At 71.9% G+C, this 57,170-nt stretch carries 48 protein-coding genes (2 of these 48 only partly in view); 20 read left to right on the forward strand and 28 right to left on the reverse strand.

Features of this window, described 5'->3' with window-relative positions; translation table 11 throughout:
• The 4 genes from ACZ6S0_RS05870 to ACZ6S0_RS05885 all read left to right on the forward strand — a co-directional run.
• Positions 1-8,136, forward strand: partial view of a non-ribosomal peptide synthetase gene (locus tag ACZ6S0_RS05870; RefSeq protein WP_465913685.1) — the 3' portion only. 2,784 nt of this gene lie to the left of the window's left edge; only the last 8,136 of its 10,920 coding nucleotides appear in the window; its start codon lies beyond the left edge, outside the window; its stop codon occupies positions 8,134-8,136.
• A 7-nt stretch (positions 8,137-8,143) separates the two neighbouring features.
• A complete protein-coding gene (locus ACZ6S0_RS05875) occupies positions 8,144-9,823 on the forward strand; it encodes an ABC transporter ATP-binding protein (RefSeq protein ID WP_465913686.1) in 1,680 nt (559 codons plus the stop codon).
• A 64-nt stretch (positions 9,824-9,887) separates the two neighbouring features.
• Positions 9,888-10,100, forward strand: coding sequence for an MbtH family protein (locus ACZ6S0_RS05880; RefSeq protein WP_465913688.1), 213 nt, complete (start codon positions 9,888-9,890; stop codon positions 10,098-10,100).
• Positions 10,101-10,207: 107 nt separating this feature from the next.
• Positions 10,208-11,305, forward strand: coding sequence for an aldo/keto reductase (locus ACZ6S0_RS05885; protein WP_465913690.1), 1,098 nt, complete (start codon positions 10,208-10,210; stop codon positions 11,303-11,305).
• 83 nt (positions 11,306-11,388) lie between these two features.
• On the opposite strand, the gene ACZ6S0_RS05890 is transcribed toward ACZ6S0_RS05885, so the two are convergent.
• Together ACZ6S0_RS05890 and ACZ6S0_RS05895 are read right to left on the reverse strand one after the other, a co-directional pair.
• Complete coding sequence (locus ACZ6S0_RS05890; protein WP_465913692.1) at positions 11,389-11,868, reverse strand: hypothetical protein; 480 nt, start codon at positions 11,866-11,868, stop codon at positions 11,389-11,391.
• Positions 11,869-12,238: 370 nt separating this feature from the next.
• Positions 12,239-13,093 (reverse strand): hypothetical protein, encoded by an 855-nt coding sequence (locus ACZ6S0_RS05895; protein ID WP_465913693.1) that lies wholly within the window; start codon positions 13,091-13,093, stop codon positions 12,239-12,241.
• Positions 13,094-13,376: 283 nt separating this feature from the next.
• Between ACZ6S0_RS05895 and ACZ6S0_RS05900 the strand changes: the two genes are divergently transcribed.
• The gene (locus ACZ6S0_RS05900) at positions 13,377-13,781 is read left to right on the forward strand and encodes a hypothetical protein (protein WP_465913695.1); all 405 of its coding nucleotides are present in this window, start codon (positions 13,377-13,379) and stop codon (positions 13,779-13,781) included.
• Between the two features lie 61 nt (positions 13,782-13,842).
• On the opposite strand, the gene ACZ6S0_RS05905 is transcribed toward ACZ6S0_RS05900, so the two are convergent.
• From ACZ6S0_RS05905 to ACZ6S0_RS05920, 4 genes are all read right to left on the reverse strand, one after another.
• Complete coding sequence (locus ACZ6S0_RS05905) at positions 13,843-16,608, reverse strand: fibronectin type III domain-containing protein (RefSeq protein ID WP_465913697.1); 2,766 nt, start codon at positions 16,606-16,608, stop codon at positions 13,843-13,845.
• 30 nt (positions 16,609-16,638) lie between these two features.
• Complete coding sequence (locus tag ACZ6S0_RS05910) at positions 16,639-17,469, reverse strand: carbohydrate ABC transporter permease (protein ID WP_465913699.1); 831 nt, start codon at positions 17,467-17,469, stop codon at positions 16,639-16,641.
• 92 nt (positions 17,470-17,561) lie between these two features.
• Entirely contained in the window at positions 17,562-18,458 is an 897-nt protein-coding gene (locus ACZ6S0_RS05915; RefSeq protein WP_465913701.1) for a carbohydrate ABC transporter permease, read from the reverse strand.
• A 48-nt stretch (positions 18,459-18,506) separates the two neighbouring features.
• The gene (locus ACZ6S0_RS05920; RefSeq protein WP_465913702.1) at positions 18,507-19,799 is read right to left on the reverse strand and encodes an extracellular solute-binding protein; all 1,293 of its coding nucleotides are present in this window, start codon (positions 19,797-19,799) and stop codon (positions 18,507-18,509) included.
• A 197-nt stretch (positions 19,800-19,996) separates the two neighbouring features.
• Between ACZ6S0_RS05920 and ACZ6S0_RS05925 the strand changes: the two genes are divergently transcribed.
• Both ACZ6S0_RS05925 and ACZ6S0_RS05930 read left to right on the forward strand, forming a co-directional pair.
• Positions 19,997-20,734, forward strand: coding sequence for a GntR family transcriptional regulator (locus ACZ6S0_RS05925; protein WP_465913705.1), 738 nt, complete (start codon positions 19,997-19,999; stop codon positions 20,732-20,734).
• A 1-nt stretch (position 20,735) separates the two neighbouring features.
• On the forward strand, positions 20,736-21,827 hold the full coding sequence (locus ACZ6S0_RS05930) for a mannonate dehydratase (protein ID WP_465913706.1): 1,092 nt from the start codon (positions 20,736-20,738) through the stop codon (positions 21,825-21,827).
• Here the strand turns inward: ACZ6S0_RS05930 and ACZ6S0_RS05935 are convergent.
• A complete protein-coding gene (locus tag ACZ6S0_RS05935; protein WP_465913709.1) occupies positions 21,796-22,797 on the reverse strand; it encodes a LacI family DNA-binding transcriptional regulator in 1,002 nt (333 codons plus the stop codon). The genes ACZ6S0_RS05930 and ACZ6S0_RS05935 overlap by 32 nt on opposite strands.
• 46 nt (positions 22,798-22,843) lie before the next feature.
• Complete coding sequence (locus tag ACZ6S0_RS05940) at positions 22,844-24,874, reverse strand: beta-galactosidase (RefSeq protein WP_465913711.1); 2,031 nt, start codon at positions 24,872-24,874, stop codon at positions 22,844-22,846.
• Between the two features lie 129 nt (positions 24,875-25,003).
• Between ACZ6S0_RS05940 and ACZ6S0_RS05945 the strand changes: the two genes are divergently transcribed.
• Together ACZ6S0_RS05945 and ACZ6S0_RS05950 are read left to right on the forward strand one after the other, a co-directional pair.
• Positions 25,004-25,786 (forward strand): SDR family NAD(P)-dependent oxidoreductase, encoded by a 783-nt coding sequence (locus tag ACZ6S0_RS05945; protein WP_465913713.1) that lies wholly within the window; start codon positions 25,004-25,006, stop codon positions 25,784-25,786.
• 55 nt (positions 25,787-25,841) lie between these two features.
• Entirely contained in the window at positions 25,842-26,696 is an 855-nt protein-coding gene (locus ACZ6S0_RS05950; protein WP_465913715.1) for an SMP-30/gluconolactonase/LRE family protein, read from the forward strand.
• Between the two features lie 50 nt (positions 26,697-26,746).
• Here the strand turns inward: ACZ6S0_RS05950 and ACZ6S0_RS05955 are convergent, their stop codons facing one another.
• Entirely contained in the window at positions 26,747-28,186 is a 1,440-nt protein-coding gene (locus ACZ6S0_RS05955) for an FAD-dependent monooxygenase (RefSeq protein ID WP_465913717.1), read from the reverse strand.
• 115 nt (positions 28,187-28,301) lie between these two features.
• Here ACZ6S0_RS05955 and ACZ6S0_RS05960 point away from each other — a divergent pair, with 115 nt between their 5' ends.
• A complete protein-coding gene (locus tag ACZ6S0_RS05960) occupies positions 28,302-28,610 on the forward strand; it encodes an ArsR/SmtB family transcription factor (RefSeq protein WP_465913719.1) in 309 nt (102 codons plus the stop codon).
• A gap of 5 nt (positions 28,611-28,615) precedes the next feature.
• Here ACZ6S0_RS05960 and ACZ6S0_RS05965 read toward each other — a convergent pair whose 3' ends face one another.
• From ACZ6S0_RS05965 to ACZ6S0_RS05985, 5 genes are all read right to left on the reverse strand, one after another.
• Entirely contained in the window at positions 28,616-28,969 is a 354-nt protein-coding gene (locus ACZ6S0_RS05965) for a gamma-glutamylcyclotransferase family protein (protein WP_465913721.1), read from the reverse strand.
• A 78-nt stretch (positions 28,970-29,047) separates the two neighbouring features.
• On the reverse strand, positions 29,048-29,278 hold the full coding sequence (locus ACZ6S0_RS05970; RefSeq protein ID WP_465913723.1) for a formate dehydrogenase subunit delta: 231 nt from the start codon (positions 29,276-29,278) through the stop codon (positions 29,048-29,050).
• Positions 29,279-29,282: 4 nt separating this feature from the next.
• Entirely contained in the window at positions 29,283-32,063 is a 2,781-nt protein-coding gene (fdhF, locus tag ACZ6S0_RS05975; RefSeq protein WP_465913725.1) for a formate dehydrogenase subunit alpha, read from the reverse strand.
• Complete coding sequence (locus ACZ6S0_RS05980) at positions 32,060-33,646, reverse strand: formate dehydrogenase beta subunit (protein ID WP_465913726.1); 1,587 nt, start codon at positions 33,644-33,646, stop codon at positions 32,060-32,062. The genes fdhF and ACZ6S0_RS05980 overlap by 4 nt, the downstream gene beginning before the upstream one ends.
• Complete coding sequence (locus ACZ6S0_RS05985) at positions 33,643-34,173, reverse strand: formate dehydrogenase subunit gamma (RefSeq protein ID WP_465915207.1); 531 nt, start codon at positions 34,171-34,173, stop codon at positions 33,643-33,645. Before ACZ6S0_RS05985 ends, ACZ6S0_RS05980 begins: the two co-directional genes overlap by 4 nt.
• A gap of 185 nt (positions 34,174-34,358) precedes the next feature.
• Here ACZ6S0_RS05985 and ACZ6S0_RS05990 point away from each other — a divergent pair, with 185 nt between their 5' ends.
• Positions 34,359-34,853 (forward strand): beta-class carbonic anhydrase, encoded by a 495-nt coding sequence (locus tag ACZ6S0_RS05990; protein WP_465913727.1) that lies wholly within the window; start codon positions 34,359-34,361, stop codon positions 34,851-34,853.
• 26 nt (positions 34,854-34,879) lie between these two features.
• Here ACZ6S0_RS05990 and ACZ6S0_RS05995 read toward each other — a convergent pair whose 3' ends face one another.
• A complete protein-coding gene (locus tag ACZ6S0_RS05995) occupies positions 34,880-35,758 on the reverse strand; it encodes a DUF4429 domain-containing protein (RefSeq protein ID WP_465913728.1) in 879 nt (292 codons plus the stop codon).
• Between the two features lie 114 nt (positions 35,759-35,872).
• On the opposite strand from ACZ6S0_RS05995, the gene ACZ6S0_RS06000 reads away from it, so the two are divergent.
• The 3 genes from ACZ6S0_RS06000 to ACZ6S0_RS06010 are packed head-to-tail and all read left to right on the forward strand — an operon-like array spanning position 35,873 to position 37,916.
• Positions 35,873-36,385, forward strand: coding sequence for a MarR family winged helix-turn-helix transcriptional regulator (locus ACZ6S0_RS06000; protein WP_465913730.1), 513 nt, complete (start codon positions 35,873-35,875; stop codon positions 36,383-36,385).
• On the forward strand, positions 36,382-37,293 hold the full coding sequence (locus ACZ6S0_RS06005) for a DMT family transporter (RefSeq protein ID WP_465913732.1): 912 nt from the start codon (positions 36,382-36,384) through the stop codon (positions 37,291-37,293). Before ACZ6S0_RS06000 ends, ACZ6S0_RS06005 begins: the two co-directional genes overlap by 4 nt.
• Positions 37,290-37,916, forward strand: a complete 627-nt coding sequence (locus ACZ6S0_RS06010; RefSeq protein WP_465913734.1) for a DJ-1/PfpI family protein — start codon at positions 37,290-37,292, stop codon at positions 37,914-37,916. The genes ACZ6S0_RS06005 and ACZ6S0_RS06010 overlap by 4 nt, the downstream gene beginning before the upstream one ends.
• Positions 37,917-37,949: 33 nt before the next feature.
• On the opposite strand, the gene ACZ6S0_RS06015 is transcribed toward ACZ6S0_RS06010, so the two are convergent.
• From ACZ6S0_RS06015 to ACZ6S0_RS06030, 4 genes are all read right to left on the reverse strand, one after another.
• Positions 37,950-39,410, reverse strand: coding sequence for a class II fumarate hydratase (locus ACZ6S0_RS06015; RefSeq protein WP_465913735.1), 1,461 nt, complete (start codon positions 39,408-39,410; stop codon positions 37,950-37,952).
• The gene (locus tag ACZ6S0_RS06020; protein ID WP_465915209.1) at positions 39,407-41,104 is read right to left on the reverse strand and encodes an NAD-dependent malic enzyme; all 1,698 of its coding nucleotides are present in this window, start codon (positions 41,102-41,104) and stop codon (positions 39,407-39,409) included. Before ACZ6S0_RS06020 ends, ACZ6S0_RS06015 begins: the two co-directional genes overlap by 4 nt.
• Before the next feature lie 263 nt (positions 41,105-41,367).
• Positions 41,368-42,810: a S1 family peptidase gene (locus ACZ6S0_RS06025; RefSeq protein ID WP_465913737.1), complete on the reverse strand. Its 1,443-nt coding sequence runs from the start codon at positions 42,808-42,810 to the stop codon at positions 41,368-41,370.
• Between the two features lie 83 nt (positions 42,811-42,893).
• Positions 42,894-43,826 carry a LysR family transcriptional regulator gene (locus ACZ6S0_RS06030; protein ID WP_465913739.1) on the reverse strand — a complete coding sequence of 311 codons (933 nt, stop codon included), beginning with the start codon at positions 43,824-43,826 and terminating at the stop codon, positions 42,894-42,896.
• A 96-nt stretch (positions 43,827-43,922) separates the two neighbouring features.
• Here ACZ6S0_RS06030 and ACZ6S0_RS06035 point away from each other — a divergent pair, with 96 nt between their 5' ends.
• The gene (locus ACZ6S0_RS06035) at positions 43,923-44,150 is read left to right on the forward strand and encodes a DUF6158 family protein (RefSeq protein WP_344886388.1); all 228 of its coding nucleotides are present in this window, start codon (positions 43,923-43,925) and stop codon (positions 44,148-44,150) included.
• A gap of 88 nt (positions 44,151-44,238) precedes the next feature.
• On the opposite strand, the gene ACZ6S0_RS06040 is transcribed toward ACZ6S0_RS06035, so the two are convergent.
• Positions 44,239-45,189 (reverse strand): AAA family ATPase, encoded by a 951-nt coding sequence (locus tag ACZ6S0_RS06040; protein WP_465913741.1) that lies wholly within the window; start codon positions 45,187-45,189, stop codon positions 44,239-44,241.
• 239 nt (positions 45,190-45,428) lie between these two features.
• Between ACZ6S0_RS06040 and ACZ6S0_RS06045 the strand changes: the two genes are divergently transcribed.
• Complete coding sequence (locus tag ACZ6S0_RS06045; RefSeq protein ID WP_344886383.1) at positions 45,429-46,208, forward strand: putative hydro-lyase; 780 nt, start codon at positions 45,429-45,431, stop codon at positions 46,206-46,208.
• A gap of 10 nt (positions 46,209-46,218) precedes the next feature.
• Here the strand turns inward: ACZ6S0_RS06045 and ACZ6S0_RS06050 are convergent, their stop codons facing one another.
• The gene (locus ACZ6S0_RS06050) at positions 46,219-46,803 is read right to left on the reverse strand and encodes a P-loop nucleotide/nucleoside kinase family protein (protein ID WP_465913744.1); all 585 of its coding nucleotides are present in this window, start codon (positions 46,801-46,803) and stop codon (positions 46,219-46,221) included.
• A gap of 91 nt (positions 46,804-46,894) precedes the next feature.
• On the opposite strand from ACZ6S0_RS06050, the gene secY reads away from it, so the two are divergent.
• Complete coding sequence (gene secY / locus ACZ6S0_RS06055; protein ID WP_465913747.1) at positions 46,895-48,184, forward strand: preprotein translocase subunit SecY; 1,290 nt, start codon at positions 46,895-46,897, stop codon at positions 48,182-48,184.
• A 26-nt stretch (positions 48,185-48,210) separates the two neighbouring features.
• Here secY and ACZ6S0_RS06060 read toward each other — a convergent pair whose 3' ends face one another.
• From ACZ6S0_RS06060 to ACZ6S0_RS06075, 4 genes are all read right to left on the reverse strand, one after another.
• Positions 48,211-48,894: a response regulator gene (locus tag ACZ6S0_RS06060; RefSeq protein WP_465913748.1), complete on the reverse strand. Its 684-nt coding sequence runs from the start codon at positions 48,892-48,894 to the stop codon at positions 48,211-48,213.
• Between the two features lie 49 nt (positions 48,895-48,943).
• Entirely contained in the window at positions 48,944-50,158 is a 1,215-nt protein-coding gene (locus tag ACZ6S0_RS06065; RefSeq protein ID WP_465913750.1) for a sensor histidine kinase, read from the reverse strand.
• A gap of 420 nt (positions 50,159-50,578) precedes the next feature.
• The gene (locus tag ACZ6S0_RS06070; RefSeq protein ID WP_465913752.1) at positions 50,579-50,968 is read right to left on the reverse strand and encodes a PPOX class F420-dependent oxidoreductase; all 390 of its coding nucleotides are present in this window, start codon (positions 50,966-50,968) and stop codon (positions 50,579-50,581) included.
• A gap of 90 nt (positions 50,969-51,058) precedes the next feature.
• Positions 51,059-51,970, reverse strand: a complete 912-nt coding sequence (locus ACZ6S0_RS06075) for a phosphotriesterase family protein (protein WP_465913754.1) — start codon at positions 51,968-51,970, stop codon at positions 51,059-51,061.
• 155 nt (positions 51,971-52,125) lie between these two features.
• Here ACZ6S0_RS06075 and ACZ6S0_RS06080 point away from each other — a divergent pair, with 155 nt between their 5' ends.
• Positions 52,126-52,575: a TIGR02611 family protein gene (locus tag ACZ6S0_RS06080; RefSeq protein WP_465915211.1), complete on the forward strand. Its 450-nt coding sequence runs from the start codon at positions 52,126-52,128 to the stop codon at positions 52,573-52,575.
• A gap of 77 nt (positions 52,576-52,652) precedes the next feature.
• Positions 52,653-53,615 carry a WD40 repeat domain-containing protein gene (locus tag ACZ6S0_RS06085; protein ID WP_465913756.1) on the forward strand — a complete coding sequence of 321 codons (963 nt, stop codon included), beginning with the start codon at positions 52,653-52,655 and terminating at the stop codon, positions 53,613-53,615.
• Between the two features lie 44 nt (positions 53,616-53,659).
• Here the strand turns inward: ACZ6S0_RS06085 and ACZ6S0_RS06090 are convergent, their stop codons facing one another.
• Together ACZ6S0_RS06090 and ACZ6S0_RS06095 are read right to left on the reverse strand one after the other, a co-directional pair.
• Complete coding sequence (locus ACZ6S0_RS06090) at positions 53,660-53,980, reverse strand: GroES family chaperonin (RefSeq protein ID WP_344886374.1); 321 nt, start codon at positions 53,978-53,980, stop codon at positions 53,660-53,662.
• Positions 53,981-54,059: 79 nt separating this feature from the next.
• Positions 54,060-54,992 (reverse strand): endonuclease/exonuclease/phosphatase family protein, encoded by a 933-nt coding sequence (locus ACZ6S0_RS06095; protein WP_465913759.1) that lies wholly within the window; start codon positions 54,990-54,992, stop codon positions 54,060-54,062.
• A 50-nt stretch (positions 54,993-55,042) separates the two neighbouring features.
• On the opposite strand from ACZ6S0_RS06095, the gene ACZ6S0_RS06100 reads away from it, so the two are divergent.
• Complete coding sequence (locus ACZ6S0_RS06100) at positions 55,043-56,299, forward strand: ArgE/DapE family deacylase (protein ID WP_465913761.1); 1,257 nt, start codon at positions 55,043-55,045, stop codon at positions 56,297-56,299.
• 76 nt (positions 56,300-56,375) lie between these two features.
• On the opposite strand, the gene ACZ6S0_RS06105 is transcribed toward ACZ6S0_RS06100, so the two are convergent.
• Positions 56,376-57,170: the 3' portion of a helicase-associated domain-containing protein gene (locus ACZ6S0_RS06105; protein WP_465913763.1), read on the reverse strand. The gene runs 1,626 nt beyond the window's last position; 795 of the gene's 2,421 nt are visible here — the last part of the coding sequence; the start codon falls outside the window, past its right edge — the gene reads right to left on this strand; its stop codon occupies positions 56,376-56,378.

Here is a 57,170-nt window from a genome sequence, read left to right on the forward strand (position 1 = left end):
GAGTCCGACACCGTCGCGCGTGAGAGGACGCGGACGGTCTCGGCCGGGCCCGAGGTCACCGCCGCGCTGCTGGGCGAGATCCCCGCGAGGTTCCACACGGGCGTCAACGACGTGCTGCTGACCGCGCTCGCCGTCGCCCTCGCCCGGTGGCGTCGCGACCTCGGAGACGATCAGACGTTCGCGCACATCGAGCTGGAGGGCCACGGCCGCGAAGGACGGTTCGTGGCGGGCGTCGCCGGTTACGAGCCGGACCTGTCGCGGACCGTCGGCTGGTTCACCACGTTGTTCCCGGTGACCGTGGACCCCGGCGCGGCGGCCGACTTCACCGCCCCCGAGTACCTGTCCGCGGCGCTCAAGGCGGTCAAGGAAGACCTCGCCCGGGTGCCGGGCAACGGCGTGTCCTACGGCGCCCTGCGGTACCTGGCCGGGACCGGGTTCGACGCGCCCGCCCCGCAGGTGCTGTTCAACTACCTCGGCCGCTTCGACGCGGGCGGGTCAGGCGACTGGCAGCTCGCGGGCGCCACGGGGCAGTTGGGCGAACGACGCGACCCGAGGATGCGCCTGCCGCGCGCCCTGGAGTTCAACGCGATCGCCGAGCCCGGCCCGACCGGCGCGTACGAGCTGGTCACCACCATCTCCTGGCCGGACGGGAGGTTCGCCGACGAGGACGTCGCGACGATCGGCGAGTACTTCCTGGCGGCCTTGACCGGGGTGGCCGCGCTGGAGCGGGGCGGTCACTCGCCCAGCGACTTCGGCGCGGTGTCCCTCACCCAGGCCGACGTCGACGCCCTGGACGGCCCGGCGCTGCGGGACGTCCTGCCGCTGACCCCGCTGCAGGAGGGCCTGTACTTCCACTCGGTCTTCGACGACGACTCCGCGGGCAGTTACGTCGAGCAGCAGATACTGATGCTGGACGGCTGTCTCGACCGCGAGGTGGACGCCGACCGGCTGGCCGCCGCGGCGACCCGCCTGTTCGTGCTGTACCCGAACCTGGCCGCCCGGTTCGTGGCCCTCGCCGACGGCCGCGTGGTCTCGGTGCTGGACAGCGGCGGGCGAGCCCCGTTCGCGACCCTGGACCGCCCCGGCATCACCGCCGGCGAGATCCGTGACCTCGCGGAACAGGACCGCCGCACCGGGTTCGACCTGGCCGCCGGCCCGCTGATGCGCTACACCCTCATCCGCACGGGTGCGGGAAGGAGCGTGCTGATACAGACCGTGCACCACCTCGTCGCCGACGGCTGGTCGGTGCCCCCGATGCTGCGCGCGCTGCTCGCCGAGTACCACGCGCCGGGGACCGGGCACCCGCACGACGGCTTCTCCGACCACGTACGCCGCCTCGCCGCGCGCGACGACGCCGAGAGCGACCGGGTGTGGCGCGACCAGCTCGCCGGTCTGCCCGGCCCTTCGCTGGTAGCCGAGGGGCACACCCCGTCCGGCCGGTTCGCGGAAACCGCCGTCGAGGACGGGAACGACGTCGACGCGGCCGTCCGGTCGGCGGGCGTGCCCCTGAGCGTCGCCGTGCACAGCGCGTGGGCCGTGACGCTGGGCGGCCTCCTGCACCGCGAGGACGTGGTGTTCGGCTCCACGGTGTCCGGGCGAGAGGCGGACGTGCCCGGCATCGAGGACGTGGTGGGCCTGCTCATCAACACCATCCCCGTACGCGCCCGATGGGACGGCGCCACCACGGCCCGCGACCTGCTCGCCTCGGTGCGCCGGCACCAGAGCGCGGTGCTGGCGCACCAGCACGTCTCCCTGGCCAGGATCGGCCGCCAGGCCGGCCGCGGCCCCCTGTTCGACACCCTGGTGGTGTTCGACGTCGCCACCGAGGTGGACGGTCTGCGCAGGCCGGGCGACGAGTTCGTGATCACCGACATCGTGAACGAGGGAGCGCCGCACTATCCGTTGACGCTGGTGGTGGAGCGCGTACCCGACGGCCGGCCCCGCTTCAACCTGATCTACGACGGCGAACTGCTGCGCGACGGGCAGGCGCGGGCGATCCTGCGCGCGTTCGTCCGGAACCTGACCGGCCTGCTCACCCGGCCGGACGACCTGGTGACCGGCGGCGCCGGGCACCCCGCGCGGATCACCCCGGCGACCTTGGGCGGGCTGTTCGACGCCGCCGCGCGCCGCGCACCGGCCGCCACCGCCGTCACCCAGTGCGGTCTCGACGGCAGCAGCCGGTCGCTGACCTACGGCGAACTGCTGCGGGCGAAGAACGAGCTGGCCTCGGCGCTGCGCGCGGCCGGGGCCGGACCGGGCGAACGGGTCGCCGTCGCCGTCCCACGCTCTGTCGAGCAGGTCGTCGCCCTGGTCGCGATCGTCTCCGCCGGGGCCGCGTACGTGCCGCTGGACCTCGCCCACCCGGACGAACGGCTGGAGTACGTCCTCGCCGACGCCCGCCCGACGGTCGTTCTCGTGGACCGGGAACAGCGCGAGCGCTTCACGGAGCTGGCGGCCAGGGCGGGCGTGCCGGTCCGCGTGCTCGCGCCAGGTGACGAGCTGCCGCTGGACACCACCACGTCCGAGGCCGACTGGCACGACCCGGCGTACGTGATCTACACCTCTGGGTCGACCGGCCGGCCCAAGGGCGTCGTCGTCCCGCACTCCGCCGTCGTGACGCTGCTCGCGAACACCCGGCCCGAGATGGGCTTCGGCCCGCACGACGTCTGGGTCCAGTTCCACTCCTACTCCTTCGACTTCGCGGTGTGGGAGCTGTGGGGCGCGCTGGCCCACGGCGGTGAGGTGCTGGTCCCGGAGTACGGGCTGACCCGCTCCCCGGTCGACTTCCACCGGCTGGTCCGCGAGCGCGGCGTGACCGTGCTCAACCAGACACCGTCGGCGTTCTACCAGTTCATCGAGGCCGACAAGCATGCAGGCGAGCCGCTCACCGCGCTGCGCCGGATCATCTTCGGCGGTGAGGCGCTGGACCTCGGGCGGCTGCGCGGCTGGGTCGAGCGGCACGGCACCGGCTCGCCCGAACTCGTCAACATGTACGGCATCACCGAGACCACCGTCCACGTCACGCACCGGGTGCTGACCGACGACGACTTCGCCCCCCGCGCCCCTCGCGACGGCGTCAGCCCGATCGGCGGTCCGATCCCCGGTCTGGTCACCCACCTGCTCGACGACCGGCTCCGTCCGGTGCCGCCGGGCCGGGTGGGCGCCATCTACGTCGCCGGCGACCAGGTGGCGCACGGCTATCTGGGCAGGCCGGGGCTCACCGCGAGCCGGTTCGTGGCCGACCCGTTCGCGGGTGACGGCTCCCGCATGTACCACACGGGCGACCTGGCCCGCCGCACGCTCGACGGCGAGCTGGAGTTCGTCGGCCGGGCCGACGACCAGGTGCAGCTCAAGGGCTTCCGCATCGAGCTGGGCGAGGTGGAGGCCGCGATCAGGGAGGTCGACGGCGTGGTGGACGTGGCGGTCACCGTGGCCGCCGGCGGCGACCACCTGGTGGCGCACGTCGTGGGTGAGGCGCCGGACGACCTCGTCGGCCTGCTGTCGGCGAAGCTGCCCGCGTACATGGTGCCGGGCCTGGTGCTGCCGGTCGGCTCCCTGCCGCTGACGGTCAACGGCAAACTGGACCGCGAGGCCCTCGGCGAGCGCGCCGCGCGGGACGAAACCTCAGTGAGCGGTCGCGGGACCGCAGGCGGCTCTGCCCTCGCCACGTTGGTGGCCGTCTTCGCCGGGGCGCTGCCCGGGGGCGAGGTGCACGGCGACACCGACTTCTTCGCCGCCGGGGGCGACAGCATCGTCGCCATCAGGGTGGTCAACCGGGCCAGGTCGCTCGGCCTGCCGATCACCGCGCGGGAGGTGTTCCTGTACAGGACGCCGCGCGCACTGGCCGAGCACCTGGCGACGCGCACGCCGCGGACCCCGGCGGCCGTGCCCGCCCTCGGCGCGGACGGCCCGCTGGCCCCGACGCCGATCATCCTGCGGCAACGGGAGCTGGGCGGCTCTCTCGCCCGGTTCGCCCAGGCCAGGACGTTGGAGGCGCCCGAGGGCACCGGGTTCGGCGACGCCGAGCGGGCCGCGAACGCCGTCGTGGCCGCGCACCCGGCCCTGCGGCTGCGGCTGCGCGTCGAGCACGGCACGTGGGCGCTGCGCACCGAACCCGCCCGCGAGGTCGCCGTCGCCCGTACGGACTCGGCCGACGCGACGGCCGTGGCGAACGAAGCCGCCGGACGGCTCGATCCCGAGTCCGGGGAGGTGATCGCGTTCTCGTGGCTGGCCGCGAGCCGGACGCTGGTGGTCACCGCGCACCACCTCGCCGTCGACTCGGTGTCCTGGCTGGTCCTGCTGGACGACCTCGCCGCCGCCCTGCGCGGGGTGCCTCCGGAACCGCCGACCACGTCCTACGCCGAATACGCCGACGCGCTGACGAGCCGCTCCGCCCACGTGACCGGCGACCTCGATCACTGGGTCACCACGCTCGAAGCGCCCGCGCTGCTGCCCGTCGTCGAAGGGCTGCGCGAGATCGAGGTGCGGGTCGCGCCCGAGGTGTCCGCCCGCGTGACGCGTACCGCGCCGGCCGTGCTCGGCGTCGGTCTCACCGAGCTGCTGTGCGGCGCGCTGCGTACCGCGCTGACGCGCGTCCAGCGGTCGCCCGCCGACCTCGCGATCGAGGTGGAGCGGCACGGCCGGGTCCCGGCGCTCGAACACCACGACTACACGCGGACGGTCGGCTGGTTCACCTCCATCGCGCCCGTACGGCTCACCGCGCACACCGACCCCGTCGCCGCGGCGCGCGAGGTCGCGCACCGCCAGCGGGACGAGCGCGGGCAGGTCGCCTACGGCCAGCTCAGGTACCTCAACCCGCAGACGGCCCCGCTGCTGGCCGCACGCCCCCAGGTGCTGTTCAACCACCTCGGCCGGGGCAGCGAGTCCCAATCCCTGCGCATCGCCGGCGGCGACCAGGGCAGCCCGTACGCGGTCGAGGTCAACGCGTGGATCGACGCGGACACCGACGGCCTGCGCGCGGTCTTCACCCTCGCCGAGGGCATCCCCGACGAGCTGACCGAGCACTGGCGGCGCGCGCTCGAGTCGATCGCGGACGCCTGCGAGACGGCCGAGCGGACGGCGCCGGTGACCCCGCTCCAGAGGGGCCTGTTCTTCCAGGCGCAACTGACGGGCCCGGCCGGGCACTACGTCGCGCAGAGCTACTTCGCCTTCGACCGGCGGCTGGACGCGGACGCCCTGGCCGAGGCGATGGCACACGTGATCAGGCGGCACCCGGGCGTGGGCGCCGCCTTCACCGCCGACGCCGCGGGAAACCCGGTCCAGGTCCTCGCGGCGAACCGGCGGGTCGACGTCCGCACGGTCGCGCTCCCGACGGAGGCGGACGTCGAGGCCCTGCGCGCCCGGGACCGCGACACGGGCTTCGACCCGGGTGAGCCGCCGCTGATCCGGCTGACCGTGGTGCGCCTGCCCGGCGACCGCGACGGCCTGCTGCTGAGCTACCACCTGCTGCTGTGGGACGGCTGGTCACGCGAGATCGTCCTGCGCGACCTGTTCGACGCCTACGAGGCCGTCGTCGCGGGCGAGCCGCCGCACCCGGCCCCGGCCACGCCGAGCTTCGAGGACCACGCCAGGGCGCTGGACGCCAGGGACACCTCCGCCGCGAAGCGCTTCTGGGCCGAGCACCTGACCGGCCTGCCCGGCCCGACGCTGCTCGACGGGCCGTCGCCGTCGCTCCCCGACGAGCTGCCGCGCGCACTCGTGCGCACGCTGTCCGCCGAACAGTCGCGACTGCTGCGAGCAGCGGCCAGGACCCACGGCGTCACGCTGAACGCGGTGCTGACCGGCGCGCTCGGCCTGCTGCTCGGCGCGCACACGGGCCGCGGCGACGCCGTGTTCGGCGTGACCGTCTCCGGCCGGGAGGGCGCGGGCCTGTCCGGCATCGTCGGCGTCCTGCTCAACACCGTGCCCATGTGGACGCGGGCACGACCGGACGACACCGTGCGCGACTACCTGTCCGCCGTGCACGCGGACAGAGCCGCGGCGATGGACCACGAGCACCTGGGGCTCGGCGAGATCCAACGGGCCAGTGGCCACGACACCCTGTTCGACAACCTCTTCGTGCTCCAGAACTTCCTGGACCTGGACGCGTTCGCCACGATGAACGCCAGGCACGGCATCACCGCGGTACGGGCCGACGACTCCACGCACTACCCGTTCACCTGGGTCGTCACGCCCGGCGACCGGCTCACGGTCAAGCTGGAGCATCGCGACCCCGACGCGGAGCGCGCCCGCCGGCTCCTGGACGACTACCTGCGCGTACTCGACGACCTGGCCCGCGCGACCGGGCCGGTGGGCGCGCTGCGCGGGTTCGGGCCGGAGCCCGAGCCGGCCGAACGGACGGACGTCGGCACCGACACCGTGGTCGACCGGTTCGACCAGGCGGCGGACCGCGACCCGGAGCGGGTCGCGCTCGTCGCCCACGGCCGGACCATGACGTTCGCCGAGCTTCGGGACCGCAGTCGCGCGGTGGCGGGTGTGCTCGCCCGGCGCGGCCTCGGCCCCGAGAAGACCGTCGGCCTGGCGATCCCGCGCTCTCTCGACTCGATCGTGGCGCTGTTCGCCGTGTTGCGCGTCGGGGCCGCGTACGTTCCGCTGGAGCTGGACCACCCGGACGAGCGGATCGCCACCATCGTCGCGGACGCCCGGCCGGACGTGATCCTCACCGTGAGCGCGGTCTCTCCCCGGCTGACCGGCGACCTGATCGAGCTGGACCGCCCCCTGCCGGAGGCCGAGCCGTTCACCACGTTCGCGCCGGACGATCCGAACCGCCTGCGGCACCCCGCGTACACCATCTACACCTCGGGGTCGACCGGGAGGCCCAAGGGCGTGGTGACCGAGTACGCCGGGCTCACCAACATGCTGGTCAACCACCAGCGCCGGATCTTCGGACCGGTGCTGGCCGAGCACGCGCACCGGGTCTTCCGGATCGCGCACACCGTGTCGTTCGCGTTCGACATGTCGTGGGAGGAGCTTTTGTGGCTCGCCGACGGCCACGAGGTGCACATCTGCGACGAGGAACTGCGCCGCGACGCGCCCCGCCTGGTCGAGTACTGCCTGGCGCACGGCATCGACGTCGTCAACGTCACCCCCACCTACGCCTCGCAACTGGTGGCCGAGGGGCTGCTCGACGACCCGGCGCGGCGGCCCGCGCTGGTGCTGCTGGGCGGCGAGGCGGTGACCCCGGCACTGTGGCGGCGGCTGGCCGAGACCGAGGGGACGGCCGGCTACAACCTGTACGGCCCCACCGAGTACACCATCAACACCCTCGGCGTCGGCACCTTCGAGTGCCAGGACCCGGTGGTGGGCGTGGCGATCGACAACACCGACGTGTACGTGCTCGACCCCTGGCTGCGGCCCGTGCCGGACGGCGTTCCCGGCGAGCTGTACGTGTCGGGCGTCGGCATCGCGCGCGGCTATCTCGGGCAGCCCGCCCAGACCGCGCACCGGTTCGTCGCCTGCCCGTTCGGCGAACCGGGAGAACGCATGTACCGCACGGGAGACCTCGTGGTCCGGCGGCCCGACGGGAACCTGATGTACCTGGGCCGCACCGACCAGCAGGTCAAGATCCGGGGGCACCGGGTCGAGCCGGGCGAGGTCGAGGCCGCGTTCACGGCGCATCCCGCGGTGCGGTTCGCCGCCGTGGTCGCCCAGCCAGAACCGGGGATCGACGGCGCGTACCGGCTGGCCGCGTACCTCGTCCTGGGTGACTCCGACCTGGCGGCGGTCGCCGCCGAGGTGGGCGCGGGGCTGCCGGACCACCTGCGCCCCACGCACTACGCCGACGTCGCCGCCATCCCGCTGACGGTGAACGGGAAGGCCGACGTCAAGGCGCTGCCGGAGGCCAGGCCGTTGGGCGCGCTGACCACGGCGGGCGAGCGCGGCCCGGCGACCGGGACCGAGGCGGTGGTGTGCGAGTTCTTCGCCGAGGCGCTGGACCTGGACGAGGACGAGGTGAGCGCGGTGAGCGACTTCTCGTCACTGGGAGGGCACTCCATGCTGGCCGTACGACTGATCGGGCTGCTCCGCCGCGAGTACGGCCCCGTGATCACCATCCGTGACCTCCTCGCCCTGCGAACCCCGGAAGCGATTGCCCGGCACCTCGATGACAACTCCTGACCCGCACATGTCCCTGACCGGATCCGGCATCCTGCGGACCGCGCTGCGGCGCAACGCGGGCGCCATGACCTGGGGCACCGTCCTCATGGGCATGTACCAGGCCGCCGAGACCGCCTTCCCCGTCGCGCTCGGACTGATCGTCGAGCACACGCTGCGGGAGCGCGGCCTCGCTTCCCTGGGCTGGTCGATCGCCGCGCTCGCGGTGATCATCACGACCGTGTCGCTGTCGTGGCGGTTCGGCATGCGCATCCTGCAGAAGGCCAACACGACCGAGGCGCACCGCTGGCGGGTACGGGTCGCGGCCTGCGGGCTGCAGCCGGTGGCCAGGGACGTCGATCTCAAGTCCGGCGAGGTGCTGACCATCGCCACCGAAGACGCCGACCAGACCGCGGACATCATCGAGGTGGTGCCGCTGCTGGTCAGCTCACTGGTCGCGGTGCTGATCACCGCGGTCGCGCTGGGCACGGCCAGCGTCTGGCTCGGCCTGCTGGTGATCGTGGGAACCATCGCGATCCTGTCGATCCTGAGCGTGATCTCCCAGCGCATCGGCGCGGGCACCCGCGAACAGCAGGCCCGGGTGGCGCGGGCGGGCGCGAAGGTGGCCGACCTGATCACCGGCCTGCGCCCGCTGCACGGCTTCGGCGGCAATCACGCGGCGTTCCTGTCCTACCGGAGGGTCAGCACGGAGGCGAAGAGCCAGGCGATCACCGTCGCCAAGGTGAACGGCGCGTACGCCGGCGCCGCGCTCGCGCTCAACTCGGTCCTCGCCACCGCCGTGACCCTGACGGCCGGGTGGCTGGCGTTCGACGGCCGGATCAGCATCGGGCAGCTCGTCATGGCCGTGGGGCTGGCGCAGTTCGTCATGGAGCCGCTCAAGCTGTTCTCGGAGATGCCGAAGTACGTGATGGTCGCGCGCGCGTCGGCCGAGCGGATGGCGCTGGTCCTGGCCGCGCCCGCGGTGATGACCCCGGGGACACGGCGCCCGTCGGCGGGCGGGGACCTGGAGGTCGACGACGTCCGATACGGGTCACTGCGCGGGCTGAAGTTCCACGTGCCCGCCGGCGAGTTCGTGGCGATCGCCGCCTACCGGCCGGGCGCGGCGGCCGACCTCGTCTCCCTCCTGGCCGTGAACGTCCCGCCCGGCGCGTACGAGGGGGTCGTGCGGGTCGGCGGGCACGAAACGCGGGACCTGTCGATCGAGGCGGTCCGCGAGCACCTGCTGGTGAACCCGTACGACGCGGAGATCTTCGCGGGCACCCTGCGGACGAACATCGACCCGGCGGGCACCGGCCGTCTGGTCGCCGAGGCCGTCGAGGCGTCCATGCTGACCGACGTCATCGCCCTCCACCACGAGGGGATCGACCACGGCGTCCGCGACCGGGGCGCGAACCTCTCCGGCGGGCAGCGCCAACGGCTGTCCCTGGCCCGCGCTCTCGCCGCCGACGCCGGCATCCTCGTCCTGCACGACCCGACGACGGCCGTCGACGCGGTCACCGAACAGCTCATCGCGCGCAACGTCGCACGGCTCCGCCGCGACCGCACCACCATCGTGATCACCAGCAGCCCGGCCTTCCTGGACGCCGCCGACCGCGTCCTCGTCCTGGACGACGGCGTCATCACCGCGGAGAGCACCCATCGAGACCTCCTCGCCACCGACGAGACCTACCGCTCGGCCGTGGCCCGATGAGCCCCCGTCGTCGCCCCTCGACGGCGTGCCACCCGACCCACCCGACTCCCCGGAGGGACCGAACATGACCACCAATCCGTTCGACGACGCCGACGGCCGCTTCCTGGTCCTGGTCAACGCCGAGAACCAGCACTCCTTGTGGCCGTCCTTCGCGGAGGTCCCGGCCGGCTGGACCGTCGTACTCACCGAGAACACCCGGGCCGCCTGCCTGGACTACATCGAGACCCACTGGACCGACCTGCGCCCTCGTTCCCTGACCAGGACCACGAACGACTGACGGCTCGCGCGCCCTCTCCTGATCCGGCCGGACCATTTCTGGACTTGACAGTCCATTTTTGGCTGCGCAAGCTGAACCGCGTCGCATCTGAACGGAGAGGGACCGCCATGCCCATGGACCGCTACTACCTGCTCGGCCGCTCGGGACTGCGCGTCAGCCCGCTGGCGCTGGGCACGATGAACTTCGGCACCGGCGGCTTCCACGCCGCCTACGGCAGGACCGAGGAGGAGGCCCGCCCGATCTTCCGCCGCTATCTCGAAGCGGGTGGGAACTTCATCGACACCGCGGACTTCTACACCGCAGGAGAGAGCGAGGTCATCCTCGGCAACCTCATCGCCGAGGCCAAGGTACGCGACCGGCTGGTACTCACCACCAAGTACACCAACAGCGTGGACCCCGGCGACCCGAACGCGGGCGGCAACGGCCGCAAGCACATGATCAGGGCCGTCGAGGCGTCGCTGCGCCGCCTGCGGACCGACCACGTCGACCTGTTCCTGCTGCACACCTGGGACCGGATCACGCCGGTCGAGGAGGTCATGCGCACCTTCGACGACCTCACCAGGGCCGGGAAGATCCGCTACGCGGGCCTGTCGGACGTACCCGGTTGGTACGCCTCCCGCGCCCAGACCCACGCCGAGGCCCACTCCCTCGAACCGGTGGTCAGCCTGCAGTTGCCCTACTCCCTCATCAGCCGGGAGATCGAGCTGGAGCACGTCCCGATGGGACAGAGCCTGGGGCTCGGCATCACCGCGTGGAGCCCGCTCGGCGGCGGCTTCCTGACCGGCAAGTACCGGCCCGCCGGCCAGGGGGTGACGGGAGCGGGCCGGCTCGCCGGCTCCGGGCAGTCGTGGACGGAGCGGGAGTGGCGGCTGCTGGCCACGGTCGAGAGCGTCGCGGGCAGGCTGGGCGTCTCGGCGGCCCAGGTCGCGCTCAACTGGGTCGCCACCCAGCCCGGCATCGCCGCCGCGATCGTCGGCGCGAGCAGCGCGGAACAACTCGACGTGAACCTGGCCGCGCTCGACTTCGAGCTGCCCGCGGACCTGCGTGCCGAACTCGACGAGGCGAGCGCCGTGCCGCCCCCGTCGGTCTACCGCATGTTCACGCCGGACTACCAGAGCTGGCTGGTCAGCCCGGGGGTCAAGGTCGGGGACAAACCGGCCGGATACGCCCCGGTCGTGCGCAACTGGGTTCCCGGACAGGGCTGAAGGGCCGCAAGGTCTCCGAACGGATGGACTTCCTGGTCGTCGATCCATCCGTCGGAGACCTCACCCGGCCACGGCGGCAGGGCCTAGTCGCAGAACCGCCACGAGGTCGTGGTGGAGCCGTAGATCCCGCCGCCGTAGATCGCCTTGATGGATCCCGTCCACTTGATGCACGTGCCGGCGGCGTAGCCGCTGGCCGCCGCGTAGTGGGCGTAGTTGCCCTCGTCCCTGATGGTCGTCCTGCCCTGGCGCTCCAGGACGGCCTCCGTGTAGCTGGCCACGCCGTCCGCCCGGCCGACCCGCAGGGTGACTACGCAGTTCTCCTGATAGGTGCCGTTCCACAACACATAGACCTCGCCCAAGGGCATGTTGTTCCGGTCATCCCAAAGGTCATTCCTGATGAGCTGCGTATAGGCGCCGTTCGGCCAACCGCACCCCTGCTCGGAAACGACGGCTTCGCGCAGGGTGTGGGCCGAGGCCGGCGAGGCCGCGAACGCGATCGAGGCGAGCACAAGGCCAAGGGCTAAACCGATACGCACGACCACGCGCCGGTACGTCTGAGACATGGCAGGTCCTCTCTGATAAGTACAGCCACGTCCACTCCGGCAGGGCCCGGCGCGAATGTCAATACCCGTGGATCATGAAGTTCCGCTCGCCCGAGCGGCCGCGACGCGGACGGGCGGGGTCGCCGGATCAGGGCAGGGCCAAACCCTCCGGCCGCCCGTGGCCCGCCCCGCAGTCGGCTTTCCTCCCACGGCCGTGAACGACCGGGCGGACGCCACGCTAATGGGCGCGGCTCGCTCGTCCCGCTTTGCTGACCTTTTCCGCGGGATCCGCGAGCCGGGCCTTCGTACGTATGATTAACGCCATATTTGATTTGCGTGCGGCGGCTGTTCCGGCCTGCCGGAATTTACCGCCCGGCTTTTCTCGGCGAACTCAGCCGGGTGGCACCGCGCCGTTCTTGGAGACGGGTACGGCGAGCTGTGCCGGGCCGGTGATTCTGACTTCCTCGGCCGGGAGGTTGGCCAGCACCGGATTGAGGTGTCTCAGCGTCAGCGACACCGGGCCGACGGCCTGGCCGGTGATGTCGAACTTCTCCAGGTCGATCCAGCGGACGAGTTCGAAGACGTCCGGCGGGATCTCGTCACCGGCCTTCTGCACCGGCACGCAGAGCTGGCCGGCGTTGGTGACCCGCACGGACCTGGGCGGGATCTGGTTGGTCAGCACCGGGTTGAGCTGGGTCAGGTTGAGGCCCACGTTGGCGGCCGGGTTCGGCTGGTGCGTGTAACACAGCAGGTCGATGTGGGAGATGACCTGCAGGATGTCGGGGGTGGGCACCACGCCGTTCTTGGCGACCGGCACGCACAGGTGCTGGGGCGCGAGCAGCGTGGCGCTGAAGCCCGGCACGTTCTGCAGGACCGGGTTGAGATGGCGGAGGCTCAGGGTCTGGTTGATCTGCGGCCCGGTCACCCGGTAGCACGAAAGGTCGACGAACCTGAGGTAGCCGAGCACGCTCGACGGCGGGACGACGTCGTTCTTGGCCACCGGGACGCACAACTGCTCGCGCTGGCCGAGCGTGACCTGCACGGGCGGCTGGTTGACGAGCACGGGGTTGATGTGGCGCAGCGCCAGCGAGACGGCCGGCGGCTGGTACGGGGTGGTCCTGAAGCACTCCAGGTCCAGATACGACACGAACTCCTTCGGCGTCGGCAGGGCCAGGGCCGCCGCGGGCGGGGCGACGAGGAAGGCGGCGGCGAATATCGCGAGGCCGGCCGATAAGAGTCGTCTCACCGTGATTCTGCCGCCGGGATTTGGTGCGCGTTTTCCGTTCATCCATCCTCCAGGGCCGGATAATTGTGCCTCGACTGTGCGCCTTCCCACCGGACCCGACAAGTGCGCTGACCGCTATTTGCCAGGACGGTCCAAGTCGCCTGTCCGATAATCACGCCCTGGGGATGTCGATAATCCACTGGATCGGCACTCGGTTCGTGCGCGTGCTGCGCCTGAACGGTCACGTGCCCGCCCGATCTTGCCGTTCGACGGCGCGCAGGCGGCGAGGGCGACAGACCCCTGTGTGAATCGTCACATCAAGTCTGATTTGTGGTGGTGGTCACGCACGCTGATGGTGAGCGCCGCCCCGGCCGGTGCGGCCGGACCCTGCGGCAGCGGCTACACCCGGGTCGGCGTCTACCCCATCCCCAAGACCGGGGCCCGCACGGGCACGCTGGAGGTGTACTACAGCTCGAGCGCCCGCAAGAACTGCGCCCTGGCCTACGGCTACGGTTCCTACAACGGCACCACGACCTGGAAGGGTGTCTCGATCTCGCGAGGCGACGACTCCGGGTACGACGTCGACGCCGACTACTACCAGTACTACGCCGACCCGGTGTACGTCTCCGCGCCCGGCCAGTGCATCAACGTGAGCGGATCGGTGGTGGCGGGGAAGAGCACCAACCTCGAAGGCGTGCATTGCGACTGACCCCTCGTCCGACCGGCAAGGGTGCCCTCCGAGTGAACGCGGAGGGCACCCCCCGCGGGAGCTAGGAGCCGCCGGTCGTGGGGGTCACCGTCCACTGGTCGAAGTCGTAGACGACGGAGGCGCCGTCCACCGAGGCGGTGAACGTGGCGCCCAGCTTGTCCTGCCGCAGCCACGGGGTGTCGAACAGCTTGAACGAGTCGTAGTCGATCGCCGTGCCGTTGACGAGATGGGCGGGGCCGGGCGCCTGGGCCGCGGCGTCGAAGGTGAGGTCCAGCTCGTCCCCGCTCAGGCTGTGGTAGACGAGCCGGGGATTGGCGTCATCGAGGTGGCTGACGTCCAGGCGCGTGGTGCTGACCAGGGCGTCCGCGAACGCGTCGAGGTCGGCGTACGCGGAGGCGTCCGCCGTCTCCAGCACCCAGCCGTTCGTGTCGGCCTGGCTGCGCAGGATGTCGTAGCTGTAGCTGAGAGCGGCGGTCGGATGGGTCTGCGCCGTCGTCTTCACCCTGTTGGCCGGGTCGTTCGGCGTCTGGCGGTACCACGTGCCCGGCTTGACCAGCTTGTACGCGAAGTACATGGACCCGGCGTCGGCGACCGTCCATCCACCGACCTCGCGGCGCTCGCGGATCGAGCCGGAGGTGGGGAACAGCGCGTTGAGGTAGTTGGAGGTCTGGTCGCCCGACGACTTGTAGACGCCCAGCGCCGTCGGGCCGTTCTGCATCACGCGGTGGTTGGCGGGCTGGTTGTACGTGCCGATCGGGGCGGTGCCCTGGTCGGCCGACAGCCGGAAGAGCGGGTTGGCGGCGTCGGAGTGCCAGCGGAGCACGACGGGCAGGTCCTCGATCCAGTTGTCGACCCGGCGGTACTGGACCTCCGTGCCGAGCCCCCAGGTGGGGCGTACGTAGCTCGTGCGGTAGATGTCCATCGCCCGCCCGCTCGAGTTCTGCAGGTTCGTCTTGCGGGAGGTGTACGACTTGTCGGTCCGCTGACCGATCCGCACGGCCAGCTCGGGCGGCGCGTACGTCATCCCCCGCCAGGCGGCGAGGCCGGCGTACTCGAGGTTCGGACGGTACGCCGCCGGCGCCGGGTTGTCCGATTCGCCGACGCCCTGCTGCGCCCGGTGGCCGCCGAAGTACGTCCAGGCGAGCGTCGAGTGGTCCGCCGCCCGCCACGTCGGGTCGTTGGCCGCGTGCGCGTCGCCCTTGGCCCGGCTCTCCGACGAGATCATGTAGCCGTTGATCCAGTCGTTCGCCCACTCGAACCACATGACGTCCATCGCCATCTTGACCCGCCGGCGCAGGTCGGCGTCGTCGGCCCACTGGTAGACGGCGTTGAGGCAGAAGTACGTCATGAAGGTGTACTCGGGGCTCTGGTACTCGGCCCATCCCCGCCGCACGCCCGCGTTCACCATTTCGAGTAGGTTGGCCTTGTTGATGCTCTTCAGCGCCTCCCCGGAGTTGCCGTTCAGGTCGGCGAGGTCGGGGAAGTACTGGCCGACGAGGTAGCCGGTGGCGTAGTTGCTCATCCGCAGGTTCTCGGTCTGCGGGTGCTTCTGGTAGGCGTACGAGGCGAAGTAGCCGCGCACGTGCGCGAGCGTGCCGGCGCTGAACTGGTCCCCGACCATGAGGTAGGCGTACATCTTCGCCATGGTCTTGTACTGCTCGTAGTCGTAGCTCTGGAAGAGCGTGTCGAGCTTGGCGAGGTTGGCCGCCACGTTCTCGTGGTCCGCGAGCTGCGCCGTGTACTGGGCCACGTTGACCGCGCCGCTCTCCTCCTTCATGGCCTTGGTCTTGTCCCACAGCCAGCCCGACCGGGTCTCGCGGGTGCCGGGGAACGGGGCCGGCGACTCGGGCACGTACGGGCCGGTCGTGGCGGTGAGCGGTGCGCTCGGCGCGCTGACCTTGCCGCTCGCGTCCTTCGCCCGCACCGTGAACGTGTAGCTCGTCGCGGGCATCAGGCCGCCCACGACCGCCGAGGTGGCGTTCCCGGCCACGGACGTGACCTGGTAGCCGTCACGGTAGACGTCGTACCCGGTCACGCCGACGTCGTCGGTGGCGGCCGTCCAACTGAGCGAGACGCCACTGGAGGACACGGCCCCGCGGGTGAGCGCGGCCGGGGCGGTCGGGGGCGCCGAGTCGGAGACGCTGCCCAGCTCGTAGACGCCGAGGTCGTCGACGACGATCGCCTCGTCGGTGCCGCCGGTGTCCACGCGTACCGAGAAGCCGACCTCGACCGTCGAGACGAGCCGCTGCCCGCCGTTGGGCACGATCGTGAAGCGGTACTGCGCGAGGTCGGTCTCGTCGACCTGAGACAGGGCGCCGGAGGTGCCGGTGTAGGCGGAGGTCGTGGTGACGCTCACCGCCGGGACGGGGAACCGGGGCACCAGGTTGTTGTCGAAGTTGCCGAACTGGATCTGGGCGTAGATGTCCTTGGCGACGGGCTTGGTGCCGGCCGCGCTCCGCCTGAGTTCGTAGCGCAGCGCGAACTGCTGGGCGGGGCTGCCCACCGGCAGGGCGTAGACGGCGTTGACGCGGTCCTTCAGCGCACCGGAGGACCAGCGCCGGGAGAAGTAGCTCGACAGGTTCGTGCCCTGGGCCGCGTCCCGGAGTTCGACAGCGTTGTCACCGCCCACGCTCACGATCTGCTGGGTGCCTCCCGAGGCCGGGTTGGCCACGGTCAGCGAACTCGTGCCGCTGTCGAATCCGGTGTCCATGTCGGCGGCGAGGAGGTTGACCGGCGGGGGGTCGGCTGCTTCGGCAGCGGCTCCATGCGGCGCCACGAGCAGCGCGGCGGCGCATAACGAGGCCAGTGCCCCGGCCAGGATGGTCATGAGTCACCCTTTCGCTGGTGTGCGGGTCGGCTACTTGACGGCCCCCGTCGCGAGGCCCTTGCTCCAGAACGACTGCAGCGACAGGAACATGGCGACCACGGGCACGATGGAGACGAGCGCGCCCGTGACGACGGTGCTGTAACCGATGGGATAGCCCTGCAGCTCGCGCCAGCCGACGAGACCGACGGTCACGGGCTGGAGTGACGTGTCGGCCAGCATGAGTGAGGGCAGCAGGAAGTTCGTCCAGATCGCGACGAACTGGAACAGGAATATCGTCACCATCGCGGGCGCCATGAGCCGCACGCCCATCGCGAAGATGCGCAGTTCTCCGGCGCCGTCGATCCGGCCCGCCTCGAGCAGGGCGTCCGGGATCGAGGACGCGGCGTAGATCCGGCTGAGGTACACGCCGAAAGGGCTGACGATGCTCGGGATGAAGACGGCCCAGAACGTGTTGATCGTGCCGGTGAAGCTGAACACCAGGTAGAGCGGGATGGCGAGCACGGGCGCGGGCAGGAGCACGGCGGCCAGCACGGTACCGAAGACCGCCTCGCGGCCGGGGAAGGCGAACTTCGCGAGCGCGTACCCGCACATGGACGCCAGGATCGTGGAGACGATCCCGCCGCCCACCGCGTACAGCAGCGAGTTGAGCAGCCAGCGCGCGTAGATGCCGCCCTGGGCCTGGAACAGGGTCTGGACGTTCTCCACCAGGGCGAACCGCTCGCCGAACCAGAACCCGTCGCCCGAGAAGATCTCCCCGCCGCCCTTGGTGGCGGAGACGACCAGCCACCACACCGGGAGCAGGAAGTAGACCGCGAACAGGGTCATGACGGCCAGCACGAACGTGCGGGAAAGGGGACTCACGGTCGTGAGCGGATGCGTCCTGGGCCGCCGCCGGCGGTTCGGCGCCTTGGCGACGGGATCGGTTCGCGGGGGCGATTGCGGTGCGGCGGTCATCAGGTGACGCTCCTGGCCGAGGCGCGGAAGACGAGAACGGACAGCACGCAGATCAGGGCGCCGAGCACCACGGACTGCGCGGCCGCGTAGTTGAAGTCGTTGGCCGAGAGCGAACGGACGGCGGCCATGATCGGGGTGTAGGAAGACGACAGGTTCGGCGCCACGGACTTCATGGTGACCGGCTCGTTGTAGAGCTGGGCGGTGCCGATGATGGAGAAGACGAGCGTGAGCAGCAGGGCCGGCCGGATCAGCGGGACCTTGATGAGCAGCGCGGCCTTCCAGCCGGAGCAGCCGTCCAGGGCGGCGGCCTCCATCGTCTCCTCGGGGATGGCCTGCAGCGCCGCGAAGATCAGGATCGTGTTGTAGCCGGTCCAGGCCCACGTCAGGATGTTCGCGATCGAGAACGGCAGGGCGCCGTCGGTGACGAAGCTGAGGTCCACGCCGATCGAGGCGAAGAACCCGGTGATGGGGCTCAGCGTGGGCGCGTACAGGAACGACCACACCAGGGCCGCGATCACCCCGGGCAGCCCGTAGGGCACGAAGTACGCGATCCTGAAGAACCGGCGTCCCCTCGACACGGACGAGTCGAGGAGCAGGGCGAGGACGAGCGCGATGCCCAGCATCACGGGCACCTGGACGACGCCGATGAAGCCCACCCGGCCCAGGGCCGCGACGAAGTCCGCGTCCTGGAGGACCCGCGCGTAGTTGCCGAGCCCCGCGAACACGGTCTCCGCGCCCCCGAGGCCCAGGCCGGAGCGTTTCACCGCGAAGAAGCTCTGGACCACGGAGTACCCGGCGGGCACCAGGTAGACGACGACGAAGAGCAGGAGGAACGGCAGCACGAACGGCGCGGCTCGCCGGAGCTCGCGAAGCCGGCTCGGCCGCTGTCTCGTCACGGGGGACACGATGACCTTGTCTGTCGAAGGGCCTGGGTGTGCGCGGGGCTACTTGCCGACGGAGAAGCCCTGGGCCTGCAGCGCGGAGACCGTGCCCGTCTGGGCGGCGTTCAGCGCGTCCTGGAAGGTGGCGCTCTTGGCGGGCACCTTGCCGAGGCCGTCCCCGAGGGCCGAGGCCGTGGTGGACATCACCGGGCCCCACCGCCAGTTCGGGTTCACCTTGGCCGACTCAGCGCGGAACAGTTGGTAGATGGCCTGGCCGCCGTAGTAGTTCTCCGGGGCGTCGAGCGCCGGGTTGGCGAGCCCGGACGCGGAGGCAGGGAGGATGGCCGCGGACTTGATCAGGTTCGACACGGACTTGTCGTCGGTCGACATCCACAGGGCGAACTCGGTGGCCTCCTTGGGATTCGCGCAGCCCTTCATGACGGCCGTGGCCGAGCCGCCCGAGTTGCCGACGGAGTCCGCGGTGTCCCAGCGGGGCATCGGCGCGACGGCCCACTTGCCCGCGGAGCCGGCCGCGTTGTCCCTGATCAGCGAGGCCGACCAGACCGGGCCGACCTCCGCCCACACCTCGCCGCTGTTCCACGCCGTGTAGAGCGCCGCGTCGAAGGCCGGATAGGAGGTGACGAGGTCCTCGTCGAAGAGCCCCTGCCAGTAGCCGGCGACCTTGCCGTTGGCGGCGCTGTTCATCGAGACCGTCCAGGCGTCGCCGCTGACCCCGAACCAGGGGGCGTCGCCCTGCCAGGCGAACCCCGCGTAGAGGTAGGGGTCGGTGGGCAGGTTCATGATGCGGGACTTCGGGTCGGCGGCCTTCACCGCGGCGGCGGCCGTCCTGAACTCCTCCCACGTCTTCGGCGCCTCGATCTTCGCGCTCTTGAAGAGGTCGGCACGGTAGAACAGGCCCATCGGCGCGGTGTCGACCGGCACGCCGAAGATCTTGCCGTCGATGCCGACGTTGCCCCACACCCAGTCGGGGAACTCGGCCCGCCGCGGCGCGGCGTGCTCGCTGACGTCCTGCAGGAGCCCGGCGGCCAGGAAGCTGGCGAACGTCTCGTAGCCGATCTGCGCGAGGCAAGGGGCCGTGCCCGCCTTCGCGGCGGTGAACATCTTGTCGTAGCCGCCCGCGCCGCCGTCGGTGATGGCCTCGTACTTCACCTGGATGCCGGGGTGCGACTCGTTCCACAGCGCGACGGACTTCTCGTAGCCCGCGGCCCAGCCCCAGAAGGTGAGGCTCACCGGGCCGCTGGTGCTCGCCCCGGTGGTGCCGGAGCACCCCGTCAGCGCGAGGCCGGTGGCGGCGATGGCGGCGGCCGCGGTGAGTCGCGCGTTTCGGTTGAGCATGACGTCCTCACAACTGTTGTTCAGGGTTTTTCTCGGGTGATCAGCGGCGGCGGGCGCGGCCGTCGAGAGCGTTCGGCGCCCGCTACGGGGTCCGGCGGCCGACCGCGTGCCGGAGGGCGCTTTGTTTCCCCTTTGCGGCGATCAGGTTAATGGCTGGATACTTGCATACAAGCTATTCACATGCAACGATCAATTTCGTGAGTTCCCACCGAGCGCTCGTCCCCGAGCCCACGCCCGCCGGGCGCGACCCGAGGCTGTCGCCGGTCACCCGAGACCGCGCGCCGACCCGGACCTCCGATCGCGTCTACGACGAGTTGGTCTCCGCGATCCGCGAGCTGCGACTCGTCCCCGGAGCCTCCCTGTCCGAGACCGACCTCGCCGAGCGGCTGCACGTCAGCCGCACGCCGGTGCGGGAAGCCCTGGCCCGGCTCGTTGACGCGGGACTCGTACGGGTCGTGCCGCAGGTCGGCACCCGGGTCGGGCTGATCAGCCTGCGCGATGTGGAAGAGGCGCGGTTCGTCCGCGAGAGCCTGGAGGTCGCGGCCTTCGAGAAGGTGTGCGCCGATCCGGCGCCAGACGTCACCGTGCTGCGCGAGCTGCTCGACCGGCAGGAGCACAGCTATCGCACCGAGGACTACGACGCCTTCTTCGCCTCCGACGAGGCCCTGCACAGCGAGATCTTCTCGCTCAGCGGCTATCCGCGGGCGTGGCAGGCGGTGCAGCGGATGAAGCTGCAGCTCGACCGGCTGCGCCGGCTCGCCCTGCCCGACCTGGCCGCGGTGCGGGAGCTGATCGACGAGCACACGAAGATCGTCGACGCGCTGGAGGCCGCCGACCTGCCGACCGGCCGCGCCCTGATCAGCCGGCACGCCAGGCGCGCCCTCGATCTCGGCCCGTCGTTGCGCGCCGAGTACCCCGACTACTTCACGGACTGAAATGACCATCCGCATCTCCCTGGGCCACATCGACAGGTACGACTCCCGCGTCGCGACCTTCGCCCACCAGCTCGGGCTCACGGGCGTGCAACTGCACACGCCCGACCTGCTGCCCGGAGCCGACGGCCACTGGAGCCTGGCCGAGCTGAAGGCACTCAGGGAACGCTGCGACGCCGACGGGCTGTCGATCGACGGCCTGGAGAACGTCCCGCTCGCCCACTTCTGGAAGATCCAGCGCGGCCTGCCCGGCAGGGACGAGCAGATCGCGAACTACCGGAAAACCCTCCGCAACCTCGCCGCCGTCGGCATCGACCTGCTCGGCTACAACTTCCTCGCCACCTACGTCTGGCGCACCGACATGGCGGCGAGCGGCCGCGGCGGCGCCCTGGTCACCGCCTTCGACCTCGACGAGGCGCCTCGCGGCAACGCCCTGGCCGGCTACCGGCTGACCCCGGACCAGCCCGTGGACGAGCCGATCACGGCCGACCAGATGTGGGCCAACCACCAGTACTTCCTCGACGCCGTTCTCCCCGTCGCGGAGGAGGTCGGCGTGCGGCTCGCCCTGCACCCCGACGATCCGCCCGTCGACGTGCCCCTGGGCGGCGTCGCCCGGATCTTCACCTCCCCGGCCGCCATCGGGCGGGCGCGCGAGCAGGCCGGGGGCAGCCCGTCGTGGGGGCTGAACCTCTGCCTCGGGACGGTGTCGGAGATGGCCGGCGAGCAGAGCGTCAACGAGGTCATCGACCTCCTGGGGCCGTCCATCTTCTACGTCCACTTCCGGGACGTGCGCGGGACCGTGCCGCGTTTCAGCGAATGCTTCCTCGGCGAGGGAAACTTCAACCCGGCACGGGTGATCCGCCGGCTCGCCGACTCCGGGTTCGCCGGGTTCCTCATCGACGACCACGTACCGGCCATGATCGGCGACCTGGACACCTGGGGCGACACGTCCTCCGAGGCGTACTGCAGCCGGGGCCGGGCGCATGCGATCGGATACCTGCAGGGCGTGCTGAACGGCCTGGCGCTCGACGAGCGCGACGAGACCCGCGCGGCGGACGGCGGGCTCACCCGGCCGGAGGTCTCTCGGAGCCCCTGAGGACGAGCCGCGTGGGGAGCACCCGGGTGGCGAACGGCGAGGCGCCGCCGTTCAGCCGGGCGAGCACCAGCTCGGCCGCGGTGCGCCCCATCAGCTCGATGTCCTGGCTGACCACCGACACCGGCGGATCGCCCAGCAACGACGTCTCGAAGTCGTCGAAGCCGACGAGGGGCAGCCGCCGGCCGACCTGCTGGAACGCCAGCAGCGCGCCGATCGTCGCGCGGTTGTTGGCCGTGAAGAGCGCGTCGGCCGAGCCGTCGCGCAGCACGCCGTCCACCTCGCGTTCCGCCTGCTCCCTGGTGTGCGCCGTGGTGATCGCGAACGCCCCGCGTCCGCCGAGCCCGGCCTCGGCGAGCGCCGCCGCGTATCCGGTGTGACGTTCGCGCATCGTGTAGATGTCGAGCGAGTCGCCGACGAAGGCGATGCGCCGCGCTCCGGCGGAGGCGAGCGCCAGGGTGGCCGCGCGCGCCCCGCCCGCGTTGTCGGCGAGCACGGCGTCGGCGCCCGCGTACGGCAGGGGCCGGTCGAGGAGCACCAGCGGCGGGATCGGGGCGGCGACCTCGGACCAGTCGCGGGCGGCCCGCCGCGGCGGCACCACGATCAGGCCGTCCACCCGCTGCTCCATGAGCCGGTCAACCAGGCGGTCGTGGCGGCGTCCGTCCTCTTCCGAGCTGGCGATCGTGACGAGGTAGCCGGCGGCGTCCGCCACGCTCTCGATGGCTCGGGCGAGCGTGGAGTAGTAGGGGTTGGCGAGGTCGCTGATGACCAGGCCGATGGTCTTGCCCGTACGGCCCGGCCGGATGCTCGCGGCGGACAGGTTGCGGCGGTAGCCGAGCTTCACGATCGCCGCGCTGATGCGTTCCGCGAGGCCGGGGTCGATGTTCGTCTCCCCGTTGACGTGCCGCGAGACGGTCTTCAGGCTGACTCCGGCCTCGTGCGCGACGTCCTTCATCGTGGGGTTGCGAAGCACCAGGTCTCTCCCTTCCGACGAGTGAACCACCCGACCGCCGCCCGCATCAGCGGGCCGATCCGACGACCCGCACCCCGCCCGCGGGCACCGTGATCCGTCCTTCGTGAACGGACCCGTCCAGCAGGTCGGTTCCCGACCCGGGGACGGTGGCCTCGCGGTCGCCGTGGTTGATGAGGAAGGCGTACTCGCGATCGGCCGACCGGCGGGTCACGACCTCGATCCCGGCCGGCGAGCCTGTCACCGGCCGGCCGGTGATCGCCGCCAGTAGCCGCGCGCGGGCGTCGGCGGGCAGCTCGACGCCCACGTACCAGGCCGCTCCCGTGCCCCGCGCCGCACGCGTGACCGCCGGCGCGCCCGCGAAGTCGCCGCCGAGGTAGTGGGCCTCGGCCACCGCGTCCGTCAGATCGATCCGCTCGTGCCAGGTCGAGATCCGGGCGCGCCCCGTGACCCCGTCGATCTCCACCTCCTCGGGGTCTCCCTCCGCCAGGGGCGCGAACTCCTCCACGCGCACCCCCAGCAGCTCGCGGAACGCCCCGGGGTAGCCGCCGAGCCGTACCCGGTCGAGGGGGTCGACGATGCCGGAGAAGTAGGTGACGATCACGGTCGCCCCCGCGGCCGCCGCGGCGGCGACGGCGGCCGCGTCCCGGTCGGAGACCAGGTAGAGCAGGGGTACGACGATCAGCCGGTAGCCCGACAGGTCGGCCGACGGCGGCACGACGTCGGCGGTGACGCCCAGCTCCCACAGACTCCGGTACCAGCCGAGCGCGGACTCCATGTACGACAGTCCGTTGTGCGGATGAGACTCCCGCTCGGCCGCCCACCACGCCTCCTCGGAGAACAGCAGCGCGCAGTCCGCGACGACCCGCGTCCCGAGCACCTCGGCACACGAGCGCAGCTCCGCGCCGAGCGCCGCCACCTCCCGGAACTTCCTGCTCTCTGCGCCCGCGTGCGGGAGCATCGCGGAATGGAACCGCTCGGCGCCCGCGCGGGCGGCCCGCCACTGGAAGAAGCAGATCCCGTCGGACCCGCGGGCGACATGGGCGAACACGTCCCGCCGGAGCTGCCCGGCACGCTTGGCGGGGTTGACGGGGCGCCAGCTCGTCGCGCCGGTCGCGGTCTCCATGAGCAGCCAACGGCCGCCCTTCGACAGGCCGCGCGCGCGGTCGGCCGAGAACGACAGCTCGACGTGCGCGTCACGCGCCGGTCTCAGGTAGTGGTCGCTCGCGACGAGATCCAGGTCGGCGGTCCACGAGCTGTAGTCCATGTTCTTCCCGGCGTCGAAGAGCACCATGTTGGTGGTGATGGGCACGGCCGGGGTGACCCGGCGCAGCACCGCGATCTCCGCCAGAAGCTGCTCGCGGAGCCGGTCGGAGCTGAAGCGGTCGAAGTCCAGCACCTGAGTGGGATTCGAGTCCGTGAACGTGAGCCTCGGCGGCTGGATCTCCTCCCACGCCGAGTAGGTCTGGCTCCACGCGGCGGTCGTCCAGGCGGCGTTCAGGTCGTCCAGGGAGTCCCGGTAGCGCTCCCTCAGCCAGGCCCGGAACGCCACCGCGCTCTCCTCGCCGTAGCACCGCGAGTTGTGGCCGCCGAGTTCGTTGGAGACGTGCCACAGCGCGAGGGCGGGATGCTCGCCGTAGCGCGCCGCCATCCGCTCCACCAGCGCGAGCGAGTGCTCGCGATAGACCCGCGACGAGGGTGACCACGCCTGGCGTCCGCCCTGCGCCATCGTCCGCCCGTGCCGGTCGACGGGCAGCACCTCGGGGAACCGCGTGGTGAGCCACGGCGGAGGCGACGCGGTGGCCGTGGCGAGGTCGACGGCGACGTCGTTCGCGTGCAGGAGGTCGAGCACGCGGTCGAGCCAGCCGAAGTTCCAGCGGTCGGGCTCGGGCTGCAGGGTCGACCAGGCGAAGACGCCGACGGTGACGAGGTTGACCCCGGCCTCGCGCATGAGCCGTACGTCCTCGTGCCACACGCTCTCGTCCCACTGCTCGGGGTTGTAGTCGCCGCCGAAGGCCACGGGTTCGCCGCCGAACCTGGCCACGACGTTGGCGGGCCACCGGATCCACTCAGCCGTCACGCGCTCTTCTCCTCACCGTTCAACGAGACCACAGCGGGGCTGCGGGAGATCAGACTAGCGGCTGAGACAACGTTGTTTTAGAGTGATCCCGCAGTAAGCGGCCCGCGGACGACATCGAGGGAGTGGAACGTGGCGGAGTTCGACGGCAAGGTCGCCATCGTCACCGGTGGGCACAGCGGCATCGGACGGGCGACCGCCCGGCTGCTCGCGGCCCGCGGCGCGACGGTCGTGGCCGCGGGCGTGCCCCCGACCCGTGGCGCCGAGCCGCCGCTACCGGGCGTCGAACACGTCGAGCTCGACGTCACCGACGAGAGCGCCACCGCGCGGCTCGCCGACGACGTCGCCACCGCGCACGGCGGGCTCGACATCGTCGTCGCCGCCGCCGGGATCCAGCGCTACGGCACGACCGCGACGACCGGAGCCGACGAATGGAACGAGGTCCTCGCCGTCAACGTGACCGGCGCCTTTCACGTCGTCAAGCACGCGCTGCCGCACCTGCGCGCCCGTGGCGCGGGCTCGATAGTGATCGTCTCCTCCGTTCAGGCGTTCGTCACGCAGAGCGCCGTCGCCGCGTACACGACCAGCAAGGGCGCGCTCAACGCGCTGGCCAGGTCGATCGCGATCGACGAGGCGAAGAACGGGATCCGGGCCAACACCGTCTGCCCCGCCTCGGTGGACACCCCGATGCTGCGCTCCTCGGCCCGTGCCTTCTCCGACGGCAGCGACGAGGGCACCCAGGAACTCGTCGAGGCGTGGGGACGCATGCACCCGCTGGGCCGGGTGGCGCGACCGGACGAGGTCGCCGAGGCCATCGCCTTCCTGGCCGGCGACCGCGCCAGCTTCATCACCGGCGTCGCGCTGCCCGTCGACGGCGGGCTGCTGGCCCACGCCGCCGTGGTGCTGCCGGGATGAACGCCTCGCCACGACCACGACACCGGTGCCAGGGGCGGGCGGGGGAGGACTCCAGATGACGGCGGAGGTCGCGGTCCCCGGCCGGGCCAGGGTCGGCGAAGGCCCGGTGTGGGAGGCCGGGACCGGCCGCCTGCACTGGGTCGACATCCCCGCCGGGCACATCCACACCAGCGATCCGGCCGTCGGCCGTACCACCAGCATCGAGTTGCCGACGCTCGTCGGCGCGGCGGTGCCACGACGCGGCGGAGGCTTCGTCGCCGCGACGGCGGAAGGGTTCGCGAGCGTCGAAGCCGACGGATCGATGACCGTCCGGTGCGCGATCCTGCCCGACGGCGAGCGCATGAACGACGCCAAGTGCGACAGGCGGGGGCGGCTCTGGGCCGGCAGCACGGCGATGGACTTCGAGCCGGGCAAGGGCGCGCTGCACGTCCTCCTGCCGGACTGGACGAGCCGCGTCGTCCTGGACGACCTGGCACTGCCCAACGGGCTCGACTGGAGCCCCGACGGGCACACCTTCTACCTCGCCGACAGCATCGCCGGGGAGATCTCGGCGTTCGACACCGAACCCGGGTCCACCCGGATCGGCCGGCGGCGCACGCTGTTCCGGCTCCCTGCGGAGTCCGGCCTGCCGGACGGCCTCACCGTGGACGCGGCGGGCTGCCTGTGGGTCGCGATCTGGGGCGGCGACCGCCTGGCCAGGATCTCTCCGGACGGGGACCTGCTCGGCGAGTACCCGATGCCCGTGCACCAGCCGTCCTCCTGCGCGTTCGGCGGGCCCCGCCTCGACGTCCTGTACGTCACGTCGGCTCGTGAGGGGCTCGACCTCGACGACGGCGACCCCGCCGGGTCCGTGTTCGCCCTCGCCCGCACGGGCGCCGTCGGCAGGCCGTCGACCGCGTTCGCCGGATGAGCCGGACGTCCCGGGGTCGTAGGCCGGGCAGGTACCGGCGCCCGTGCCGCTCAGGGGGTTGTGGTGCTTCGGCCGAACCAGCGTTCCAGTGAGTCGCGTAGCCGGTGTCCGGTGGCTTCGGAGGTCCAGGCCACGTATCCGTCGGGGCGGATCAGCAGGGACTCGGCGGGGTGGTCGGCGCGAACCCTGACCACGTCCACCCGGTCGGCCCAGCCGGTCGCCTCCGTCACGAGGTCGTCCCGGCCGGCCAGGTCGAGCAGCAGCGGGCGGCCCGCGCGCAGCAGCTCCACCAGCCTGACCGGCCCGGCGGCGGACTTCAGCACCAGGTCGGACAGCATCCGCCCGGCCCCGGGCACGCCCACGTCGTAGGCGGTGTGGACGCCGGTGATCATCCCGCTGAGGTGGGTGTTGACCTCGTCGAACCGCATCAGCTCCGCGAACAGCTCACGCAGCGGGTCGACCGACGGGTCCGGGTGGGCGAGCGCGGTCTGCGCGCGTACGTTCCACAGGACGCGGGCGGCCACCGGGTGCCGCTCCGCGTGGTAGGTGTCGAGCAGGCTGTCGGGGGCGTGCCCGTGCAGGTGCGCGGCGAGCTTCCAGCCCAGGTTGAACGCGTCCTCCAGCCCGGTGTTCAGCCCTTGGCCGCCCCAGGGGAAGTGCACGTGGGCGGCGTCGCCCGCGAGCAGCACCCGGCCCGCGCGGTACGTCTCCGCCTGCAGGGCGGCGTCGCCGTAGCGGGACAGGCTCACCGGGTCGGCCATGGGGACCGGCCGGTCGAGGATGTGCTCGGCCGCCTCCCGCAGCTCGGTGAGCGTGACCGGGGCCTGGCGGTCGGGGTGCGGGGCACGGAAGTCGTAGGTGGTGACGCGGCTGTGCCCGGCGGGGTGGAGCCAGACGATGATCCAGCCGCGCGGGGTGCGGGTGTAGCCGGGCGGCACGCCGTACGGGTCGAGCAGCCGTACGTCGCCCATGAGCGCGGCCACCCGCGCGGGCGTGCCGGTGAACGGGATGCCGGCGGCGCGGCGGACCACGCTGCGCGCGCCGTCGGCGCCGACGACGTAGCGGGCGGCCAGTTCGCGCCCGTTGACGGTGAGCGCCACGTGGTCGTCGTGCCGGACCAGCCCGGTGACCTCCTGCCCGCGCCTCAGCTCGGCGCCCAGCGCGGCGGCGCGACGGGCGAAGACCTGCTCGGCCCACGCCTGAGGGCTGCCGACGATGCTCGCGCCCTCCTCCACGACCGCGCCGAGGTCGAGCCCGAACATGCCGGAGAAGTGGAAGCTGACGCTTCCCGTGCTCGCCCTGCCGACCGCGTCCAGCAGGCCGCGCCGGTCGAGGCTCTGCGCGGTACGCGCGTGCAGCGTGCCCGCCTTGGACTCCTGCGACGGGACCGCCAGCCGTTCGAGCACGACCGGACGGACGCCCTGCAGCCCGAGTTCGGCGGCCAGCAGCATGCCCACCGGTCCGCCGCCCACGATCGCGACGTCGTACATCCCTACCCCCCACGCCCGAGAGCGATTGTCCGGGAAACACGTACAGTTCGGAATATTCGTACGAATGGGGGCGGTTCGTCAAACCCACTGTTCGGGACGTGCGTACAATCGGGTCATGCCGCACCCGTCACGTGACCAGATAGACCTGCTGGACGTGCTCGCGGCGCTCGGCCACCCGGTCCGCGCGAGGATCGTGCGGGCCCTGGGGGCGGGGGAGGAGCAGTTCTGCGGCTCGATCGTGCCGGGCGTGCCGAAGTCCACGCTGACCACGCACTGGCGGGTGCTGCGCGAGGCGGGGGTGATCACCCAGCGGCCGGAGGGGCGCAAGCTGTTCATCACCCTGCGCAGGGACGACCTCGACGCGCGCTTCCCCGGCCTGCTCGACCTGCTGATGAAGGAGGAGGACGGGCCCGCCGGCGGCTGAGCCCGTCAGCGGTCGCCGTGGTCCGCCGCGTACACCCAGCCGCGCCGCCCGGACTCCAGCGGTACGAGAGCGCGCCGGTAGTCGTCGACCTCGTAGGCGTCGGCCGCGGCCAGCTCGTCCGGGGTGATCAGGAGCGCGGTGCCCTCCACCAGGTCCGCCGGATCGCCGGTGGCCGTCAGGATCGGATGGTGCGTGGCCCCGCTCACCGCGACCACGTGCGGATCGGTGATCTCCAGCATGGACAGCCGGTAGCCGGGCAACCGGTCGGGGACGCCGGCGATCTCGCGTCCGAACACCGAGAGCTGCACCGCACGCAGGCGCAGCGTGCCGTATGAGAACAGAACGACATGATCGGCCATGTGCTCATCATCGCGGAGCGCCGATCGCGAACCCGGACCGGGGTCCCGCCCCTGGCGGCAGGGGCGGGACCGGCGCGATCAGCGGGTCTCGCGCGCCGGGGGCAGGAGCGCGGCGGCGGCCACGACCAGCGGGTCCAGCAGCCCGTCGACGGACGCGTCGGCGATCAGCCTGGCCCGCATCCGGGGATCCCAGAAGGAGCGGATGTGGGTGGCTATCTGCTCGGCCGCCCACGCCGGGTCGCGGTCGTGGAACTGCACCGCGATCTCGTTCGACAGGCGGATGTGCGGAGGGGTCTGCGTCGCGGCCACGTGATCACTTCACCTGTGCGGGAGCCGGGTGCGGCAGCGAGACCTGCACCGCGGTCACCTTGTATTCGGGGCAGTTGGTGGCCCAGTCGGAGTTCTCGGTGGTCACCACGTTGGCGCCGGTCACCGGGTGGTGGAAGGTCGTGTAGACCACCCCGACCGGCATCCGCTCGGCGATCTTGACGCGGAGGCTGGTCTCGCCGACCCGGCTGGCCAGCGCCACGGTGTCGCCGTCGCGGATGCCACGCACCTCGGCGTCGTGCGGATGCATCTCCAGCAGGTCCTCCGGGTGCCAGGCGGAGTTCCCGGTACGCCGGGTCTGCGCGCCCACGTTGTACTGCGACAGGATGCGCCCGGTCGTCAGGATCAGCGGGAACTTGCGGGTGCTGCGCTCCTGCGTCGGGACGTAGTCGGTCAGCACGAACCGGCCCTTGCCGCGCACGAACCCGTCGATGTGCATGATCGGGGTGCCCTCGGGCGCCGCGTCGTTGCACGGCCACTGGACGCTGCCGACCTCGTCGAGCTTGGCGAACGACACCCCGGCGAAGCTGGGCGTGGTCATCGCGACCTCGTCCATGATCTGCGCGGAGTCGTCGTACTTCATCGGGTAGCCCATCGCCTGCGCGATCTCGCAGACGATCTCCCACTCGTGCTTGCCGGTCTTCGGGGCCATCACGGGGCGGACCCGGTTGATGCGGCGCTCGGCGTTGGTGAACGTGCCGTTCTTCTCCAGGAACGAGGTGCCCGGCAGGAAGACGTGCGCGTACTTGGAGGTCTCGTTGAGGAACAGGTCCTGGACGACCACCAGGTCCATCGCCGACAGGGCGGCGGTGACGTGCTTGGTGTTCGGGTCGGACTGGACGATGTCCTCACCGTGCACGAACAGCCCCATGAACGTGCCGTCGATCGCGGCGTCGAACATGTTGGGGATGCGCAGGCCAGGCTCGGAGTGCAGCACCCGGCCCCACAGCGTCTCGAAGGTGCCGCGGACCACGTCGTCGGAGACGTGCCGGTAGCCGGGCAGCTCGTGCGGGAAGGAGCCCATGTCGCACGAGCCCTGCACGTTGTTCTGCCCGCGCAGCGGGTTCACCCCGACGCCCTCGCGGCCGATGTTGCCGGTCGCCATGGCGAGGTTGGCCATGCCCATGACCATGGTCGAGCCCTGGCTGTGCTCGGTGACGCCGAGGCCGTACATGATGGTGGCGTTGCCCCCGCCCGCGTACAGGCGGGTCGCGGCGCGCAGGTCGGCGGCGGGGACGCCGGTGATCGACTCGACCGCCTCGGGGCTGTGCTCGGGGGCGGAGATGAACCGCTCCCACTCGGCGAAGTCCTCGCAGCGCTCGTCCACGAACTCCCGGTCGACCAGGCCCTCGGTCACCACGACGTGGCCCATGGCGTTGATCAGCGCCACGTTGGCGCCGGGCTGGATCTGCAGGTGGTGCTCGGCCTGGATGTGCGGGGAGCGCACCAGGTCGATCCGGCGCGGGTCGGCCACGATGAGCTTGGCGCCCTGGCGCAGCCGGCGCTTGATCCGCGAGCCGAACACCGGGTGGGCGTCGGTCGGGTTGGCCCCGATGACCAGGATGACGTCGGCCTTGTCCACCGACTTGAAGTCCTGGGTGCCGGCGGACGTGCCGTACGTCTGCTTGAGGCCGTAGCCGGTCGGGGAGTGGCAGACGCGGGCGCAGGTGTCCACGTTGTTGTTGCCGAAGGCGGCGCGCACCATCTTCTGGACGACGTAGACCTCCTCGTTGGTGCACCGGGAGGAGCTGATGCCGCCGATCGCGCCGGCGCCGTACCTGGCCTGGATCTCCAGCATGCGGCTGCCGACGTAGCCGATGGCCTCCTCCCACTCGACCTCGCGCCACGGGTCGGTGATCCGCTCGCGCAGCATCGGCTTGAGCTGCCGGTCGGGGTGCGAGGCGTAGCCGAAGGCGAAGCGGCCCTTGACGCAGGAGTGCCCCTCGTTGGCCTTGCCGTCCTTGTACGGCACCATCCGGACGACCTCGTCGCCCCGCAGCTCGGCCTTGAACGAGCAGCCCACGCCGCAGTACGCGCAGGTGGTGAGCACGCTGCGGTTCGGCATGCCCAGCTCGACCACGGACCGCTCCTGCAGCGTGGACGTCGGGCACGCCTGCACGCAGGCGCCGCAGGAGACGCAGTCGGACTCCATGAACGTGCCGCCGGCCCCCGCGGCCACCTTCGACTCGAACCCGCGCCCCTCGATCGTCAGGGCGAAGGTGCCCTGCACCTCACCGCAGGCGCGCACGCAGCGCGAGCAGGCGATGCACTTGCTCGCGTCGAAGTCGAAGTAGGGGTTGGTGCTGTCGGTCGGCAGGTCGAGGTGGTTCTCGCCGTCGAAGCCGTAGCGGACCTCGCGCAGGCCGACCACGCCGGACATGTCCTGCAGCTCGCAGCCGCCGTTGGCGGGGCAGGTCAGGCAGTCCAGCGGGTGGTCGGAGATGTACAGCTCCATGACGCCGCGGCGCAGCTCGGCCAGCTCGGGCGTCTGGGTGCGGACCTTCATCCCGTCGGCCACCGGGGTGGTGCAGGACGCCGGGGAGCCCCTGCGGCCGTCGATGTCGACCAGGCACAGGCGGCACGAGCCGAAGGGTTCCAGACTGTCGGTGGCGCACAGCTTCGGGATGTCGATGCCGCACTCGGCGGCGGCGCGCATCACCGAGGTCCCCTCAGGGACCTGCACCGTCTTGCCGTCGATCTCCACGGACACGGTCGCCTCGCCCGAGCGGGCCGGAGTGCCGTAGTCATGCTCTTTGATGAGGCTCATTGCCGTTCCTCCGTCGTCGCTCCGAAGTCGCCGGGGAAGTGGGTGAGTGCGCTCTGCACCGGCATGGGGGTCAGGCCGCCCATCGCGCAGAGCGAACCCTCGGTCATCAGATGGCACAGGTCGTTGAGCAGCTTCAGGTTGGCGCCGCGGTTCTCGCCCGCGACGATCCGGTCGATGACCTCGACCCCGCGCACCGCGCCGATCCGGCACGGCGTGCACTTGCCGCACGATTCGGCGGCGCAGAACTCCATGGCGAACCTGGCCTGCCCCGCCATGTCCACGGTGTCGTCGAACACCACCACGCCGCCGTGGCCCACCATCGCGCCCGCCGCGGCGAACGCCTCGTAGTCCATGGGCAGCTCGAACCTGGACGTCGGCAGGTAGGCGCCGAGCGGTCCGCCGACCTGTACGGCCCGCACCGGCCGGCCCGAGCGGGTGCCGCCGCCGTACCCCTCCACCAGCTCGCCGAGGGTGATGCCGAACGCGGTCTCCACGATGCCGCCGCGGGCGACGTTGCCGCCGAGCTGGAAGACCTGGGTGCCGCGCGAGCGGCCCGTCCCGAGGTCGGCGAACGCCTGCGCGCCGTCGGCCAGGATCATCGGCACCGAGCCCAGGGTCAGCACGTTGTTGACCACCGTGGGCTTGCCGAACAGGCCCTCAAGGGCCGGGATCGGCGGCTTGGCGCGTACCATGCCCCGCTTTCCCTCCAGGCTCTCCAGCATGGAGGTCTCTTCACCGCAGATGTACGCCCCGCCGCCGACCCGGACGAACAGGTCGAAGCTGAAGTCGTGGTCGAGGACCCGCTTGCCGAGCCAGCCCCGCGCGTACGCGACGTCGATCGCCGTCCGCATCGCGGCCACGGCGTCGGGGTACTCGGAGCGGATGTAGACGTAGCCCTCGCTCGCCCCGACCGCCCAGGCGGCGATCGTCATGCCCTCGATGAGCGTGAACGGGTCGCCCTCCATCAGCATCCGGTCGGCGAAGGTGCCGCTGTCGCCCTCGTCGGCGTTGCAGCAGACGAACTTCAGCTCCGACTCGGCGCCGAGCACGGTCTTCCACTTGATGCCCGCGGGGAAGCCGGCGCCGCCACGGCCGCGCAGCCCGGAGTCGGTCACCTCGGCGACCACCTGCTCGGGGGTGAGGGACAGTGCGCGGCGCAGCCCGGCGAGCCCGCCGTGGGCGGTGTAGTCGTCGAGGGAGACGGGGTCGATCACGCCGACCCGCGCGAACGTCACCCGCGTCTGGTCGCGCAGCCAGGCGATCTCCTCGGTCGGGCCGAGACACAGGGGGTGCGCGGCGCCGTCCAGGAACCCTGCGGCGAGCAGCTCGTCGACGTCGCCGGGAGTCACCGGCCCGTACGCCACCCGGCCGGCCGGTGTCGCCACCTCGACCAGGGGTTCGAGCCACAACATGCCGCGCGACCCGTTGCGTACGACCCGGGCCAGGGGACCGGCCGCCTCGGCGATCCGCTCGGCGACCTGGTCGGCCCCCACGGAACGGGCGGCGGAGTCGCACGGGACGTAAACGGTCACCGGCCCGCCGACGGCGGCACCGGTGTCTGGTTCGCGGTGGACCTCGCTCACGCGGAGACCTCCAGGAGACGGTCGAGCTCCTGCGGCCCGACCCTGCCGTACAGCCGGTCGCCGACCTGTACGGACGGGCCGGTCGCGCAGTTGCCCAGGCAGAAGACCTGTTCCAGGGTGACCGCCCCGTCCGGCGTGGTCTCCCCTAGGCCGATGCCCAGCCGGTCTTTCGCCCGGTCGACCAGCCCGGCCGCGCCCACTGCCTGACACGCCTCGGCCCGGCAGATCCGGATCGTCGTACGGCCAGGCGCGCTCTGCCGGAAGTCGTGGTAAAAGGTGACGACACCGTGCACGTCGGCTCTTGACAGATTCAGCTCGTCGGCGAGGATGGGGATCGCCTCAGGACTGATATGCCCCAGATCCTCCATGAGCGTGTGCAGGATCGGGAGCAGAGCGCCCCGGTCGTTGCGGTGCCGCGCGACGGCCGAGCGTACTCGATCCTCAAGAGACTGCGACGAAGCTTCAAGAGACTGCGACGAAGACGGCGTCATTACCAGCCTTTCGATCAGAGGGCACACTTGCACCATCGGGTATCGCCGACGTGCCGTCCAATCGAATTCTTCGATCGGCTGAAAGGCAATGTCTATCAAGGCAGGTCAGGCGGCTGGGGCCGCCGATAGACTGTGCCCGGCAGCCTGAGCAATAAACCTATTGATTATGTAGGAATTATCGGTAATGGTTGAAGGGTCCACCATGTGACCGAGGAGATCCGATGAGCGTCACCGACGAACTGCTGGCCAACGCCGAGCGCTACGCCGCCTCCTTCCGCAAGGGGCACCTGCCGCTGCCGCCCGCCAGAGGTCTGGCCGTGCTCGCCTGCATGGACGCCCGCCTCAACATCTACGCCATCCTGGGGCTCAGCGAGGGCGACGCGCACGTCATCCGCAACGCCGGCGGGGTCGTCACCGCCGACGAGCGCCGCAGCCTGGCCATCAGCCAGCGGCTGCTGGGCACCCGGGAGATCATTCTCATCCACCACACCGACTGCGGCATGCTGACCTTCACCGACGACGCCTTCAAGGACGGCATCCGCGCCGAGGTCGGCATCAAGCCCGACTGGTCCGCCGAGGCGTTCACCGACCTGGAGGAGGACGTGCTCCAGTCGGTGGCCAGGATCAAGGCCGATCCGTTCATCCCGCACCGCGACGCCGTGCGCGGCTTCGTCTACGAGGTCGAGACCGGCCGCCTGCGCGAGGTCAAGGGCTAGCGCCGCCTCCGCCGCCGCCCGGCGGCTCACAGGCGGTCGAGAAGCTCCGCCTTCTTCGACGCGAACTCCTCGTCGGTGAGCAGGCCCTCGGTGTGCAGGCGTCCCAGCTCCCGGATGCGGTCGTAGACGGTCGGGGAGCCGGCGTCCGGAGCGGCGGTGAGCTGCGCGCGCCCGGTCTCCCGGTCCGCCTTCGCCCACAGGTGCGCGGTCACGGTCGCGGCCATCACCAGCGTCCAGGCGTCCTGTTTGGCGCTGTCCTCGGTGAGCAGGCAGGCGAAGTCCTTGCTCGGTTTGGGGGGCTTGGCGTCCGGGTCCTCGTCCCGGGTCACGATCCGCAGGTGGCCCTCGCCCGACGATCCCTGGGGGAACCAGTCGACCCGCCGGATGTCCCGCAGCGCGTACGCCATCCGGCGCCTGTTGGTCTTGCGTGAACCGGCGTCGTCGGACCACTCCAGCCGGACCGTCTCGCCGTCGAACCTCGCCGTGCCCTCCGACGTCCGGATGGACAGCGGCACGGGCGGGACGAGCCCGAGGGCGTACTCCTCCGCGGGGCGCGGGCCGTCATCCAGGCGCGCGGCCTCCGCGGCGAGCCTGAGCTGGTCGGCCTGGTACTCGGCGACCAGCTCCGTCTCGGGTCCGCCGGTCAGCAGGAACGGCTGCCCTCCCTCGGCGAGCAGCGCCCCGGCGGCGGCGTACGGGTCGGCCCGTTCGCGCAGCCGCAACCGCAGCCGCCAGCCCTTCTTCCCCGCGGTCGCGAACTCCACCGCCGCGATGGCCGCCACGGGGACCTCGCAACGGGCGAGCACTTTCAGCAGCGTGTGCGTGCGCCACCGGGAGTTGAACTGAATGACCACCTTTTCATGATCAAAATGCCATGTTGCGGTTTTTCCGGATAGCGCCTCCATGTCGTCGAGTTTAGGAGCGGGCCGTCGCGACGTGCGAGGGCCGCGACGGTGGCCCGCGGCCGGTTCGGGCCGATCCGGCGTTGACAACATATGACTTGATTATATGATCGAGTTATGTGTTCTCGGACTGCCAACCTCCTGGGCGCGCTCGGCATCGCCCTCGCCGACGCGCAGACCGCCGAGCTGGCGGCCTCCTCCGGCCTGGCGCCCACCGACGCGGCGGCGCTCAACGCGGTCGGGGTGGCGCCCGGATGCAGCATCCGGGCGGTACGGGTCGCGCTCGGCATCACGCACCCCGGCACCGTCCGCACCGTCGACCGCCTCGCCGCCTCCGGGCTCGTGGAGCGCCGCGCGGGCGTCGACGGCCGCACGGTCTCGCTGCACCTCACCGCGGCGGGCCGGGAGGTGTGGCAGCGGCAGACCGACGCCCGCCTCGCCTGGCTGGAGCGGACGATCGCGCAGCTCGCGCCCGCCGAGCGCGCCGACGTCGAGCGGATCGTCTCGTCGATCCTCACCGTGGTCACCGGCGACGAGGAGTCGGCCGAGCGGATCTGCCGGCTGTGCGACGAGCACCGCTGCCCGCAGGACCGGTGTCCCGTCACCCTCGCCATCGGCACGGGGACATGAGGGCAGGTGGGCCGTCGCTGATGGTGGCCAACGCGGCGGCGTGGGCGGCCGGTCTGGTCCTCACGAAGGTCGCGCTCGACGTCACGGGGGCGGCGCCCGGCTCGGTGCTGGTGGTGCAGTTGACCGCGTCCGTCGGCGCGCTCGCCGTCGCGTGCGCGGTCACCGGCGCCTCGCTCGGCGGCTCCTGGCGGCTGGGGTGGGTCGGCCTGCTCGAACCCGGGATCGCCTACCAGTTCGCCCTCGCCGGTCTCGCGCTCACCAGCGCCGCCAACGCGAGCGTGCTGGGCAGCCTGGAGCCGGTGATGGTGCCGCTCATCGCCTGGGCGCTGCTGCGGGAGCGACCGCGCCCGCGGCTCGTCGTCGTCATCGCGGGCGCGACGGCGGGGTCGGTACTGGTGTCGTTCTCGGCTGACGGCGGCGGCGGGTCGTGGGCGGGCGACGGCCTCGTCGTCGCGAGCGTCGCCGCCGCCGCGCTCTACGTCGTGGTGGCCGCCAGGCAGGTCGCGACCGTGGAGCCGCTGCCCGCCGCGCTCACCCAGCAGGTGTGGGCGCTGGGGTTCGTGATCGTCTGCCAGTTCGTCCTGGCCGGTCCGCTGCTGTGGCCCTCGGCCACGCCCGGCGGGCTGCTGCTGGTCGCCGGGACCGGCATCCTCAACTACGCGCTGCCGTTCTGGCTCTACCTCACCGCGCTCACGCGGATGCCGGTGGCACGCGCGGCCACCTACCTCACGCTGATCCCGGTGTTCGGGGTGCTGGGCGCGGTGCTCGTGCTGGGGGAGCGGGTGACGTGGCTGGATCTCGCCGGGGGCGCGCTCGTGGTCGCGAGCCTGGTCGCCGACGCGCGGACCGCCCCGGCCGACGACGTCGTACTCGAGAAGAACCGTGTGCTCAACAGAGAGGAAGCATGATGACCACTTACGGGATCCTGGTCTTCGACGGGGTGCAGGAGCTCGACTTCGTCGGCCCGTGGGAGGTGTTCCACGGGTCCTCCCGCCGCCGCGACCGCGCCGACACCGTCGTGCTCATCGCCGAGCGGCCCGGCCTCGTCCGGTGCGGCAACGGCATGCGGGTGCTGCCCGACCACACCCTGTCCGACCATCCGCCGCTGGACGTGCTGCTCGTCCCCGGCGGCGCGCACTCGCGGATCGAGGCGGAGATGCGCAACCCCGCGATCATGGAGTGGATCAGGAGCACGGCCGCGAGCGTCGAGTGGGTCACGAGCGTGTGCACGGGAGCGTTCCTGATGCGCGCCGCGGGGGTGTCGCGCGGTCGCCGGGTGGCCACGGAACGGGCCCTGGAGGACGAGCTGGAGCGCCTCGGCGACCTCACCGTCGTGCGCGACGCCCGCTACGTGGTGGACGGCAACCTGGTGTCCAGCCAGGGCGTGTCCGCGGGGATCGACATGGCGTTGTGGCTCATCGGGCGCCTCCACGGCCGCGACCACGCCCGCCTGGTACGCCGGTCGATCCAGTACGAGCCGGCCCCGCCGTACCTGGCCGACGAGCCGGAGTCGGCCCACGTGCCTGCCTGACCCCTTCGCGGCCGCCATGGCAGGGCGTGACGGTCAGCGCCGGCGGTGGCCGTCCGGGGAGGGCACCCCGGGCTTGGTGAGGCTCTCCGGTTTGACGATCCGGTCGTAGAGGTCCTCCGTGATGCCGCACTGGAGCGCGGCGGCCTTGAGCGGGAGGCCGTGGTCCAGCGCGTGGTGGGCGATGCGGGCGGCCCGGTCGTAGCCGACGACGGGGCTGAGCGCGGTCACCATCATGATCGAGTGGTCGACGTTGTGGTGCAGCCGGTCCGTGTCGAGCCGGGCCCCCTCGACGAGGAACTCGCGGAAGTGGTCCATCATGTCGGCCAGGATGCGCGCCGAGTGCAGGACGTTCTTGATGATGACCGGGCGGAAGGCGTTCAGCTCGAAGTTGCCCTCGGCGCCGGCCATCGAGACGGCCGTGTCGTTGCCGCACACCTGGACGGCGACCATGAGCAGGGCCTCGGCCTGGGTCGGGTTGACCTTGCCCGGCATGATCGACGAACCGGGCTCGTTGGCCGGCAGGATCAGCTCGTGCAGCCCGGTACGCGGCCCCGAGCCGAGCCAGCGCAGGTCGTTGGCGAACTTGAACAGCGGCACGGCCAGGGTGCGCAGCGCCGCCGAGACCCGTACGAGGTGGTCGCAGGAGGCCTGGGCGGCGAACTTGTTCGGCGCGCTGGTGAAGGGCCGGCCGGTGAGCTGGGCGAGCTGCCCGGCCACCTCCTTGCCGAACCCCGGCGGCGCGTTCAGCCCGGTGCCGACCGCGGTGCCGCCGACGGCCAGCCGGTAGAGCCCCTTGCGGGTGCGTTCGAGATGGTCGATGGCGTCGCCGAGCTGCGCCGCGTAGCCCGACCACTCCTGGCCGACGGTCAGCGGCGTGGCGTCCTCCAGATGGGTACGCCCGATCTTGACCTCGTGCGCCCACTGCCGGCTCTTGGCCTCGGCGGCCTCGCGCAGCCGCGTCGCGGCGGGCAGCACGTGGTCGTCGACGGCCTCGGCGGCGGCCAGGTGCATGGCGGTGACGAAGGTGTCGTTGGACGACTGGCCCATGTTCACCTGGTCGTTCGGGTGGATGGGGTCCTTGCTGCCCAGCCTCCCGCCGACGAGCTGGATCGCCCGGTTGGAGATCACCTCGTTGACGTTCATGTTCGACTGGGTGCCGGAGCCGGTCTGCCACACGTACAGCGGGAACTCACCGTCCAGCTCGCCGCGGATGACCTCGTCGGCGACCCGGCAGATCAGGTCGGCCTGCCACCGGGGCAGGCGGCCGGCGCGGGCGTTGACGATCGCGGCGGCCTTCTTGATGTAGCCGTAGGCGTGGTAGACGGCCTTGGGCATGCGATCGTCGCCGATGTCGAAGTGGAGCAGCGACCGCTGGGTCTGCGCGCCCCAGTAGTGCCCGGCCGGTACGTCCACCGTGCCCAGCGAGTCGCTCTCCGTCCGGGTGCCGGTGGCCCGCAGGCCGATCGGCACGTCGCGGACCCGCGGCGCGCTCACTGCCCGTTCCCGTGGACGCGGCGGTAGACGGGCTGCCACATCGTGTCCTGGACCTGCTGCACCGTGTCGCGCAGGTCGACGCGGGCCAGGTGCTCCTCGGCGGCCCGGTCGGCGACGGCGACGGCGACGGTGGCCGAGACCTCGCGCAGGTTGTCGACCTGGGGCAGCAGGGACGCCCCCGGGGCCGAGACGTCGACCAGGCCCGCGACCGCCTCGGCGGCGGCCTGGAGCATGCCGGGGCTGACCCGCCGGGCCCTGGCGACCACCGTGCCCAGCCCCAGCCCGGGATACAGCAGGGCGTTGTTGGCCTGGGCGATGACGTAGGTGACGCCGTCGTGGGTGATCGGGTCGATCGGGATGCCGGTGGCGATCAGGGCCCGCCCGCCGCTCCACCGGATCAGGTCGGCGGGCATCGCCTCGATGCGCTCGGTCGGGTTGGAGATCGGGAAGATGACCGGCCGGTCCACGCCCGCCGCCATCGCCCGCACGATCTCCTCCGTGAACGCGCCGTGCACGGTGGAGGTGCCCAGCAGCATGGTCGGCTTGACCCTCCGGACGACCTCGGCCAGCGAGATGCCCTGCCCGTCCCCGGACCAGCCGGAGACCTCGTCGCGCGGGCGGGCGTACGGCTGCTGGAAGTCACGCAGCCCGCTCATGTCGTCGGTGAGCAGGCCCTGCTTGTCGATCGGCCAGATCCGCCTGGTGGCGGTGTCGCGGTCCAGGCCGTCGCGGACCATCGCGTCGCGTAGCTGGTCGGCGATGCCGGTGCCGGCCGTGCCGGCGCCGAAGACGACGATCCGCTGCTCGCGCATCGGGGTCCCGGACACCTTGACGGCGCTGAGCAGGGCGGCCAGCACGATCGCGCCGGTGCCCTGCATGTCGTCGTTGAAGGTGCAGATCCGGCCGGTGTACCTCTCCAGGATGCGGCGGGCGTTCGACGGGCCGAAGTCCTCCCAGTGCAGCAGGGCGCCGGGGAACATCCGGGTCGCCGTGCTGACGTAGGCGTCGATGAAGTCGTCGTACCGCTTGCCGCGGATCCGGGAGTGGCGGTTGCCGACGTAGGCCGGGTCGGTCAGCAGCGCCTCGTTGTCGGTGCCCACGTCCAGCGCGACCGGGATGACCCGGCCGGGGTCGATGCCCGCGGCGGCCGTGTAGACGGCCAGCTTGCCGGTCGCGATGCCGGCGCCGCCGCCCACGCCCCAGTCGCCGATGCCCAGGATCTCCTCGGCGTCGGAGGCCACGATCAGGTCGACGTCGTCCGGGCCCAGCCGCATGTCGGTGAACGCCCGTTCGATGCCGTCCGGGTCGTCGATGGACAGGTACACGCCCCGGGGGCGGCGGTACTCGTGGCTGTAGAGCTTGATCGCCTGGGCGACGGTGGGGTCGTACACGATCGGCAGCATCTCGCGCAGGTGGTCGCTGAGCAGCCGGTAGTACAGCACCTCGTTGCGGTCCCGCAGCGCCGCCAGGTAGACGTTCTTGAGCAGGTCGCTCGGCTGGGCCCGGTACTGCGCGTAGATCCGGCGGGCCTGCTCCTCCAGCGTCTCCACCACCGGCGGCAGCAGGCCCTCCAGGCCCAGCTCCGCCCGCTCCTCGGCGGAGAACGCGGTGCCCTTGTTGAGCAGCGGCTCCTGGAGCACCGCCTGGCCGCGCAGCGAGGTCACGTAGCTTCCGTCCGGCTGCTCGGCGAACATGAAGCTCACCAGATCCGGCTTCCTCTTCCCCGGCGACATCATGGTCATCCCCCTCGGCGGAACGGCTCTCGCGGCGCAAGCTGCCCCCGCCAGGGGAGAGGACACCCGGCCGCGCCTCACGGCTGTCCCCGCTCCCGGCAATGGGAGGTTCTAGGGCGAGGGGGCGGCGAGTGTGGGTGGGGGTGCTCCGCCGGAGACCGCGCCCGCTTCGGGTGCCGGCTCCGGGGGAGGGTATGCCCGCGCTCGCCGCCCCCTCTGGCTCTCTACGGGCGGTTCACGCCCAGCGTGTACGAGCCCGATCCGCTGTAGGCGTGCACGTGATACCGGTAGTACCCGGCCGTGCCGCTGTAGCTGATGGTCTCGTCGGGGTTCGGGCTGTCGCCCCTGGCCACCACGGTCCAGGTCGAGCCGTTCCACTTCTGCAGGTAGACGTCGAAGTCCACGCCGGCGGGCCCGTCGAGGCAGGCCGCGTGCGTGCCGGACACCGTGGCCTGGTAGTACGACCCGTTCGGCTGGTAGACGCTCTGGTTCGAGGTCAGCGAACCGCCGTAGGTCTCCTCGTACCCCCGGCAGCCGGTCGGCGGCGGCTCCGTGCCGCCGGCCGTGACCAGCGTCAGGCCGCCCACCGAGAGCAGTTCGCCGATGGGCTGGAAGTACGTCGTCCCGCCCGTCGAGCAGTTGCCCGACCCACCCGAGGTCATGCCCTGGGCCTGGTCACCCGAGATGAACGAGCCGCCCGAGTCGCCGCCCTCCGCGCACACGTTCGTCCGCGTCAGGCCCGACACCGTGCCCTCGGGGTAGTTGACGGTGGAGTTGAGCGCCTGGACGGTCCCGCAGTGCCACTGGGTGGTGGAGCCCGAGCGGCAGATCGAGCCCTGGGGCTGGGTGACGGCCGAGCCGCGTACGGGGAGGATGCCGGCGCTGTAGCCGTTCACCACGCCGGGCGCGGTCCAGTCGGCGTTCGTGGCCACCCACGCGTAGTCGTTGCCGGGGAACGACGAGATCTGGAACGTCCCCTGCGACACCCGGTTGTAGCCGGTCGTGGTGATGCCGGTAGCGCCGCAGTGGCCGGCGGTGGTGAAGCCGAGCTGGGTGCCGCGCCGCGCCGCGAACCCGACCGAGCAGCGGTAGCCGTCCGAGGTGTAGTACGCGTCCCCGCCACGGAGGTCGTAGAACAGGCGCGGGCGCTCGGCGGACCCCTCGTACGTGACGGCGGCGGCGTCCAGGCCACTGGCCGCGACCCAGGAGCGGGCCGCCCGCTCGTCGCTCGCCAGGACGACGACCGCGTTGTCACGGGGCGAGACGGCCCAGGAGTGCACGGAGGCGGGCGGGGCGGTCCGGTCCAGGCCCTCCTTGACCTCGGTGAGCTGGGCGAGGGAACGGGACACGACGCGCGCGCGGGCGCCGGCACGGGTGATCTCGGCCGTGTCCGCGGGGTCGACGCTGGCCACGACCAGCGCGCTCTCGGCGCCTTCGTACCAGGTTCCGGCATAGCGGTCGCCGAGCCTCTTGCCCAGGCCGGGTGCGGCGGCGTTGCCGCGGGCCTCGTTGGCCAGGCGGGCGAGCGCCTGCTCCTTCGTGATGCCGAGGTCGCGCTGCAGGGCGTCGACCACGCCGGAGGGCGGTTTCGCGGTCGCGACGGCGGGGGTCGCCGTCATGACTGACGCGCCGATCGCGATCGCGATCAGCGCCGGAGTCCGGAGCATGGTGTCTCCTCGCTGCTGGGGGTGCCGTCACGGTAACGGCGGGCCCGCGCGCGGAGGAGTACTACTTTGCCCCTATCACCGTGTTATGGAGCGGTGCCGTAACCCGGGTTACGTACCAGCCAGTCGTAGTAGACCTGGCTGCGGCGTACGGCGTCCATGTGGGCGTGTTTGGCCTGCGCCACCACCCAGGCGGCCTCGGGGGCGGTGGGATGGCGGCCGAGGAGCTGCCGCCAGCGCAGCGGCGCGCCCACGAGCGGGACCATGACCAGCCCCTGCGCGGCCTGGTGGGTGGCCTGGCAGAGCACGACGGCCCGGCCGACCTGCGCGAGGTGGGTGCAGGTCGGCACGTCGGTCTCGTAGATCGTGCCGGGCGTGAACCCGGCCCGCGCGCACGCCATCGCGAAGCAGTCGGCGAAACAGCCGTCGCCCGGCGTCACCGCCCACTGCTCGTCGGCCAGGTCGGCCAGCTCCACCTCCTTCTCCCTGGCGACCGGGTGGTCCTCCGCGACCAGGCAGAAGACGGGGTCGAGGCTGATCGTCTCCCACAGGAGCGTGCCCGTGGGGGTGCCGGAGTCGCCGCAGGCGCCGGTCAGCACGTAGTCGAGGCGACCGAGTTCGACCATGCTGTTCAGCTCGTGCGTCGACCAGGACGTGTACGTGTTGACCGTCCGCTCCGCGGCGAGCCGGTCGACCAGGCCGCCGAGTATCGGCCCGTTGGTGGCGCCGATGCGGAAGCCGGGGGAGGGGGCGTGAGCGAAGCGTACGGCTTCCTCCTGCAGCTCCTTGGCCGCGGGGAGGAGCACCCGTGCCCTGGCGAGCACGAGTTCGCCGAGGCGGGTGGGCCTGGCGCCGTGGCGGTCCCGCTCGAACAGGGCGCCGCCGAGCACCCTCTCGATGCGCTTGAGCTGTGCGGTCAGGGCCGGTTGTGCCAGCCCGAGCAGGGACGCGGCCTTGCTCACACTTCCCGCGTCCGCGACCGCGCGGACGATCCTGAGGTGCCTGAGCTCGAGGTCCATAACGGGAAGGTAAGGCGACGATCTCTTGCAAACAATGCCTATATGTCAGGAAATGTGACAGATATTGTCCGGGGCTTCCTGGGGTAGGGGGAGCGCATGACGGCGATGGGAATAGATCCGGCCCAGCTCAGCGACGCTGACCTGGTACGCGAGGTGCGCCAACTGCACCTCACCCGGAGCGACACCTTTTTCCACGGGTCCGACGACGCGCTGGCCGTGCACACGCAGCGTACCGGCGAACTTGAGGCGGAATATCTCCGCCGCCACCCCGCGCGGGAGGTCGACCCCCTCCGGCTGAGGGAGGGGGCGAGGCAGCGATCATGACCGAACGACACGACGTCCAGGCCCTGTCGGACGTGGACATCCACGTGTACGAGGCCGTGGCGGCCCAGTGCGTCGAGACCGGCGGCGCCTACCTCGACGGCCTGGTGCGGGCGTGCGGGCTGACCGAGGAGGAAGTGCGCTCGAGCCTGGCCACGCTGGTCGGGCACGGGTACGTGGTGCCCAGGGGCGACGGGTACGTGCTGGGGCCGCACACGTTCGAGGTCGAATACTGAACCGGCCGTGCCCACTGGGGTTCCCGTGACCGATGGGCCGGAAGGACCCGTGGGGCCCGTGACTGACGGGCCGGAAGGACCCGTGCGTCCGGCACCGCGAGCACCAGTTCGGGCCGCACCCGCAAGAACGCCCCGACCAGCGCCCGAGCCCGCCCCTCGGCCCTCGCGCCACCACAACCACCACGACCACCACCGGCACGGCTGTCACCACACGCACCACGGTCGTCGCCACGGCCATCACCTCGGCGGCCGTCGTCGCCGCCGTCGTCGGTGGCGGCCGTGATCGCGGCGGGGTCCCAGCCTGCCAGGGAGGGCGGGGTGAACCCCGTGGTGAAGCCCTCCGCCACCGAGGCGGCGCTCACCTTCCAGTCCAGGTGGATGAGCCGGTTGGCCAGGGGCGCCGACAGGTCCCACCCGTCGGCCGCCTGCTCGGGCGGGTTCGCCGCCGCCACGATCCGTACGGACGGAGGCAGCACCAGGTCCCCGACCGCCCGTTCCAGCACCACCCGCAGCATCGCGGCCTGTACGGCGGGCGGCGCGGTGGTCAGCTCGTCCAGGAACAGGATGCCCGTCCCCGACGACGCCAGCCGTTCGGCCCAGCGTGGCGGCGCGAACCACGTCCGGCCCTCCCGCAGCACCGGCAGCCCCGCGAAGTCGCTCGGCTCCCTGATCGAGCCGACCACGGCCTCCACCGGCAGCCCGAGCCGCTCCCCGAGCGCGAGTACGGCCGACGTCTTCCCGGTCCCGGGCGAGCCCCAGAGGATCACCGGCAGGTTCGCCGCCACCGCGACGGACAACGCGTCCACGAAATCACATCCCCAACGAGGAGGCGTCAACTTTGATTGACGCTATTGAGGTCAACGTAGGTTGACGTGTGGTCGGATGTCAAATCACCTCAGAGGTGCACGCGCGAAAGACGGTCCCACCTCGGACGCCTCCTGGAGGCCACGCCGAGGAGGCCGGGGAGGCCGAGAGCCGGGGCGATCGGTGAGACCCGCTATCCAGATGGTGGACCGGTGAACGCCACACTCCTAATGTCGAAAGTGTGGATGTCGCCGATCTGAGCCCCGCACAGGCGCGCGAACGCTTCCGTGCCGGCGAGCGGGTGCCCACCGCCGGCTGGTGCCGGGGCTGGACGCAGGCCAATCTCATCGCCGTGCCCAAGCGGCTGAGATACGAGCTGCTGCTGTTCGCCCACCGCAACCCGCAGGCGTGCCCGGTGCTCGACGTGGGCGAGCCCGGGGCGTGGTCCACCCGGTTGTTCTCCGGTGACCTGCGGACGGACCTGCCCGGCTACCGTCTCTACCGCGACGGCCGGGCCGCCGCCGACCTCGACGAGGTGGTGGCGGAGTGGCGTGCGGACCTGGTGCCGTTCCTTATCGGTTGCAGCTTCACGTTCGAGCGGGCGCTGCTCGCGGCCGGGGTGCCGGTGCGGCACCTGGAGACGGGCCGGAACGTCCCCATGTACGTCACCGACATCCCCTGCGAGTCGACCGGCAGCCTCTCGGGCCCGCTGGTGGTGTCGATGCGGCCGGTGCCCGGCGACCTGGTGGAGCGGGCCGTCGAGGTGAGCGGGCGCTACCCGATGGTGCACGGCGCGCCCGTGCACACCGGCGACCCGTCCGCCATCGGCATCCGCGACCTGGCCAGGCCCGACTACGGCGACCCGGTGGAGGTGCGGGAGGGCGAGGTGCCGCTGTTCTGGGCCTGCGGGGTGACGCCGCAGGCGGCGGTGCTGGCCAGCGGCGTCGAGTTCGCGATCGGCCACCTGCCGGGCCACATGGCGATCATGGACGTGCGGGACGAGTGCTACCAGGTCACCTGACGCCGCCGCGTCACCCGTCGGCCGGTCGTGCCAGCGGTGGGATGCCCGCCGCCGTGAGCTGCCGCCCGACCGGTGGCGCGTCCCGCCGGTTGTCGATCTCCAGATGCGGTACGACCGGCGGCTCGTCCACCCTGATGTTCCTCAGATAGTCCTCGAACGCCGCCAGCTTGCCCGCGTCCCTCCCGAACCCCCTGGCCACCAGGCGCTCGCGCAAGGTCGGGCCGTCGGAGCGCACCCAGAGCAGCCGTACCGGCGGACCGCCCAGCTCAGCCACCCACCGGGCCCACCGGGCGGCGTCGTGCACCTGCGTGGTGAACGGCCCGTCCAGCGCCACCGGGCAACCACGCTCGCGGATCTGCCGGGCGAGCGTCGTCAGGCCCGCGTACTCGTGCCGCTTGACGTACTCGTCGTACCAAGGGCCCTCGCGTTCGCCGTCCGGGCGCCCGTGGGCCCGCAGCAGCTCGGCCACGAAGGCGCCGTACACGGTGTCCTTGTCGAGCAGCGCCGGGACGGGGGACAGGCGGGCGAGCAGCTCGGCCACGACCGTGGACTTGCCCGCGCCCGGTGGCCCGCTGACCACCCACACCGCACTCATGCGCTCAACGTAGCCGTACGCGGATCTGCGTACACAGGTGCCTCCTGTCTGCGGACGACCCCGGCGCCCGCCCGCACCAGACTTCATGCTCATGCTGACCGTGTTGACCAGGGCGTTCCGGGTGCCGGAGCTGCGTACGAAACTGCTGTTCACCCTCGCCGCCATCGGGCTGTTCCGGCTGGGACAGCTCCTGCCCGCGCCGGGCGTGGACGTGGTGGCGGTACGCGCGTGCGTGGGCGCGGCCAAGGGCGGCGTGTTCGACATGATGCAGATGCTCAGCGGGGGAGCGATGCTGCAACTGTCGGTGTTCGCGCTCGGCGTGATGCCGTACATCACGGCCAGCATCATCATGCAGCTCTCCGCCGTCGTGGTGCCCCGGCTCGACGTGCTCAGGAAGGAGGGGCAGCGCGGCCAGGCCAAGATCACGCAGTACACCCGCTACCTGACCGTCGGCCTCGCCCTCCTGAACGCCGGTACGGTCGTCGCGCTCGCCCGCGCCGGGCAGCTCCTGCCCGGCTGCGCCCAGCCGCTGCTGCGCGACGACGGGCTGCTGTCGGTGACGGTGATCGTGCTGACCATGGTGGCGGGGGCCTGCGCGGTCATGTGGCTGGGCGAGCTGATCACCGACCGGGGGATCGGAAACGGCATGTCGCTGCTAATGTTCACGCAGGTCGTGGCCGTCTTCCCGGGGTACATGTCGAGGATCTTCGTGCTGAGCCCGATGAGCTTCGTGGTGATGATCACGTCCGGGCTGTTCCTGGTGGCGGCCGTGGTGTTCGTGGAGCAGGCGCAGCGGCGGGTGCCGGTGCAGTACGCCAAGCGGATGGTGGGGCGGCGCATGTACGGGGGGAGCAACACCTACATCCCGCTCAAGGTCAACCAGGCGGGCATCGTGCCGGTCATCTTCACCTCGTCCCTGCTGTATCTGCCGACGCTGGCCGCGCCCCTGCTCGGGGACGAGGCGCGGACCTGGGTGGAGCTCAACCTCACGTCGGGGGCCCATCCGCTGTACATGACCGTGTACGTGCTGCTCATCGCCGGGTTCGCGTACTTCTACGTGTCGATCACCTTCAACCCGGTGGAGGTGGCGGACAACATGCGCAGGTTCGGTGGGTTCGTGCCCGGCATCCGGCCAGGACGTCCGACGGCCGAGTACCTGGCGTACGTGTTGTCCAGGCTCACCGCTCCAGGGGCGCTCTACCTGGGGGTGCTGGCGCTGCTGCCGCTGGTGGCGTTCGCGATCCTGCGGGATCCCGGCACGCAGCAGAACTTCCCGTTCGGCGGGACCAGCGTACTGATCATGGTGGGGGTCGGGCTGGAGACCGTCAAGCAGATCGAGGCCCAGCTCCAGCAGCGCAACTACGAGGGCTTCCTGCGCTAGCCAACCTCGGTGGGCGGCGCTGTCGTTCAGGAGGACGGGAGGGCCAGGCCCGCCCGCATCGCGAACACCACCAACTGGGCCCGGTCCCGGGCGTGCAGTTTCACCATGGCCCGGCTGACATGGGTGCGTACGGTCTCAGGGCTGATCGTCAGCTCGCCGGCGATCTCCTCGTTCGAGCGCCCGGTGGCCACCCACGCCACCAGCTCCCGTTCGCGCGGGGTCAGCGTCTCGATCCCCTCGACCGGCTCGGCGCCGTGCCGTCCGAACAGGCCGATCACCTTCCTGGTGATGGCGGGTGACAGCAGCGCCTCGCCGGCCGCCACCACCCTGACGGCGTTGACCAGCTCGTCGGGGGCGCTGTCCTTGAGCACGAAGCCGCTGGCCCCGGCCTGGAGGGCGGCGAAGACGTACTCGTCGACGGCGAACGTCGTCACGACGACGATCCGCGTGCTCCTCAGCTCGGGGTCTCCGGCGACGGCCCGGAGGGTGGCGAGCCCGTCCATGCCGGGCATACGGATGTCGAGCAGCAGCACGTCGGGCCGGGTACGGCCGATCAGCGCGAGGGCCTCCCGCCCGTCGCCCGCCTCACCGACGCACTCCATGCCGGGCTCCCGCTCCAGCAACGTCCGCAACCCCATGCGCACGACGGCCTGATCGTCCGCCACCGCGACCCTGATCACCTCACCGCCCCCCGCGCCCGCACCGCTCATCCAGCACCCCTCACTCAGCACCCCTTGACCGCACGCTCGCCCAGCATGATCACGGCCGAAACCCGGGAGACGCCCTGGGCTGAGGTGCCGTCGTGTGGGGGAAGCGGGCCACCACCTGGAAGCCGCCGCCCGCACGAGGCCCGGCGGTGAACTCGCCACCGGACTCGGTCACCCGGGCGCGCATCCCGGCCAGCCCGCGCCCCTCGGCTTCCGGTCCGGCCCGTCCCGCGCCCCGGTCGGCCACCTCCAGCACGAACTCCCCGGGCACTCCGGTCGCGCGCACGAGAGCCCTGGTCGGGCCCGCGTGCCGCAGGACGTTGGTGAGCGACTCGCGCACCACCCGGTAGACGGTGTCCTGGAGGTGGGCGGGGACGGTGAGGTGGGGCGGATCGAGGTCGACGGGCAGGCCCGCCGCGCGTACCCCGTCGATGAGCCCGGCCAGGTCCGCGCCCGGCGGGTCGATCCCGTCGAGCGCCGCCCGGAGCTGGGCCAGCGCCGTCGTGCTGGTCTCCCTGATCGCCCGCAACGAGGCGCGCGCCTGTTCTGGGTCGTCGTCGAGCGTCACGAGCGCGATCCCGGCCTGCATGGCGATGGCGGCCAGCCCGTGCCCCGCGGCGTCATGCACCTCCCCGGCGATCCTCGCCCTCTCCGACGCCACCACATCCGCCCCATTCCGGGCGGCCCTTGCACTCCCTGCGGTCGGCTCGAGGTCCGGTCGGCTCGTGACCGGCACGTCCGCGTCGCCGCTGAGGTCGCCGCTGAGGTTGCCGCAGAGGCCGTCGCGGTGGGGCGGGCGGACGGTCTCGACGTGGTCGGTCTGGGCGGCCGGGATGCCCCACGCCGCCCGTGTGGTAGCGGCTGACCGCGGGTAGGCGGCGGTCTGCTTGGCGGCGGCCGCCGTCGTGGCGCCCTGCCGGTACGCGGCCTGCCTGGCGAAAGGCCGCAGGGCGGGAGCCTGCGAGGCGGGGGACTGCAGGACAGAGGACTGTGACGCAGGGGACTTCAGAGCGGGGGACTGCAGAGCGGGGGACTGTGCGGCGAGGGACTGCGGGGGCTCGTGGGACGACTCGGCCGGAGCTTGGAGCTGGGGCGGTTCGGCGTCGGCGGCCGCCGCCGCGGCGGCGCGAGCCTGGGCCAGGCCGCTGAACGACCACGGAACGGCCAGCCACCCGGCCCACGCCAGCATGATCACGACCGGGATGTCGCCCACCCGGCGCAACCGCGCGAACGAAGGACGCGAGAGCGGGCTGCGCGACGACCGCACCCACGACGCCTGAGGGCCCTGCGACTGCACCCACGACGGCAGAGGCGACTGCGACGGCTGAGAGTCCTGCCACTCCGACTCTGACCGCGACGGCCGAGGGTCTTGCGACTCCGACTGCGATGGTGGAGGGTCCTGCGACCGCAGCCGCGACGGCTGAGCGTCCGGTGATCGCAGCCGCGACGGCCGCGGGCCCGGCGATCGCAGGCGGGACAGCACACCCAGCCGCCCGCGAGGACGCTCACGCGCTTCACCCACCGGCACGCAACCCTCCCACGGGCCGTGCGGTTCGCCCCTCAGCGGGTCGCCCTCACGTGTGTCGTCGCCCCGCGCGCCCTCGGTCGCCATCCCCCCACCCGCTCAGGCCCATGAAGGCCGGACCGAGCCCGTTCGGGCTCGTGCAGCCCCGATCCTAGCGAGCTTTCACACCGTGCGGCTCTCCCGAGGCCCGTCCAGCCCCCAAGAAATGATCTTGCTGGGCGTGATGCGGATGATCTCCCGGGAGAAGTACGGCACCGGCGGCTCGGCGTCCGTCAGGGCCTGTGCCGTGCCCCGGATCTCGATGCCCCGCGCGACCCAGGGATCGACCGAGGCCAGATCGTCCACCACCAAGGAGACCGTGCTGCCCCGCTGGATGTTCCTGAACTTCTTGGACGCGCCCAGCGCATGCCCGCCGACGACGATCGTGTCGCTCTCGGCGTCCACGAAGAACCCCACGGGGTTGTTCTGCACCTGCCCGCCGGGCGAGATGGTGGCCAGCCGGGCGAGCGGCTGACCGGAGAGATAGTCCAGCTCCGCTGAAGTGAAGGTCATGCGCCCAAGTCTGCAACCTTGACATAGGTGGAGGTCAACCGGCGCGGACGGCACCGGTCAGCGGGGCCCTCACCAGACCGGGGGCCCCGGTCAGGCGAGGCCCTCGGTCAGCCAGCGGAGGGGGTTGTCGTGGGTGACGAGGCGGATCACGTCCTCGCCCGTCCCCGCCGCGCGCAGGCGTGGCAGCAGCGCGTGGAACAGGTGGCCGTAACCGGGCCCGCCGTAGCGGTGCACCTGCGCCACCCGGCTCAGTCCCGTGCTGATCAGCAGCCGGTCGGCGTGGCCGTCCTCGATGAGGCCGAGCGCGACCCTGGCCACCTGGTCCGGGCCGAGCCCCAGGACGCCCAGGCTCACGTACGCCCCCGCCTCGGCGATCTTCCTGGCCGCGCCCAGCTCGGTGCCCGCGTAGCCGACGGCCACCCGCGAGCCCGGCAGGTTCTGGCCGAGCAGGATCTCCAGCAGCGCCAGGCCGTTCTTGCCGTGCGTGGCCACGGGCAGCCGCGTACGCAGGGAGGTACGGGCGGCGGCGACCAGGCAGCGCTCCTCCCTGGCCGTGGGCTCGGCGCCCCAGCAGCCGACCTCGCCGATCACGCCGGGGAACACGCCGGTCCCGTCCACGCCGCTGAGGATCTCCTCCATCAGCCGGGCGGTGAGCGTGTCCACGTCGGCGTCTCCGGCGTCCGTGAACGGTTCGGCGTACAGGCCGGTCGAGGCGATCACCGGCACCCGGCTGCCGGCCGCGATGCGGGCCAGGGCGGCGGCGTCGCGGCCCATGCCCAGGCAGGTGAGGTCGACCACGAGCCCGAGCTGCTCGGACGACTGGCGCAGCTCGCGGAGCTCGCCGGTGACGGCCGCCTCCTCGTCGAGCCAGCGGTACGGGTCGGAGTCGATCCCGACCGCCCAGCGCATGTCGGTACGCAGGTGTTCATGGGGGAGTACGGCACCCTCGACGGCGGCCACGCGTACAGGGCCGGTGACGGTGCGGAGCAGAACCTCGGGCATAACAGACATTAACCGATGTTTGCCGGAAGCCGCCTGATCAGGGGTGAAGTTTTACTCAAGGCGAGGTTTGGTGCTTTGCTACTCGTCGGCAAGTGGCCACGGGGGGCCGCGCCGTATTGTGGGTGGCACAGCAACGCGCGGGGGGAATTGTGGTGATGCAGGACTCTGGCACCGGCGACGCCGACGTGCTCAAGGGCGAGGCCGCCGACCGGTCCGGCATGCCCGGCCGCCGCACCGGGATCCAGGGGTGGCTGGACGGCGTCAGGTCCACCCGAACGGGCGCGCTCACCCTGAAGATCGTGATCGGCCTGATCGGCACCGTCATGGTGGTGGGCGGGCTGGTCATGGTGCCGTTCCCCGGGCCGGGATGGCTGGTCGTGTTCGCGGGCCTGGCGGTGCTGGCGACCGAGTTCCACTGGGCGCACAAGGTGCTGGAGTTCGGCAAGCGGACGCTGCACGTCTGGACGGAGTGGTACAAGCGGCAGGGCTGGGCCCTGCGCGTCATCGTGCTCGTCGTCACCTTGGCCGTTGCCGGGGTGATCGTCTACTTCGGCCTGCGCACGCTCGGCTTCGACGTCCTCGAGATCGCCCAGCGTTTCATCTGACGGCCGCGCCCGCCCGCATCCAGACCGGGTCGTTATCACGGCCGGATTCGGGGTGATCGGCTGTCTATTCTGCGGGCGTGATCGCTGAACTCGCCCTCGCACTCGCGCTGATCGTGACACCCACCGCCGCGCACACCGTCGTGCCCGCCGCAGCGCGCACCGACCTGACGCTGCCCGGCACCGGCGGGGTGAAGTACCGCGAGAACGCGGGCGACCCCGTACGCCTGGCCGCGTACGGCCTCGGCACCAAGCGCACCTACCTGAGAACGGCCACCGGCAACGCCTTCACCTGGGAGAAGGAGCTGTCCGAGGTGTCGGTCGCGCCCGGTGGGCGCCTGGCGGCCGGCGTGCCGGGCACGTACCTGTCCGGCTACGACACCCTGCTCGTCACCGACCGCACCACCGGACGCACCTCCAGGGTCCGCACGGTCAGGAAGCCGCTGACCGCCTCCTACGTCTCCTGGTCGCGCGACGCCAAGCGGGTCGCCCTCACGGTCGAGCAGAAGGTGAGCGGCGCCTGGCGGGCGGTCGGCTTCACGATCGTGGACGTGACCACGAAGAGCGCCCGCACGGTGCGGCTCTCCGGTCTCAGCCGGGAGGCGGGCTTCTGGTGGAGCCCCGACGGCAACCTCGTGTCGCGGCACGGCATCGGCCTGCGCGTGCACCGGTCGTCCGACGGGGCCGTCGTGCGCACGTACGCCGCCGCCGGGCTGCCCACCGGCCCCGAGGACGCCTTCTCGCCGTCGGGCAGGCGGCTGGCCACCTGGTGCCCGTCGCGTCCGGAGGAGCAGGTCTGCCTGGTGGACACCGCGACGGGCAAGATCGTCCAGCGGGTGGCCGGGCGGGCGGAGGCGTTGTTCGGCTGGTGGGACGAGAGCCACCTCATCGCCGTCACGGCCCAGGGGAGCGCGTACCGGCTGGCGGTGCTGGGCCTCGACGGCCGGGTCACGCGCGTGCTCGCCGAACTGCCCGCCGGCACGTGGCGTCAGGACCTGTGGCTCTCGTTCACCCGCGTGCCGTCGCAGAAGACGGAGTCATAGCCGGAGTCATAGCCGGGGTCATGGCTGGGGCCATGGCCGTCCGGTCACAGGTAGAGGCCCGTGCCGTGGTCGGTCTCCTGGGTGGCCACCGCGTGCAGGTCGCGCTCGCGCATCACCAGGTAGACCCTGGCGTGCACCTCGACCTCGAACTGCTCCTCCGGATTGAACAGCACCTTGTCGCCCACCTTCACCGAGCGCACGTTCGTGCCGACGCCGCAGACCTCGCCCCAGGCCAGGCGGTTGGCCATCTTGACCGTCGCGGGGATGACGATCCCGGAGCCGCTGCGCCGCTCCTCGGCCTCCTGCTCCAACCTGATCATGACCCGGTCGTGCAGCATCTGAATCTCGAACTTGGGCTCTACCACAGGCTCAAGTTTACGAGCAGGCGGACGCGCGGCAGTCCAGGACGTCACCTCTCCTTCAACGCCCGCCACACGGCCCGCGTCACGGGAGCCTGAGGTCGGCGAAGACCGGACGGTGGTCGGTGCCCTTCAGCGACAGCACCTCGAACCCCCGCACCGCCATCCGCGAGTCCGCCAGCACGTGGTCGATCGCCACGCCGGGCAGCCGCGTCCCCGACCCCGCCTGCGGCCACGTCGCGCGCAGGCCGAGCCCCATGACGTCGGCCGCGTCCCGGTAGCCGGAGGCCAGCAGGTCACGCATCGGCAGGTGGTCGAGCGTGGCGTTGAAGTCGCCCGCCAGCACCCGCAGCTCCCCGCCGCCGCGCGGCAGCGCCTCCAGCCCGGCCCGCCAGCACGGCTGCCGTCCGTACCGCTTGGGGGCGCAGGGATGCACCGAGACGATCTCGACCCGGGCCCCGTCCGGATGGCTCAGCCACGCCCTGGCCTGGCCGAACCCGCCCAGGTTGATCAGCTTTCCGGCCTGGAGCGGGTGCCGGGCGAACACGGCGGAGCCGCCGACCCCCGGCACAGGACGGGTCACAGCCTGGGGCAGCACGCGGCGTATCCCGGCCTTCTCCAGGCGGCGCAGGGCGTTCGGGGTGAGCTCCTGCAACGTCAGCACGTCCGGCCGCAACCGGGTGACCAGGGCCATCAGCTCGGCCGGGTCCGCCTGCCCGACCAGCAGGTTGGCCGCGAGCACGCGCAGTCCAGGCCCCCGCGCGCCGGGGTTGCCGTCGGCGAGCGCGCGGGGCAGCACGACGGGCGTCATGGACAGCACGGCCACGAGCGCGACCGTGCCCGCCGCCCACCGCCGCAACGCGCAGGCCAGCACCAGCGCGAGCACGGCCGCCCCCACCGCGTACGGCGTGTACGCCACCGCCGGCACCCACGGCCAGTCCGGTTCGAACCCGCTCAAGCGCACCGCCGCCCACCCGGCCCACGGCACCACCACGATCCAGCACATCCATGTACGCACGCCCTGTATCGCCACGAACCCCGATCCGGGTTCGTGAGAAGGTGTGCACCATGCACGACGTGGAAGCCCGGGTCCTCGACGCCATCGACCCGGCGGAGACCGTCAACCTGCTGGCCGAGACCGTGAGGGTGCCCAGCGTCACCGGCACCGACGCCGAGTCCGAGCTGCAGCACCGCTTCGCCCGCCTGCTCACCGAGGCCGGCATGGAGGTGGACGTCTGGAAGCTCGACCTCCACGACCTCGAGGCCCGCCCCGGCTTCCCCGGCACCGAGGCGCCCAGGACCGAGGGGTACGGCCTGGCCGCCGTCACCCCCGGCGGCGAGGGCCCGCCCGCGCTGGCCCTGCAGGGCCACGTGGACGTCGTCCCGACCGGTGACCTGGCCAAGTGGGCGGGCAGCGACCCGTTCGCCGCCCGGATCACCGGCGACGTGCTGCACGGCAGGGGCGCCTGCGACATGAAGGCCGGCCTCGTCGCGAACCTGGCCGTGGCCAGGGCCGTGCACCGGGCCGGGATCAGGCTGGCCAGGCCGCTGGCGGTGCACTGCGTGGTCGGCGAGGAGGACGGCGGGCTCGGCGCGTTCGCCACGCTGGCCAGGGGGCACACGGCCGAGGCCGCGGTGATCACCGAGCCCACCGGCGGCGCGGTCATCACGGCCAACGCGGGGGCGCTGACGTTCCGGCTGGAGGTCGCCGGGCGGGCCGCGCACGGCGCCACCCGGTACGAGGGCGTCAACGCGATCGAGGCGTTCCTGCCGGTGTTCCAGGCGATCCGGCGTCTGGAGGCCGAGCGCAACCGGGACGTTCCCGAGATCTTCGGCGGCAACGCGATGCCGTACCCGATCGAGGTCGGCACCGTACGCGCAGGCGACTGGGCCAGCACCGTGCCCGACCTGCTGGTCGCCGAGGGACGGCTCGGGGTGCGGCTGGACGAGGACCCGGCCGAGGCGCGGGCGGCGTTCGAGGAGGCGCTCGCGCGGCTCCCCGACCCGTGGCTGCGGGCCAATCCGCCGGTGGTGACGTGGCCGGGCGGGCAGTTCGCCAGCGGACGGCTGCCCGCCGGGCACGAGCTGCTGGGGCAGGTGCGGCGCGCGGTGGCGGACACCTCCGGCGGGCATCCGGCGGAGTCGGCGGCGCCGTACGGGAGCGACCTGCGCCTCTACGCGGCGGGCGGCATCCCGACGCTGCACTACGGCCCCGGCGACGTGCGGTACGCGCACGCCCCCAGGGAACAGGTCGACCTGCGGGAGCTGCGCGAGGTCACCCGGGCCCTGGCCCTGCTCGCGGTGCGCCGCTGCGCGGCACTCTGACCGGCACAGGGCTGACCAGCGGGCCGGGCCGGGCTGGGCCGCGCTGGGGGGCGGGGCAGGAGGGGGCGCGGGCGCCTCAGTAGGCTCCGCGGACCTCCACGATCTCGGCGAGGGGGAACTCCAGGTAGTCGCCCGCCTCCTCGCACCAGGCGTCGAGCGCGCCGCCCTTCAGCTCGCCGTGGCTGATCGTGGCGGTCAGCCCGTCGGTCAGTGTGATGCCGGCCCGCACGCCCCGGTCGACGACGAACCCGAGCAGCGACTGCTGCGCCGTCGGCAGCCGCGTGGCCATCCTGCCGATGATCGCCCAGGTGCGCCCGCTCCTGTCTCCCTCCTGACGGCCGGCGGCCAGCAGGCGGCGGGCGTGCTCGAAGGGGTCGGGCGGCGGCTCGGCGAACATGTGGGCGGGCGCCTGCAACTCGGTGACGTCCGGGAACTCCGACAGCTCGGCCACCTGCCCGCCCGGCAGCAGGACGAGCTTGCCGTTGGACGGCTCCGCGTGCCTGGCCCGGTGGATGGTGATCTCGCCGGTGTCGGCGACGGGCACGGGGGAGTAGCCGACCTCGCGCAGGGCCGCCAGCGTGCGTTCGGCCGGGGCCGTGCTCACCAGCACCGTGGGGGCCAGCACCCGCAGGCCCAGCCGGACCAGCCGCCGGTGCGCGGCGATCTCGGCGAGCAGCGCCGGGTCGGTGGCCTGCACGATGCAGCCGACCGTGGTGACCGTGACCTCGCCGTGGCGGCGGGCGGTGTCGCGTACCAGGTATTCCAGCGGCTGCGGGATGGTGCCCACCGCGGCCAGCTCGTCGAGCAGGTCGTCGGCCTCGTGACCCTGGTCGAGCGCGTGGCGCACGCTCTCGGTCGTGAAGCGCCACAC

The organism is Nonomuraea sp. NPDC051298, from assembly GCF_055586305.1.

Excerpts from the sequence above, each read along its gene's own strand:
- ACZ6S0_RS06100 (WP_465913761.1), top strand. The coding sequence starts at position 55,043 with ATGCACGACGTGGAAGCCCGGGTCCTCGACGCCATCGACCCGGCGGAG.
- ACZ6S0_RS05985 (WP_465915207.1), bottom strand. The coding sequence starts at position 34,173 with ATGGTGCAAGTGTGCCCTCTGATCGAAAGGCTGGTAATGACGCCGTCT.
- ACZ6S0_RS06075 (WP_465913754.1), bottom strand. The coding sequence starts at position 51,970 with ATGCCCGAGGTTCTGCTCCGCACCGTCACCGGCCCTGTACGCGTGGCC.
- ACZ6S0_RS06000 (WP_465913730.1), top strand. The coding sequence starts at position 35,873 with ATGTGTTCTCGGACTGCCAACCTCCTGGGCGCGCTCGGCATCGCCCTC.
- ACZ6S0_RS05890 (WP_465913692.1), bottom strand. The coding sequence starts at position 11,868 with ATGTCTCAGACGTACCGGCGCGTGGTCGTGCGTATCGGTTTAGCCCTT.
- ACZ6S0_RS06010 (WP_465913734.1), top strand. The coding sequence starts at position 37,290 with ATGATGACCACTTACGGGATCCTGGTCTTCGACGGGGTGCAGGAGCTC.
- ACZ6S0_RS05995 (WP_465913728.1), bottom strand. The coding sequence starts at position 35,758 with ATGGAGGCGCTATCCGGAAAAACCGCAACATGGCATTTTGATCATGAA.
- ACZ6S0_RS06070 (WP_465913752.1), bottom strand. The coding sequence starts at position 50,968 with ATGACCTTCACTTCAGCGGAGCTGGACTATCTCTCCGGTCAGCCGCTC.
- ACZ6S0_RS06035 (WP_344886388.1), top strand. The coding sequence starts at position 43,923 with ATGACGGCGATGGGAATAGATCCGGCCCAGCTCAGCGACGCTGACCTG.
- ACZ6S0_RS06030 (WP_465913739.1), bottom strand. The coding sequence starts at position 43,826 with ATGGACCTCGAGCTCAGGCACCTCAGGATCGTCCGCGCGGTCGCGGAC.
- secY (WP_465913747.1), top strand. The coding sequence starts at position 46,895 with ATGCTGACCGTGTTGACCAGGGCGTTCCGGGTGCCGGAGCTGCGTACG.
- ACZ6S0_RS05885 (WP_465913690.1), top strand. The coding sequence starts at position 10,208 with ATGCCCATGGACCGCTACTACCTGCTCGGCCGCTCGGGACTGCGCGTC.
- ACZ6S0_RS05875 (WP_465913686.1), top strand. The coding sequence starts at position 8,144 with ATGTCCCTGACCGGATCCGGCATCCTGCGGACCGCGCTGCGGCGCAAC.
- ACZ6S0_RS05955 (WP_465913717.1), bottom strand. The coding sequence starts at position 28,186 with ATGTACGACGTCGCGATCGTGGGCGGCGGACCGGTGGGCATGCTGCTG.
- ACZ6S0_RS05920 (WP_465913702.1), bottom strand. The coding sequence starts at position 19,799 with ATGCTCAACCGAAACGCGCGACTCACCGCGGCCGCCGCCATCGCCGCC.
- ACZ6S0_RS05965 (WP_465913721.1), bottom strand. The coding sequence starts at position 28,969 with ATGGCCGATCATGTCGTTCTGTTCTCATACGGCACGCTGCGCCTGCGT.
- ACZ6S0_RS06025 (WP_465913737.1), bottom strand. The coding sequence starts at position 42,810 with ATGCTCCGGACTCCGGCGCTGATCGCGATCGCGATCGGCGCGTCAGTC.
- ACZ6S0_RS05960 (WP_465913719.1), top strand. The coding sequence starts at position 28,302 with ATGCCGCACCCGTCACGTGACCAGATAGACCTGCTGGACGTGCTCGCG.
- ACZ6S0_RS05930 (WP_465913706.1), top strand. The coding sequence starts at position 20,736 with ATGACCATCCGCATCTCCCTGGGCCACATCGACAGGTACGACTCCCGC.
- ACZ6S0_RS06080 (WP_465915211.1), top strand. The coding sequence starts at position 52,126 with ATGCAGGACTCTGGCACCGGCGACGCCGACGTGCTCAAGGGCGAGGCC.
- ACZ6S0_RS06050 (WP_465913744.1), bottom strand. The coding sequence starts at position 46,803 with ATGAGTGCGGTGTGGGTGGTCAGCGGGCCACCGGGCGCGGGCAAGTCC.
- ACZ6S0_RS06020 (WP_465915209.1), bottom strand. The coding sequence starts at position 41,104 with ATGTTCGCCGAGCAGCCGGACGGAAGCTACGTGACCTCGCTGCGCGGC.
- fdhF (WP_465913725.1), bottom strand. The coding sequence starts at position 32,063 with ATGAGCCTCATCAAAGAGCATGACTACGGCACTCCGGCCCGCTCGGGC.
- ACZ6S0_RS05990 (WP_465913727.1), top strand. The coding sequence starts at position 34,359 with ATGAGCGTCACCGACGAACTGCTGGCCAACGCCGAGCGCTACGCCGCC.
- ACZ6S0_RS06005 (WP_465913732.1), top strand. The coding sequence starts at position 36,382 with ATGAGGGCAGGTGGGCCGTCGCTGATGGTGGCCAACGCGGCGGCGTGG.
- ACZ6S0_RS05905 (WP_465913697.1), bottom strand. The coding sequence starts at position 16,608 with ATGACCATCCTGGCCGGGGCACTGGCCTCGTTATGCGCCGCCGCGCTG.
- ACZ6S0_RS05950 (WP_465913715.1), top strand. The coding sequence starts at position 25,842 with ATGACGGCGGAGGTCGCGGTCCCCGGCCGGGCCAGGGTCGGCGAAGGC.
- ACZ6S0_RS06060 (WP_465913748.1), bottom strand. The coding sequence starts at position 48,894 with ATGAGCGGTGCGGGCGCGGGGGGCGGTGAGGTGATCAGGGTCGCGGTG.
- ACZ6S0_RS05880 (WP_465913688.1), top strand. The coding sequence starts at position 9,888 with ATGACCACCAATCCGTTCGACGACGCCGACGGCCGCTTCCTGGTCCTG.